We start from the raw sequence: 55,213 nt of genomic DNA on the forward strand, positions 1-55,213 counted from the left end.
TTCGGCTCGGACAACAAGATCGCGGTAACGTCGACCAAGTCCGCGACCGGGCATTTGCTCGGCGCCGCAGGCGGGATCGAGGCGATCTTTACGCTGTTGGCGCTCCGCGATCAGGTGGTGCCAGCCACGCTCAACTTCGATAACCCGGATCCGGCGGCCGAAGGCGTGGACATCGTTCACGGTCAGGCGCGGCCAATGAACATCGACTACGCGATGTCCAACGGCTTCGGATTTGGCGGCGTGAACGCCAGCGTGTTGTTCAAATACTGGGAGGACTAATTCACGACAGGTAATGGCACGAATAGTGATTACTCATTCGCTGACGATTGTTGAACAATCATGAGGCACTGAGTATGAACAGCGGACTGTCCCTGGCCGACCACATCACATTGGAGTTACGCGCTGACATCATCGGCGGTCGTTTGCTGCCCGGCATGGCGTTGGTGGAAAACGATCTGGTGTCGGCTTACAACGCCTCGCGAAACACCATTCGCGAGGCGTTGCACCGTTTGGGGCAAGAAGGGTTGACCCGTTATGTCCGCAACAAGGGTGTAATGGTGCGCAGGTTGGGGGTTGATGATGTGCGTGATCTGTTCAAGGTCCGTCGCACCCTGGAACTGCAAGCCATCAGCGCCAGTCAGCCATTGCGTGAGTATCAATCCGACCGGATGCTCGAAGCTTTGGAGGCCACCGAGCTGGCCCGGGAGCGTGAGGACTGGCGCGCCGTCGGTACCCACAGCCTGGCATTTCATCAACACATCGTCGGATTGCTGCGCAGTCCATTGTTCGATGAGTTCTTCACCAACGTCGTCGCGCAACTGCGCCTGGTGTTTTGCACCGCTCCCGATGAATCACGTTTTCAGGCGCCCTGGCTGGCGCGTGATCGGCAGATACATGACTTGTTGACCGACGGCGATAAGCGCGCGGCCGGCGACGCCATGAGCCTTTATCTCGACGACTCCGAACACCTCCTGTTGCAGATGCTTGCTCCTTCTTCCCATCACTGATCGAGGATTTGTGCCATGTACAAAGACTATCCGGCGGCCTATCAAGTCAGCAAAGGCTCGGCCTTGCAGGTAGACACGGCTTTCTACGAGAGAGTCCGGGATAAAAAGGAGGGGCGCACGCTGATCGAGCAGTTTGAAGTGCCGATCCGCACCGGCCGCGCGTGGAATGTGCCGGCCGGGCATGTGTTCAGGGTCACGACCCCGGTCGGCCCGCAAGTCGGGGACTTCAATGTCTGGAATGCCCACGATCCGCGTGAGCGCTTGTGGGCGGCGCGAACTCGGCAGTTGCAGGGTGCCCATGTCAGCACCCATGACCGGCTTTGGTCGAATCTGCCTTTCTTACGACCGCTGGTGACCATCACCGACGATAGCCTGGCCGGATACGGCATCGACGAACATGGCGGGCGTTTGCACGATTTGCTGGGGACGCGCTGCGATCCGTATGTGAACAAAATGCTTACGGGCGAGGACTTCCATCATCACTGCCACTCGAATTTGACTCGAGCCGTATTACCCCATGGCCTGACCGAGTTTGACGTGCATGACGTGCTGAACATTTTCCAGTGCACTGGCCTGAACCACGACGACCTGTACTTCATGAAAGCCTGCCCGGCGCAGAAGGGCGATTACCTGGAGTTCTTTGCCGAGATTGATTTGCTGTGTGCGCTATCGACCTGCCCGGGTGGCGACCTGTCGCTCGCCATGTGGGGACCGGACGCGCAGGATCCTTTGAGCGTGTGTCGCCCGCTGGGAGTGGAGATTTACCGGTTGGAGGATTCGTTGCTTGAGGGCTGGAGCCAGCCGGAGCGCGCGGCTTACAAAGGGTTGCATGGCTTGCACATCGCCAAGGCCGATTGGGAAAAGTAGAAACGCAAAACCCTGTCATTCAATGAGAATGACAGGGTTTTTGTTTTAGCGGTCCTGCGCATCCTTGGCATCCGCTTCCGCATTACGTTCGGCGACGCGCTTACGTTGCTCTTCAGTCAATTCGACCTTGTTAGCGGTGTCGCGCAGCATCATCAAACCGCCAACGATCGAGCCGATGGCAACGATCAGAATTAACCAGGCATACCAAGGCATAGGAGTTCTCCTTAAGGGCAGGCCGGTGGGCGAGCGTTTCGCCAGCCGATCCTGCATACCACTTTTGAGCGATGGGATTTCGCAGTGGTTCCATTCTATGCCTGATCTGACAGCAGCACTGCGGCTGTTTAGAGCCCGGTCAACATCGCATCCGCCGGCGCATCGGCCCGCAACTGCGCCGTCAGCATGAAGTACACAAAACCCGCTGCCATGAAGCCGAGGAAGATCAACCCGATCAAGGCATTGAACCAGGCCATCGCCACCAGGCAAACCACCGCCAGCAGCAGCGCAATGAATGGCACTAATGGGTAGCAAGGCGCGCGGAAGGTGCGTTCCAGATTTGGCTCGGTTTTGCGCAGTTTGAAAAGGCTGAGCATGCTCATGATGTACATCACGATCGCGCCGAATACCGCCATGGTGATCATCGCCGCCGTCAGCGTCATGCCGCCGAGGTTGATCAAGCCGTCGCTGTAGATCGCCGCGATGCCGATCACGCCACCGGCGATGATCGCCCGGTGCGGAGTCTGGAAACGCGACAGTTTGGCCAGGGATGCCGGCAGGTAACCGGCACGGGCGAGGGCGAAGAACTGCCGCGAGTAGCCGAGGATGATCCCGTGGAAACTCGCCACCAAGCCGAACAGGCCGATCCACACCAGCATGTGCAACCAGCCAGAGCTTTCGCCGACCACGGCTTTCATGGCTTGCGGCAGCGGATCGTTGATGTTCGACAGGGTGCGCCAGTCGCCGACGCCGCCTGCGAAGAACATCACGCCCATGGCCAGCAGTACCAGGGTCAGGATGCCGCTGATGTAGGCCTTGGGAATCGTGCGTTTCGGGTCCTTGGCTTCTTCGGCGGCCATGGCCGCGCCTTCGATGGCCAGGAAGAACCAGATGGCAAATGGAATGGCCGCGAACATGCCGGCAATCGCCGGCGCACCGAACACATCAGAACCGGCCCAGCCGTTGAGGGCGAAGTTGCTGAAGCTGAATGCCGGGGCGACCACGCCCATGAACACCAGCAATTCGGCGACTGCCAATACGCAGACCACCAGCTCGAAGGTCGCGGCGAGTTTCACGCCGAGAATGTTCAGGCCCATAAACACGATGTAGGCACCGACCGCCGCGTGTTTCGGGTCGAGGGCCGGAAATTGCACGTTCAGGTAGGCACCGATCGCCAGGGCAATCGCCGGTGGGGCGAAGACGAATTCGATCAGGGTTGCCAGCCCGGCAATCAATCCACCTTTTTCACCAAAGGCACGGCGGCTGTAGGCAAAGGGACCGCCGGCATGGGGAATTGCGGTGGTCAGTTCGGTGAAACTGAATATGAAGCAGGTGTACATCGTGGCGACCATGAAGGACGTCACCAGAAAGCCAAGTGTTCCGGCAACGCCCCAGCCGTAACTCCAGCCGAAGTATTCACCGGAAATCACCAGCCCGACCGCGATACCCCACAGGTGCAGAGTGCCCAGCGTGGGTTTGAGTTGTGTGTTCATGCGTTGCTCCCTGAACGGTTTGGAAAACTCGGGGAGGGCGTTTGCAGCGGGCGTGCCATTTTGCAGGTGGGCGTCGTAAAGCGCTGAAAGCTGTCGTATCGGGGATGTTCGCGGCTGGATGAGTGCTTTTTGTGCGCCAGTTGGGAGCGTTGTTGTCTGTTCTGCCGCCTTCGCGGGCAAGCCCGCTCCCACAGGTTTTTGCGATTCCCGGGCAAACGCATTCCATTGTGGGAGCGGGCTTGCCCGCGATGAGGCCCGCCCGGGCACCACTGTAACAAAGCCATAACCCCACTCTTTACGCATTCTTTATTCCCCGCCCCACCCCTCGATCTCGCGCCTTTACAGCCTCCCTGCAGACAATCACCCCACACGCGGCAATACGCCGTAACACGGAGAACTTCCATGAGCGTTCTGGACGGGGTGTCACTGCTATTGGCAGTGGGGCTGTTCATTTATCTGTTGGTTGCGCTGTTGCGCGCGGACCGGAACTAGGAGCGGCTATGCACAGTTATGACTATTGGCTGATCCTCGCCTTCTTCGCCGTGGTGCTGATCCCGGCACCGTTTCTGGGGCGCTTCTACTACAAGGTGATGGAAGGGCAGCGCACCTGGCTTTCGCCGATTCTCGGGCCGGTGGAGCGTGGTTGCTATCGGGTGGCCGGCGTCGATCCGCAAGCCGAACAGAGCTGGCAGAAATACACCCTGGCCTTGCTTGCCTTCAACCTCGCGGGTTTTTTGCTGCTGTTTGCGATCCTGCTGTTTCAGGATCACTTGCCGTTGAATCCGCAAAACCTGCCGGGGCAGGAGTGGACGCAAGCGTTCAATACCGCCGTCAGCTTCATGACCAATACCAACTGGCAGTCCTACAGCGGCGAAGCGACCCTCAGCTACTTGAGTCAGATGGTCGGCCTCACCGTGCAGAACTTCGTCAGCGCCGCCACCGGGCTTGCTGTGTTGGTTGCGCTGTGTCGCGGCATCGGTCGCAAATCCACCAAAACCCTGGGCAACTTCTGGGTCGACATGACCCGCGCCACCCTCTACGGCCTGTTGCCGTTGTGCCTGTTGCTGGCGCTGTTTCTGGTCTGGCAGGGCGTGCCACAAACCTTCGCCCACTACGTGAACGCCGTGACCATGCAAGGCGTCGATCAGGTGATCCCGCTCGGCCCGGCCGCCAGCCAGATTGCGATCAAACAACTGGGCACCAACGGCGGTGGCTTCTTCGGCGTCAACTCGGCGCATCCGTTCGAGAACCCGACGGCCTGGAGCAACCTGTTCGAAGTCGCCTCGATCATTCTGATCCCGGTGGCACTGGTGTTCACCTTCGGCCATTACGTGAAAGACCTGCGTCAGAGCCGCGCGATCATCGCCTGCATGCTGGCGCTGTTTTTGATCGGCGGCGCGACGTCGCTGTGGGCTGAATACCAACCCAATCCGACCCTGGCCAACGTCGCCGTCGAACAGACTGCACCGCTGGAAGGCAAGGAAGCGCGTTTCGGCACCACCGCTACAGTGTTGTGGTCGGTGACTACCACTGCGGCGTCAAACGGTTCGGTCAACGGCATGCACGACAGCCTCAACCCGCTGAGCGGCATGGTCGCGATGATCAACATGATGGTCGGCGAAGTGATCTTCGGCGGCGTCGGTGCCGGGCTCTACGGCATGTTGCTCAACGTGCTGATTGCGGTGTTCCTCGCCGGGCTGATGATCGGCCGCACTCCGGAATACCTCGGCAAGAAACTGCAAGCCCGGGAAGTTCAGCTGCTGGTGGTGACCTTGCTGGTGATGCCGGTGGGCGTGCTGGTGCTGGGTGCGATTGCCGCCAGCCTGCCAGGCCCGGTCGCGGCGGTGAGTAACCCCGGTGCTCACGGTTTCAGTCAGTTGCTTTATGCCTATACCTCGGCCAGTGCCAACAACGGTTCGGCGTTCGGCGGCTTCGGTGCGAACACCGCGTTCCACAACCTGATGCTGGGCCTGGGCATGTTGATCGGGCGCTTCGGCTACATCCTCCCGGTACTGGCCCTGGCCGGCAGCCTGGCGATGAAGAAAACCGCGCCGATTGGCCAGAACAGTTTCCCGACCCACGGCCCACTGTTCGTCACCCTGTTGACCGTGACCATTTTGCTGGTGGGTGGTTTGACCTTCTTGCCGACCCTGGCGTTGGGTCCTATCGCTGAACACCTGAGCCTGGGCTTCTAAGGAGTCGATGATGAATATGCCCGCAACGAAAGCCGCCGTCGTCAAGGCGCCGGAACAACCGAAAACCGCGATTTCGGCCCTCTGGCGTCCGGCGCTGGTGCAAGCCTTCGTCAAGCTCGACCCACGGCAATTGCAACGTGCGCCGGTGATGCTGGTGGTGGAACTGACCGCGATTTTGACCACCGTGCTGTGCTTCATTCCCGACAACGCCGTGCCGACTTTCGTCGCCGCGCAAATCGCGTTGTGGCTGTGGTTCACCGTGTTGTTCGCCAACTTCGCCGAAGCGCTGGCCGAAGGTCGCGGCAAGGCCCGCGCCGATAGCCTCAAGGCCGGCAGCGAAGGCTTGAGTGCCCGGCGTAAAAACGCCAATGGCAGCTTTCAGATCGTGCCGGCGACCAGCCTGCGCAAGGACGATGTGGTACGCGTCGAAGCGGGGGAGATGATTCCCGGTGACGGCGAGGTGATCGAAGGTATCGCGGCGGTCAACGAAGCGGCGATTACCGGTGAATCGGCGCCGGTGATTCGCGAATCTGGCGGTGACCGTTCGGCTGTCACCGGCAATACCCGACTGGTGTCCGACTGGCTGCTGGTGCGCATCACCGCCAACCCTGGCGAGTCGACGCTCGACCGCATGATCGCCTTGGTCGAAGGCGCCAAACGCCAGAAAACCCCGAACGAAGTAGCGCTGGATATCCTGCTGATCGGCTTGACCCTGATCTTCCTGCTGGTAGTTGTGACCCTGCAACCGTTCGCTCACTTCGCCAATGGCAGCCTGCCGCTGGTGTTTCTGGTGGCGTTATTGGTCACGCTGATTCCGACCACCATTGGTGGCTTGTTGTCGGCCATCGGTATCGCCGGGATGGACCGTCTGGTGCGCCTGAACGTGATCGCCAAGTCCGGTCGCGCCGTGGAAGCGGCGGGGGACGTGCACGTCCTGTTGCTGGACAAGACCGGCACCATCACCTTCGGCAACCGTCGCTGCTCCGCGATCTATGCCGCACCTGGTGTCACCGCCAAAGAGCTAGCCGAAGGTGCGTTGTTCGCTTCGCTGGCGGATGACACCGCGGAAGGCAAATCCATCGTCGAGTACCTGCGCGGTCTTCACCCACAACCGGAGCCGTCCGCCGAGGTGCTGACCGCCGTGCCGTTCAGCGCTGAAACCCGCCTGTCTGGTGTCGACTATCAGGGCCGGGTCTACCGCAAAGGCGCGGTGGATTCGCTGCTGACCTTCGTTGGCCTGAAGCGCGCCGATCTGGCAGCGCCTCTGTCCCGGGAAATCGACAAGATCGCTCAGAGTGGCGGCACGCCTTTGCTGGTGTGCGCTGACGGCAAATTGCTCGGTGTGATTCATCTGAAGGACGTGGTCAAACCCGGCATCCGCGAACGTTTCGCTGAGCTGCGCAAACTGGGGATTCGCACGGTCATGGTCACGGGCGACAACCCGCTGACCGCTGCTGCGATTGCTGCGGAAGCAGGCGTGGATGACGTGCTGGCCGAAGCCACGCCGGAGAAGAAACTGGCGCGCATTCGTCACGAGCAGAACGACGGTCGGCTGGTCGCCATGTGCGGCGACGGTGCCAACGACGCCCCGGCCCTGGCCCAGGCGGACGTGGGCATGGCGATGAACGACGGCACACAAGCGGCGCGGGAAGCGGCAAATATGGTCGACCTCGACAGCGACCCCACCAAGCTGCTGGACGTGGTGCAAATCGGCAAGGAATTGCTGGTGACCCGCGGTGCGCTGACCACCTTTTCCATCGCCAACGACGTGGCCAAGTACTTCGCGATCTTGCCGGCGCTGTTTGCCTCGATCTACCCGCAATTGGGTGTGCTCAACGTCATGCACCTGAGCAGTCCGCAGAGCGCGATTCTGTCGGCGATCGTGTTCAACGCCTTGATCATTGTGGTCCTGATTCCGTTGGCGCTGCGCGGCGTGCGGGTGCAGGCGGTGAGCGCGGCGGCGTTGCTGCGACGCAATCTGCTGATCTATGGGCTGGGCGGGATACTGGTGCCGTTCGTGGGCATCAAGGCGATCGACATGCTGTTGACGGTGTTGCATTTGGTTTGACTTGCGCGGTGCGCCAGTTGCGCCGCCTTCGCGAGCAGGCTAGCTCCCACAAAGGCACCAGATTCCCCCGTGGGAGCGAGCCTGCTCGCGATGAATGCGCCACGTTGCACCTGACTGAATGCTGTATTTGTTATCCGAATCGAGGATTGTGAAATGTCCACACTGATACGTCCGGCCCTGAGCCTGCTGATGCTGATGACCCTGATCACCGGCGTCGCTTACCCCTTGGTCGTCACCGGCATCGCCCAGGTTGCCTTCCCGGACCAGGCCAACGGCAGCCTGGTGCGCGACGCCGACGGCAAGGTCCGAGGCTCGTCGCTGATCGCCCAGGATTTCGTCGGCGACGCCTGGTTCCACCCACGGCCATCGGCCGGTGCTTTTGCTACCGTGTCGAGCAGTGCCAGTAACTTCTCGCCAAGCAATCCGGCCCTGGCCACTCGGGTTATCGACGAGGCCAATAAATTGCAGGTAGCTGGTCAGGGACCGGTTCCGTTGGCCATGCTGACCACCTCCGGCAGCGGCCTCGATCCGCACTTGCCACCGGCCGCGATTGCCTATCAACTGGCGCGTGTCGCGGCGGCGCGCAATCTGCCGGTGTCTACGCTTGAGCAACTGCTGGACGCGCACATCGAGCAGCCTTTGGTGGGGCCACCGGTGGTGAATGTGTTGGCGCTGAATAGGGCGCTGGAAAAACTGTAGATCGGTGGCGCCGCCAATCGCGGGCAAGCCCGCTCCCACAGGAGGTGATGGTGGATACAAAATTTGTGACCACCATCGATCCCTGTGGGAGCGGGCTTGCCCGCGAAGAGGCCCTGACAGTCACTGCATCAACATCAAAATGAGAGAGAACTTCAAGCATGAGTGACTCCGGCCGCGCCGACGCGCTGTTAGCAGACCTGCCCCGCGATGGCCGTGGCCGGCTCAAGGTATTCCTTGGCGCAGCCCCGGGCGTGGGCAAGACCTACGCCATGCTGCAAGCCGCCCACACTCAACTGCGCCAAGGCGTGAAAGTCATGGCCGGGGTGGTCGAAACCCACGGTCGCGCCGAAACCGAAGCGCTACTGGCTGGCTTGCCGCAACAACCGTTGGTGCGCTCGGAATACCGTGGTGTGATGCTCGAAGAAATGGACCTCGACGGTCTGCTAGCCGCCAAACCGAAACTGGTATTGGTGGACGAACTGGCCCACAGCAATGCCCCCGGCAGTCGTCACGCCAAACGCTGGCAAGACATCCAGGAATTGCTGGCCGCCGGCATCGACGTGTTCACCACGGTCAACGTCCAGCATCTGGAAAGTCTCAACGATCAGGTGCGCGGTATCACCGGTGTACAAGTGCGCGAAACCCTGCCGGACTGGGTGCTGCAAGAAGCCTACGAATTGCTGCTGATTGACCTGCCGCCGCGCGAGCTGCTGGAGCGTCTGCGCGACGGCAAAGTCTACGTGCCGGAGCAGGCGCGGGCGGCCATCGATGCGTTCTTCACTCAGACCAACCTCACGGCCCTGCGCGAACTGGCGATGCAAACCGCCGCCGCTCAGGTCGATAACGATCTGGCCCAGGGGTATCGCCAGTTGGGGCAGGCAGCACCGGCCGTGCGCGGTCGCTTGCTGGTGGGCGTCGATGGCGATGCTCAGGCCGAGCGCTTGGTGCGTCACGCCAGTCGCGTCGCCCAGCGCCGGCATCTGCCGTGGAGCCTGGTGCATGTGGACAACGGTCGTGTGCGCGACGAGCAATCGCGTCTACGCCTGCAAAGCGCTCAACAACTGGCCGAACGCCTCGGTGGCGAAGTGGTGTTGCTGCGCGCGGGCGAGGTAGCGAAAACCTTGATCCAGCACGCCGCTGAACGACGCGCCAGCCTGGTGCTGGTGGGCCAGTCGCGTCAGCGTTTGCGTCGACGGTTGTTTGGTGGCGGTCTGGCGTCTCGTTTACTGCGCGATGCTCGCGGGCTGGAAATCAACGTGCTCGACAGCGATCACGAACAGCATCAACCGCGCCAACGCTCGGCGCAGTCGCTGGTCTGGTTCGACTACGCGTTGGCGCTGGTGGCGACGGTGCTCGCCAGTGCCTTGGCCTGGGCGGTGTCGAGCGTCTTGCCGCTGCCGAACATTTCGCTGGTGTTCCTCGCGGCGGTATTGCTGGTGGCGGTGCGCAGCAGCCTTGGCCCGGCATTGGCCTGCGCGGCACTGTCGTTTCTGACCTATGATTTTCTGTTCATTCCGCCGACTTTCTCCTTCAGCATCCAGCGCGAAGAAGATGTGCTGACCTTGCTGTTCTTCCTGCTGATGGCGGCCCTCACCGGCAACCTGGCGGCGCGGCAACGGCGACAATTGCAGGCCCTGCGCGACACCCAGGAAGAAACCAGCGAACTGCTCGACCTGTCGCGCAAACTCACCGCCGCCACCGACCGTCAGGCTGTGGTCAGCGCTGCGGCGCAACACCTCAATGGCTGGACCGATCTGAAACTGTGCCTGCTCAATCGCGATGGCCAAAGCGGCTGGAAAGTCGAAACCGGTGGGCCGCTGGAGTTCTCTGAAGCCGAGCGCGCCGCCGCCGATTGGGCCTGGCAACATGATCAACCGGCCGGCGCGGGCACCGGCACCTTGCCGTTCGGGCGCTGGTGGTGGTGGCCGTTGTCGGTGGACGATGGGCCGCTGGCATTGCTCGGCGTGTGTGCCAAAGAAGGTCAGACCTTGAGCGGCCAGCGGCGGCGCTTGCTGACCGCACTGAGCCAACCGCTGGCCCAGGCATTGGCTCGCGCGCAACTGGCCGATGACCTTGAGGCGGCGCGCTTGCATGGCGAAACCGAGCAATTGCGCAGCGCGCTGCTGGCCTCGGTGTCACACGATTTACGCACGCCGCTGACTTCCATGCGCGGCAGCATCGACAGCCTGCTGGCGCTTGGCGAGGCGATTCCCTTGGAGGACCGCCGCGAACTGCTCGAAGGCACCCGCGATGAAGCCGAACGGCTGGATCGCTACATTCAAAACCTGCTGGACATGACTCGCCTCGGTCACGGCGCCTTGAAGCTGGCGCGGGACTGGGTGTCGCCGGCAGACATCGTCGGCAGTTCGCTCAATCGCCTGCGTGCGGTGCTGGCGTCGTTGCAAGTCATTACCGAAGTGCCGGCCGAACTGCCGCTGCTCTATGTGCATGCCGCGTTGATCGAACAAGCACTGGTCAACGTGCTGGAAAACGCCGCGCGTTTTTCTCCGCCCCACGGACGTCTTGAGTTGCGCGCCGGGGTCGATGACAGCGAGCTGTTTTTTTCGGTGAGCGATGAGGGACCGGGGATTCCGCAGGAGGATCGGGCGAAGATTTTCGACATGTTCTACACCGCCGCGCGCGGCGATCGCGGCGGGCAGGGCACCGGGTTGGGCCTGGCAATCTGTCAGGGCATGGTCGGTGCCCATGGCGGGCGGATCAGCGTCGCCGACGGCATTGAAGGGCGCGGCACCTGCATCACGCTGCACCTGCCGTTGCAGACTCAGCCGGGATTGGACAGTGAAGCCTGATCTCGCCTGCGCTACTCTCTTGCCACTTCTTTGTGTTGATATGAATTCATGAGCCAGACCGCGACCATTTTGGTCATCGACGACGAACCACAGATCCGCAAATTCCTGCGCATCAGCCTCGCCTCCCAAGGCTACAAAGTGCTGGAGGCCGGCACCGGCACGGAAGGCCTGACCCAGGCCGCATTAAACAAACCCGACTTGCTGGTGCTCGACCTCGGCCTGCCGGACATGGACGGCCAGCAGGTGCTGCGCGATTTTCGGGAGTGGTCGACGGTGCCGGTACTGGTGCTCTCGGTGCGCGCCAGCGAAGGGCAGAAAGTCCAGGCCCTGGATGGCGGCGCCAACGACTACGTGACCAAGCCGTTCGGCATCCAGGAATTTCTCGCCCGAGTGCGCGCGTTGCTGCGTCAGGCGCCGACCGGTGAGGCCCAGGAAGCGGCGCTCAGTTTCGGTCCGCTCACCGTGGACCTGGCGTATCGCCGGGTGCTATTGGACGGCGCCGAAGTGGCGCTGACGCGCAAGGAGTATGCGGTACTGGCGCAACTGGCGCGGCATCCGGGGCGGGTCATCACCCAGCAGCAATTGCTCAAGGACATCTGGGGCCCGACTCACACCGAAGACAGCCACTATCTGCGGATAGTGGTGGGGCACTTGCGGCAGAAACTGGCGGATGATCCGACTCAGCCACGGTTCATCGTTACCGAGGCGGGGGTGGGGTATCGGTTGTTGAGTGAGGGTAGTCTTTAGTTTTTGTGGTGGCTGATCCTGCGCCATCGCGGGCAAGCCCGCTCCCACAAAGTTTTGTGGCGGTCACATAATCTGTGAACACCCGGAACACTGTGGGAGCGGGCTTGCCCGCGATGAGGCCCTTTGATTCACCCAAGAACCTCAAGATTCCCGCTCACTCTCATACCGATCCAGCGTATCCCGCGCAATCTCACGCCCCAGCGCGATCAACTCACGGTGCCTTGTAAAACTCGAAAAACCGGCACACCCGCTTGGGCACGTTGATCAAGATATCCGGCGGATACCCGGCAATCTTGTACTGCGCCAATGACGTCTGCATCACCTCGAAACTCTGGTTGATCAGGTCCAGCAAGGACGCCGGCCCCACATTGTCGATGATGAACGACCCGGTGGCGGATTTGGGTGCGCCATTGCTTTCCGGGGCTGCCGCCGGTTGCTGGCCTTCGGGTTCGGCGGATTCGATCCACGGATTAATCTCGGCCGCTTCTGCCATCAACGCTTCCTTTTCCAGCAGCAGCAATTGTTCCGCCTGTTTGCGGCGGAAGGGCAATTTCGAGCCCAGCGAGTTGATCAGACTGTCGAAGCGGGTCTTGAACGCGGCCGGGCGCTGGATCACCGGCAGTTGATAGTGGCGTTGGTTGGTGGAGTTGAGGTTGACCGCGATGATCAGGTCGCAATGGCTCGACACCACCGGCACGATCGGCAACGGGTTGAGGATACCGCCGTCCACCAGCATTCGATTGCCCTGCATCACCGGCGTGAACAGGCTGGGGATCGCCGCCGAGGCGCGCATGGCCTGGTGCAGGCAGCCTTCCTGAAACCAGATTTCCTGCTGGTTGGTCAGGTCCGTGGCCACGGCGGTGTAGGGAATGCGCAGGTCTTCGATGTTGATTTCGCCGACGATCTTGCGGATCTGCCCGAAGACCTTTTCCCCGCGAATCGCGCCCAGGCGAAAGCTGACGTCCACCAGACGCAAGACGTCGAGGTAATCCAGGCTCTCGATCCAGTCGCGATAATCGTTGAGTTTACCGGCGGCATAGATCCCGCCGACCACCGCGCCCATGGAGCAACCGGCGATGCAGGCGATGTCGTAGCCGCGCCGTTCGATCTCTTCAATGACGCCGATATGGGCGTAGCCCCGGGCGCCACCCGAGCCCAACACCAGTGCGACACGCTTTTTCATGAATCGACCTCTCTGACAAGGTTCAACAATGCACCTATCGAGGGGCAAGCTTCAATCGCTATGGTCGCTCGGCGGGGCGATAGCGTCGTTTTTTGACACTCAATAAAGGCGAATGGGTATCCTCGCGAGCGCTATAGTTTCCACTGCGGGTCCAAGGCACTTTTCACGCGCCAGGCCGTCTTAGCTGCACGACTGTTTATTATCTTTGAGGTGTGAGTGATGAAAGCCTGGATCTGTGTGCCGTTGATTGCCCTGGCACTCGCCGGTTGTGCCGGTAAAACCGCCTACCGTGACAGCTGCGGGAGCCAGCTCGACGCCGCCTGGCGTGAACTGGACCTGGCCAAGGTCGAGGGCTTTGCCGGGACCGTCAGCTACTCCAAGGCGCTGTCCTTGCTGACCGGTGCCAAGACCCAGCAGCAATTCGAAGCCTATGAGGGTTGTACCAAGAAGGCCGAGAAGGCGCGCTTCTACATCCGTGAATCCCGCGCCGGCCGTTGAAGCATGATGTAGCACACTTGGGGTAATTCGATTCAGGGAGCAAGCGATGTCTGCCTTGGTTGATCGGTTGGTGGCTCATGTTTTGAGCCTGGACGTTCGCTTGCTCGCCTGTCAGGCACGCTTGAGTGCGCGTACCGACTCTGAAGCGCTGCATGATCTACGCACCACCGTGCGGCGTTTGCGCAGCTTGCTGCGGCCCTTGCGCGGTTTGCCCGGGGTCGAGCAACTGGAAGCGGCGGCGTCCCGGGTGGGTGATCTGACCACGCCGTTGCGCGATCGCGAAGTGCTGGCGGCGTACTTGCTTGAGCACGATCAACCCGAGGCCGCGCACCGGCGCATGGTGCGGATGGAAGAAGCTTATCCCCTCGTGGCGACGAGCCCGGAGGTGGCGCAGATGCTGATGATCCTCGACGCCTTTCCACGTTTCCTGCGGGCTTCCCAGCGCCAGGGTTTGCTCAAGGGCTTGCGCAAGCGCATCGAAAAACGCCTGGGCAAACAATGGAAGAAACTCGACCAGGCCCTGCATGACCCCGCCCATGACCGCCATCGCCTGCGCCTGCTGATCAAGCGCGTGCGCTATGGCATCGAAGCCTACCCCGAACTGAATCGTTTGCCGGAAGCGGCCTTGCCCAACCTGAAATCGGCCCAGTCCGCTCTGGGCGATTGGCACGACAGCTGGCAGTGGCTGGACCGCGCCAAAGAAGAGCCCGATTTGCAGCCGTGTGTCGCGGTCTGGAAAACCACCTTGGCCAAGGCTGAAGAACGCGCTGACCGCGTCCTCGACAAATTCAGCGCCGCCTGCTTCAAATCCTGAATACCCCGCTCCCACATTAGTTTGTGTGTTCAATGTTGGCGCGGCTCATCTGTCAGTGATTTTGGCCGGAATAAGCGCTGTGTCGGCTTTGCGGGCTGGTTAAGATCGTTCCATCCATTTTTTCCCTCTGAGGTTCCCATGCGCTTTTCCGATCTGCTCGACGCTGTTCGCAGCCAGCCGCAAGAGCTGTCTATTCCGGCCGAATGGGGTCAGGGGCGGGCGAGTTTTGGTGGGTTGATAGCCGCCTTGCAATACGAAGCCATGCGCGCAAAAGTCCCGGAGGATCGTCCGGTGCGTTCGCTGGCAATCACCTTTGTCGGTCCGGTCGAACCCGATGTGCCGGTCAGCTTTGAAGTCGATGTGCTGCGCGAAGGCAAAGCCGTCAGCCAGGTGCTGGGCCGGGCGATGCAGAAGGGCCAAGTGGTGACGTTGGTCCAGGGCAGCTTCGGCGCCTCGCGACCTTCCGAAGTGGCGGTCACGGCCAACGCTGCGCCCGAGATGAAGCACTGGGACGACTGCCAGGAAATGCCCTATATCAAAGGGGTGACCCCGGAATTCATGCGTCATTTGGCAATGCGCTGGAGCATCGGTGGCCTGCCGTTCACCGGCAACACCTCCCGCGAGATGGGTGGTTGGGTGCGCTTGCGCGGGGAGGTGAAGGACGAGGCGGTCAGCGAGGCGCATATTCTGGCGCTGGTCGACGCCTGGCCGCCGTCCTTGTTGTCGCATCTGAAGAAACCGGCGGCAGGCAGCACGCTGACCTGGACCATCGAATTCGTCCAGCCGTTGCTGGCGTTGAGCACGCTGGACTGGTGCAAGTACCTGGTGGAAATCGAGTATGCCGCTGACGGCTACGGGCACGCCGCCGCAAAACTGTGGAGCGAAGACGGTCAGTTGATTGCCATGAGCCGGCAGACCGTGACAATTTTCGCCTGATACTCGTAGGCTACGCCTCCAGATGATGACCGTGACGCTGCAAGCCCAGGGCGGCGAGCAGGCCGATGACGCCGATCGCGAAGCTCGCCAGATCCAGGCTGAACACTCCCGAAACCATCAGCAAAAACGCCACGATGAACAACGGCACGGCAATCAGGTGCAACACCAGATTGGTCGGGTGCTGGTGATTATTCGGGTACGCTCGCCATTGCCAGGCGGGAAGGTGGGGATGACGTTTGCCCATGATGTTTATCCTTTATTCGTGAGGCGCTTGAATAAAGAATAGGCCTGGCAAAAGCTGTCGGCGAATCAAGGCTGGCTATCGAAGTGATAGGGGTCATGGGCAATATTGATGTTGACCGGGCTGACGCCTTCGCGAGCAAGCCCGCTCCCACAGGTAATGCGCAAATTTTGAAATAACGCTAATCCTGTGGGAGCGGGCTTGCCCGCGATGGGGCCGTCACAGTTTAAGTTGCCCAATGGCCTTGCTCAATTCCCCCGCCAACATCGCCAACTCATTGCTGGTAATCGCCGAATTCACGGTCTGCTGCACGGTGTTTTCGGTCACGTCGCGAATGCTCACCACCGCCCGATTCATCTCTTCCGCCACGTGGCTCTGTTGCTCGGCCGCCACCGCGATCTGCGTATTGCTTTCACGCATCTGCGCCACCGCAGTGGTGATTTCGGCCAGAGCCACACTGGCTTCCTGAGCTTGTTGCATGCAGTCGTCCGCCTTGTACGAGCTTTCCTGCATGAAATCCACCGCATCCCGAGTGCCGGCCTGCAGCGCTGAAACCATGGTGGTGATCTCGTCGGTAGACGCCTGGACTCGCTTGGCCAGGTTACGTACCTCATCGGCGACCACCGCAAACCCGCGGCCCATTTCACCGGCCCGGGCCGCTTCGATGGCGGCGTTAAGGGCCAGCAGGTTGGTCTGTTCGGCAATGCTGTGGATCACGCTGACCACGCCGTTGATCTTCTGGCTGTCCTCGGCCAGACGCTGAATCATCTCGGCCGTTTGCTGCACGCCAGTGGACAACCCGCCAATCGATTTCTGCACCCGAGTGACCACTTCCTGACCACTGCCGGCCAGGGTGTCGGCAGTTTGCGAGAGGTCGCGGGTGGCGCCGGCGTGTTGGGCGATGTGATGGACCGTGGCAGTCATTTCATTGATCGCCGTGGCGGCCTGATCGGTTTCGCTTTGTTGACCGAGCATGCCGTGACGCACCTCGTTCATACTCGACGCCAGCCGCGCGGCACCGACATCCAGTTGCCGAGCGGTGTTGGCGACGGTGTTGACCACCCGCTGGTAACCGGCCTGCATGGCATTGAAGGCGTTGGCCATTTGCCCGACTTCATCCTTGCAAGCCAGTGGCACGCGGGCCGACAGGTCACCGGTTTTCTCGACGTGGAGCATCACGTCTTTCAAGGTGTTGAGCTGGCTGAGCAGGAAGCGGATCAACAGTTGCGACGCGCCGAGCATTGCCAGCATCAGGATGAACACCGCTACCGCGTAGTGGGTGAAACGTTCGCCGAATACTTGGCTCAGGCTCGGGCCATAGGCAATCACCGCGGCTTGTTGACCGTCGGGGCGAGTGAATACCTCGGCGCCCATCAACGGGTTTTCACCGAACAGCGGCATAGAGTTGATTTCGGTCCACCCGTTGGTATCGGTCAGCTCCAGCAGCGGTTGCCCGTTCAGTAACGGCGCTTGCCCGCGATTGAAGGTCAGCAGGTTATCGGCCTTGGGCAGCGGCTGTCCGGCAGGCCAGGCGTTGAGCAATCGCGTCTGGACCTGGGCCGACGCCTGGGCGGCGTGGCTGCGGGCCTGCTGCTCGAGCTGCACGGCGTACAGCACCAGCAACAGGGTGGTAACGAAGGCGACGGCGTTGACCGCCCAAAATTTGTATTTCAGCGAGATGTTGCTAAGCCAGGCACCCATGGAGGTCTTCTCTGATAGCGGAAACAGTTTTGGCAAGGTGCCATTATTGTGCCGCTATGCAGGACTTCGACTCTTGATGTGGATCAACATCCTCCGCTCCCACAGGGATTTGTGGTTATTGGGCGATTGAGGGCAGACCGAAGAACGCTCGCGCACAGGCCGTGCTGTGAGCAGCCAAATCTTCCACCGTTTCCCCACGATGCAACGCCACCTCCCGCAACACTTCGATCAGATACGCCGGCTCGTTGCGACCATTTTTCGGCTTGGGTCGCAGACTGCGGGGCAGCAGATACGGCGCATCGCTCTCCAGCATCAAGCGCCCGCGTTTAATCTCCTTGACCAACGGATGTAAGTGCGTGCCTCGGCGTTCATCGCAGATCCAGCCAGTGATGCCGATGTGTAGATCCAGGTCGAGGTAGCTGAACAGTGCCTTTTTCTCACCGGTGAAACAGTGCACCACGGCGGCTGGCAACTGGTCGCGGTAATCACGCAGGATCTCCAGCAATCGTTGGCTGGCATCGCGCTCATGCAGGAACACCGGCAATTGCAGCTCGACCGCCATCGCCAGATGTTCTTCCAGGACTTTTTCCTGTTGCGGGCGGGGCGAGAAATCACGATTGAAATCGAGACCACATTCACCCACGGCCATTACGTTCGCCTCCTTGAGCAAACTGCGCAGACGCTGAGCACTGTCGGCGTTCCAGTCACTGGCCGAGTGCGGGTGAATACCGGCCGTAGCGAATAGCCGTTGAGCGCTTTCGTCCAGTTGCTGGCACAGTTCCAGAGCCTGTTCGCTGCCCTCGATGCTGGTCCCGGTGAGCACCAGTTGGCAGACCCCGGCAGCATAAGCACGGTCGAGTACAGCCTGGTGTTTGTCGGCGAAACTGGGGTTGGTCAGGTTGACGCCGATATCGATGAGTTGCATGGTGCTACCTCGGACCAAAGGCCGGAAAGCATATCAGAGCTGTAGATTTATAAGAAAAGCCAAGAACTACAATGAGTTAAAGCTGTCTGTTGAGGCCGTGAGACAGGTCGGGGTTGGTAGGCTTGCCATCACTGTGCCACTCTCACGCACTTTGCCGGCGCTTCAGGCGCTCTGTTTCTGTCGTTCGACGTCATGAAATCACCCATGAGGTCGGCCAGTATTCTTTCCGGAGAGTGGATGACTCGTCCCTCGCTTTTGTTACTGCTGTGTTGTTCGTTGCTGCTGCCAATGCCGGCGGTTGCGCGTCTGGCCGGGCCGTTGCAAGCCGTGCCGGCGGCCAAGGTCCGCGACCTGGCGGAGATTCGTAGCAGTCGCGTGCTGCGGGTGTTGGTCAACCAAAGCCGCAACAGCTCCGGTGAAGTCCAGGGTCAGGCCATCGGCGTCGAGTACCACCGTCTGCGCGCTTTCGAACAATACCTCAATGGCCATGCTCGTGACGGCCAGGAAATCACCCTCAAGATCATTCCCAAAGCCAAGGATCAACTGCTCGGCGCGTTACAGCGCGGGGAGGGTGATCTGGTCGCGCCGGGGGAGTTGCTCGATCCGCAATCGGGCCTTGCGGTCAGCACCAGTCAACCGATTGCCAGCAATGTGCCGTTGCTGCTGGTGGGGATCAAAGGCGAACGACGTTACACCCGTCTCGAACAACTCTCGGGCAAAACCCTTGCGCTACCCACCGGCAGCGCCGCCGGGGATGCGGTCAGTCAGATCAATCAGAAGCTCGCGCTGCACAAATTGCCTCCAGTGAAGATCGAGTGGGTCGATCCCAGCCTGGCGGTCGAGGACGTGCTGGAAATGGTCCAGGGCGGGATCTTTCATCTGACGATTGTCGAGCAACCGATTGCCGAACGTTGGGGCAAGATCCTGCCCAAATTGCGCTTCGATCGTCAGGTCATTATCAGCGAGCCGGGCGAGGAATTCTGGTTCGTGCGCCGCGATGCCTCAATGCTGCGTTCGAGCATCGATCGCTTCCTGACTACCTACAAGAAGCCGTCGGACCAGGATGTGGCGTTCCTGCGGATTTATCGACGCTTGTATCAAGTGCACTATCCCTTGGCCAAGGCCGATCGGCAGCGCCTGGAAAAACTTCGACCGGTGCTACAGAAACACGCTGAAGCCCAAGGCATGGACTGGCTGAACCTGGCGGCGCTGGCCTTCAAGGAGTCGGCGCTGCAACCCAACGCCAGAAGCGGTAGCGGCCCCACCGGCCTGATGCAAATCACCCCGTCCGCCGCCCAACGGGTTGGCGTGAGTAATATTCAAAACCTCGACGCCAATGTGCAGGCCGGCGCCAAGTACCTGGCAATGATCCGCCGCAAGTTTTTTGCCAGCCCCAAACTCAATGAACGCGAGCGCATGGCGTTCGTGCTGGCGGCCTACAACATGGGACCGGAGCGGGTTCAAGGCATGCGCGCCGAGGCTCGGCGACGCGGCCTGAATCCTAATCAGTGGTTTTTCCAGGTCGAGCGCATCGCCATGGAGCAGGTGGGAATGGGGGCTGTCAGCTATGTTAATAGCGTGAACAAGTATTACTTGGCGTTCGATCGGGAGCGGGAGTCGTTGGAGCCTCAGGGGCAAAAAGTGGTCTCGCGGAAATGATCGACTAATATGATTGTTATGGTGCGTTTTTTGCGCTTTTAACATGAGTTTTATTGATTAATATAGCGGCCAACCAACACACACTCACAATGGATGACACAGCATGAGCACACTGATCAACAAGGTATTGTTCACTCGCGCGGGCTACGGTCTGACGATTCTGCGCATTTTCGTCGGCATCATCTTCGCGGCCCATGGCGCACAGAAACTCTTCGGGGCATTCGGTGGCTACGGCATTGCCGGCACCGCGCAGTACATGGAAAGCATCGGGCTGGCACCGGGTCACCTGATGGCGATGCTGGCCGGTGGTACCGAGTTCTTCGGCGGTCTGGCGCTGATCATCGGTCTGCTGGTACGCCCGGCAGCGCTGGGGTTGACCTTCCTTTCGCTGGTGGCGATTTTCTCGGTGCACATCAGCAACGGTCTGTTCATGGCTAACAACGGTTATGAATTCGCGCTGGCTTTGCTCGGTGGCAGCCTCGCGGTACTGATCGAAGGTGCAGGCAAGCTGTCGGTAGACCGCGCCATCACCGACTGACCGCCCTGGCTCAACGAAAAGGCCTGCATTGTGCGACGCACTGTGCAGGCTTTTTTGTTGCTGGTGATTCTTGACACTGTCCGGTCAGCTTCTCTAGGATGCTGCCCATGCGCCGATTTAAACAGCTACTTGCGGGGCGCCAGGTGACTCATTCAGTTGCCGATAGAAGCTTGAGACAGGCTTCGAAATACCGCTAAAGCGCTGGTTCGGTGTTGCCTCTCACCTGCCATGCAGACTTTTGAGGCAGAGACACGACACAATGAATGCATTAAGCCCCGTTATACGCCCCGCGCCGATCACGGCACACCTCACCCAGCGCAATCCAAAAATCCTGCTTGGCGGTAAACATCAGCCGACGCTTCTGCGTTACCTCGATGGCTGGCCACGTCGTACCGGTGGGCCTGCTGCTTTCCTGATTCAGTTTGTCGACGACGGCGAGTCACTGGCACGGTTTGCCGACGACAGTTTCGATCTGGCGGTGATTCAATCGCCCAGTGCAGAGGATGCACCTGAAATGATCAAACAGCTGACCCGCGTCGCGCGCCAAGGACTGATTGCCCGCCGCTGAGGCTCAGAGCGCTGGGGCTTATAAATAGTCGATCGCCACGATATACACGCATTGTTCGCCAGTCGGCGTCTGCACCCGCACTTCGGCGTCCAGTGCCTTGCCGATCAAGGCGCGCGCCAACGGTGAATCGATGCTGATCAGGCCTAGTTTCAGATCCAGCTCATCTGGCCCGACAATGCGATAGCGCGACTCTTTGCCGTCTTCATCTTCAATCGTGACCCACGCGCCAAAATAAACCTTGTTCGGATCGCTGGGTTTTTCGCTGACGACCTTGAGCGCTTCCAGGCGTTTGGTGAGAAAACGCACGCGACTGTCGATCTCGCGCAGCATTTTTTTGCCGTAGGTGTACTCGGCGTTTTCCGAGCGATCGCCCTGGGCCGCCGCTTCGCTGACCGATTGCGTCACTTGTGGTCGGCGCACATGCCAGAGTTCATGAAACTCGGCCCGCATCCGCGCTTCACCTTCGGGGGTGATCAGCGCGGTGCCAGCGGTGCGGGGAGGGCGATAACGGCTCATGGCGACTTCTTGTGGTTGAATACGTGATCAGAGCGCTTGAGTTTATCAACCCTCGCGCAAGACTGTCAGGGGGCTGGCGTTCAAGGCGCGGCGTGTGCCGAACACACCGGCACCGCCGATCAGTACTGCACCGATCAGTGGCAACACCAACAGCCATGGATGCGGGTGCCAGGGCAGGTCGAAGGCATAACGGTAGAGCACCAGGCTCACCAGTTCCGAACCCAGTGCCGCCAACAACCCGCTGACCGCTCCGAGCAAACCGAACTCGATCCGCCGGGCCCTGACCAGCGCAACTGTCGCTCGGCGCCTAGCGCTCGCAGCAATGCACCTTGGCGAATGCGTTCATCCAGCGTTGCCTGCAAGCCGGAGAACAACACCGTCATCCCCGCCGCCAGCACAAACAACAGCACGTATTCCACTGCCAGGGTGACCTGGCCGAGAATGCTGCGCAGCTGCGCCAGCAAGGCTTCGACCTGCAGAATGGTCACTGCCGGAAAGCTGCGGGACAGGTCGACGATCTGCTGATCGTGACCAGCCGCCAGATAGAAGCTGGTCAGGTAGGTCGCCGGCAAGTCCTTCAAGGTGCCGGGCTGGAAGATCATGAAAAAATTCGGCTGGAAGTTGTCCCAGTTGATCTCCCGCAGACTGGTGACTTTCGCCTCCCGATTGACCCCGCCGACGGTGAACACCATGTGATCGCCGAGCTTGAGTTTGAGGCTTTCGGCGACTTTACCTTCCACCGAAACACCGGGTATTTCATCCGCTGGTTGCTGGTCCCACCAGTTGCCGGCGGTGAGTTTGTTGCCCGCCGGCAGGTCTGCCGCCCAGGTCAGGCTCAAGTCGCGTTGAATGGCTCGATCGCCGGCCGAATCCTTGCTGACGATCTCCTGCACCGGTTCGCCATTGATGCTGATCAGCCGTCCCGGTACCACCGGGTACAGCGGCGCCGATTGTGCCGACAACTCCATCAGTCGATCGGTAAAGGCCTGTTTGTCCGCCGGCAGAATGTTCAGGGCGAAATAGTTAGGGGCGTTTTTCGGCAACTGGTTTTGCCAGGTGTCGAGCAGCTCACCCCGCAGCAAAGCGATCAGCGCCATGGACAGCAGAATCAAACCGAAGGCCAGGGCTTGACCCGCCGCTGCCAATGGATGGCGCAGCAGTTGGCCCAACCCGAGGCGCCATGGCAATGCGGCGCGCGCCAGCATCCGGCGCAGGCTCTTCAGTAGCAGTAACAACAAACCGCCCAGCACCAGCGCCGCGATCACACCGCCGCCGAGCAGGGCGAAGGTCAGCAACAGGTCCAGGCTCAAACGCCACATGATCAGGCCGAGGGCACCCAATGCCGCGCCATAGACTATCCAGGTGCTGGACGGAATCGGCAGCATGTCGCGACGCAACACGCGCAGCGGTGGCACGCGACCCAAGGCGGCCAGTGGCGGCAGGGCGAAACCGGCCAGCGCGACCAGCCCGGTGCCAATCCCGGCGATGGCCGGGAACAGGCCTCCCGGTGGCACATCGGTCGGCAGTAAATCACGCAGTAGCGCAAACAGCCCAAGCTGTGCCAGCCAGCCGAGCAGGGCGCCGCTGATGCTGGCGAGCAGTCCGAGTACGGTCAGTTGCAGACTGAACAGCACCATGGTTTCCCGACGGGACAGACCCAGACAGCGCAGCAATGCGCTGGCGTCGAATCGGCGAGTGGCGAAGCGTGTCGCCGACAACGCCACCGCCACGCCGGACAGCAACACTGCCACCAGACTGGCCATGTTCAAATAACGTTCAGCCTTGCCCAGGGCGCCGCCGATCTGTCGATTGCCGTCCCGGGCATCCTGGATGCGTTGGTTAGCCGCCAAGCCTGGCTTGATCAATTGACGATAGGTTTCCAGCGCCTCGGCTTTACCGCGCCAGAGTTCGCGGTAACTGACCCGGCTGCCGGGTTGCACGACGCCGGTCGCTTCAAGGTCGTCAAGGTTGATCAGCACCCGTGGCGTCAGGCTGTAGAAATTGCCGGCGCGATCCGGTTCGTAGGTCAACACCCGTGCCAGTGTCAGGGTTTTCAGGCCGACATCGATGCTGTCGCCGATCTTCAAGTCCAGAGCGGTCAGCAGTCGCGCTTCCACCCAGGCTTCGCCGGGTTTCGGACTGCCGCCGGGTTCTTCCGGCGCGAAGGGCGCGGGGGCGCTTTTCAGTTCGCCGCGCAACGGGTAGACGTCATCGGCGGCTTTGATACTGGATAGTTGAATGCCGTTGTCGGTGGCGATGACGCTGGAAAACTCCACCACCTGAGCGTGCTCAAGGCCCAACTCCGTGCCGCTTCTGATCTGTTCGGGCCGTGCCGGCGAACTGCCTTCAAGCACCAGGTCGGCACCGAGAAATTCGGTGGCGCGCAGCATCATGGCGCCATTCAGGCGGGCACCGAAGTAACCGATGGCGGTACTCGCCGCCACGGCAACCAGCAAGGCGAAGAACAACACGCGCAACTCGCCGGCGCGGGCATCACGCAGCAATTGGCGAAAAGCGAGACTGAACAGGCGCAACAGCGGCAAGCGTGCCATCAAGGCTCCAGAGGGGCGACCAGCAGGCCGGCTTCAAGGCGGATCAGGCGCCGGCAGCGATGTGCCAGGCGTTCGTCGTGGGTTACCAGCACCAGGGTCGTGCCGCTTTCCTGGTTGAGTTCGAACAGCAGATCGCTGATGCGCTCGCCGGTGTGGCTGTCGAGGTTGCCGGTGGGTTCATCGGCGAACAACACATCGGGCTCGGCGGCAAAGGCACGGGCAATCGCCACGCGCTGCTGTTCGCCACCGGAGAGCTGGCGCGGCGAGTGGGTCAGGCGTTGACCCAGGCCGACTCGTTGCAGCAGTTCGGTGGCGCGCTCGCGGGCGTCTTTGCGGCCATCGAGTTCCAGCGGCAGCATGACATTTTCCAGGGCATTGAGACTGTCGAGCAGCTGGAATGATTGAAAGACAAACCCCACGTGCTCGGCGCGGATCCGCGCGCGCTGATCTTCATCGAGATTGCTCAGGCCTTGCCCGGCGAGGGTGACTTCGCCGCTGCTCGGCAGGTCGAGGCCGGCCAGCAGGCCGAGGAGGGTGGATTTGCCGGAACCGGAGGCGCCGATGATGGCCAGGCTATCGCCCTTGTTCAGTTCCAGGCTGAGTTCGTGCAGGATAGTCAGTTCACCTTCCGCGCTGGGAACCACTTTGCTGAGGTTCTTCGCGGTGAGAATGCTTGCGCCCATGGAGAATCCGATGCGTGTGTGGTTTTTGAGTGCTGGCCTGGCCTTGATGTGCATGGCCCAGAACGCAGCGGCGGGTACAGTCCTGATCGTTGGCGATAGTATCAGCGCCGGTTTCGGCCTGGATACCCGCTTGGGGTGGGTGTCATTGCTCGAGCAACGGCTCAAGCACGAAGGTTTCGACGATAAGGTGGTCAATGCATCCATCAGCGGCGACACCAGTGCCGGAGGCCGGGCACGCCTGCCGGCGCTGCTTGCAGAGCATAAACCTGAGCTCGTCATCCTCGAGTTGGGAGGCAATGACGGCTTGCGCGGAATGCCGCCAACACAATTGCAACAAAATCTTGCGTCGATGATCGACAGCTCTCGCGTCAGTGGCGCCAAGGTGCTGTTGCTGGGCATGCAATTGCCACCCAATTATGGGGTGCGTTACACCCAGGCCTTTGCCGAGGTTTTTATCAAGGTGGCCGACGAGAAAAAAATCCCGCTGGTGCCGTTTTTTCTCGATGGCGTGGGCGGTCATCCGGACCTGATGCAATCCGACGGCCTGCACCCGGCGGCCGGGGCTCAGGGCAAGTTGCTGGAAAATGTCTGGCCGACACTGAAACCGCTGCTTTGACGCTTTTCTAGCGGCGGTGTTTCGGCTAAGGTGGCGCCCCCGATTTGGAGCCCCCGATGCCGCGTCCTGCCTGGTCCCTTTTTGCCTACCAACTGATCGAGCCTGACGAACAGCTGGATCTGTTCGCCTGCCAGGAAGTGCGGGTGCATCTGGTGACTCGTCAGCTGGAACTGGGCGGCTCGGCGGACCGAACCTTGTGCGGCAGTCTGTTGCCGGCGCAACCGCGCTGGTCGAGCGTCGACCGTACAGTGTTCCAGGACCAGCGCCTGTGCTCGCTGTGCCGGGCCATCCTGGAATCGCAAAAACGCGGCACCTCGCCGATCTGGCCTGAGTTGCGGTTCGAGCTTTAGATCCCTGTGGCGAGGGGGGCTTGCCTGCTGTGGGGGGCTTGCCACAGACAAGCCCCCCACAGACAAACCCCTCACCGCCGATCCCCCCAACCGCAGGTCTTTACGTCTCCCCGAAATTACGGAAGGCGGTGTACAATTCCATTTTTATACCCTTGTCGATCATGCGAAGGATTTTCCGGATGTTGCCGCGCTTTCCCGCCGTCACCCGCTGCCTGTCTCTTGCCGCCCTCTGTGTCGCGGGCCCGGTAGCAGCATTGGAGCTACCCCTGCCACCTCCTGGTGAAGACATCATCGGCCAGGTGCAAGTGATCAAGGCCAAGTACGAAGATACCTTCGCCGACCTTGGCACCACCTACGATTTGGGCTACTCGGAAATGGTCGCGGCCAACCCGGGCGTTGATCCATGGTTGCCGGGCGCGGGTACCGAAGTGGTGCTGCCAACGCGCTTCATCCTGCCGCCGGGCCCCCGTGAAGGCATCGTCATCAACCTGGCCGAATACCGTCTCTACTATTTCCCGAAAGGCCGGGACGTGGTGTACACATTCCCGCTGGGTATCGGCCGTGAAGGCTGGGGCTCGCCGATTGCCCACACCAGCATCATCGCCAAGACGCCGAACCCGACCTGGACGCCTCCAGCGTCGATCAAGGCCGAGCACGCCGCTGATGGCGATCCGCTGCCGAATGTGGTGCCGGCCGGCCCGGACAACCCTCTGGGGCCGTTCAAGTTCACGCTGGGCACTCCGGGCTACCTGATTCACGGTTCCAACAAGAAATTCGGTATCGGCATGCGCACCAGCCATGGTTGCTTCCGCATGTTCAACAACAACGTGCTGGAAATGGCCAGCATGGTGCCGGTCGGGACGTCGGTGCGGATCATCAATGACCCGTACAAGTTCGGCCTCAGTGGCGGCAAGGTTTATCTGGAAGCGCACACGCCGCTGGACGACAAGGGCAACCCTTCGGTGGTCGACAAGCACACCGCAGTGATCAATGCGATGCTCAAGCGTGAGGACATCACCAACAACTTGCGCATGAACTGGGATGTAGTGCGTGACGTGGTTGCCGCTGAAGATGGCCTGCCGGTGGAAATCGCCGTGCCGAATGCTTCGGCGCCGATGGTATCGAGTGCACCGATCGACCTGCAGCAGTAACGCGTTAAAGCAACCCGCCGACGCAGGCCGCGTCGGCGGGTTTTTTATGGCCTGCAGAAACGGCGGGCAATAAAAAAGCCGACCCAAAAAATGGGTCGGCTTGATAACAATCCCGAAGGACTATTACTTGCGGCTAGCTTTTTCCAGCATGCGCAGAGCACGCTCGTTAGCTTCGTCAGCAGTCTGTTGTGCTTTTTGAGCAGCAGCCAGAGCTTCATCAGCTTTACGGTAAGCTTCGTCTGCACGAGCCTGGGAGCGAGCTGCTGCGTCTTCAGTAGCAGTCAGACGTGCTTCGGTTTCTTTCGATACGCTGCTGCAACCGGTAGCCAGAACTGCGGCCAGAGCCAGAGCAGAGAATTTCAGAACGTTGTTCATCGTGTTCCCCTTCAAGGACTTTCTATTAAGTAGCTGTCTCCTCAGAGTGAGGAAATAGCCGGCGTACATACTACCCATTACTTGTAGTAAGTAAACTGACGTAGAGCAAGAAGCAAAAAAAATTGTAGGCGTTGATTCTTTTTCGAGCAACTTTTAACTGCATTGTATAAAAAATATCCAGCTGCGAAGCCCGAACTGAGCGAGCCGCCAAAAAAAGTTCCCCACCTCAGCAGCTGTTTTTCAGTCTCGACTAAAGTCTGTCTAGATGGAATCGTCCACACTTTTGTTCGGGTTTTGCGCAGCGGCTCTCATATCTTTATCCATGTTGAGGTGACTTAAACAAAGGGCGCTCGTCTCAAGTCTCAATACCCGGCAATGTTCAGGCCTGACTCGGGAATATCCCGGTCGAGCCGACCCTGCGTTACCCCAGGCCATACCCGCCAGCCAGCATGACGAGCGTCCCTTGAGCATTTCTGCCAATGGTGCCTACTATTTGATACGTGCTCGGTTGCGCGAGATTGGTGTTGCTCTCTCGGTGTCCATTCAGGCACGGGGTGGCGTAGATGTTCCTTCGCCGGAAAAACATCGGTAAGGTAGGGGTCAGAATTAAAGACCCGCGAGGAGTAGTGATGAGCGAGGCGTTGTCCATCCACCATGACCAGGCTGGTCATCAGTTCGAGACCACTGTGGACGGTTATCGTGCCTACCTGACCTATATGGATCTGGGGAAACAGACCCTGGATATTTATCGTACCTTTGTGCCCAACGCGCTGCGTGGTCGCGGCATCGCGGCGGCGTTGACCGAGCAGGCACTGCAATACGCTGAGGAAATGGGCTACACGGTCATTCCATCGTGTTCCTATGTGGAGCGCTACATGGAGCGTCACCAGCGGCATGCTGCCAAGCTGTGAACAAAGCGAACGCATAAAAAAACGCCAGGTTTAAACCTGGCGTTTTTTTATGCGTGAAATGAAACGGCGATCAGCTGCGCTCGCGTTTCGGCAACACATCCTTGAGCTTGGCGTGCATGCTGCGCAAGGTGTTTTCGGTGGCGGTCCAGTCGATGCAGGCATCGGTGATCGACACGCCGTATTGCAGGTCGGCGAGGTCTTTCGGGATCGCCTGGCAACCCCAGTTCAGATGACTTTCGACCATCAGGCCGATGATCGACTGGTTGCCTTCGAGGATCTGATTGGCGACGTTCTCCATCACCAGCGGTTGCAGGGCCGGGTCCTTGTTGGAGTTGGCGTGGCTGCAATCGACCATGATGTTCGGCTTGATCTTCGCCTTGTTCAGCGCTTGCTCGCAGAGCGCGACGCTGACCGAATCGTAGTTCGGTTTGCCGTTACCGCCGCGCAACACCACATGACCGTAGGCGTTGCCCTTGGTGGTGACGATCGACACGCCACCTTCCTGGTTGATACCCAGGAAACGGTGTGGGCTGGAAACCGATTGCAAGGCGTTGATGGCTACCGTCAGGCCGCCATCGGTGCCGTTCTTGAAGCCGACAGCCGAGGACAGGCCGGAAGCCATTTCACGGTGAGTCTGGGATTCGGTGGTGCGTGCGCCGATCGCCGACCAGCTGATCAGGTCCTGCAAGTATTGCGGGGAGATCGGGTCGAGGGCTTCGGTCGCGGTCGGCAGGCCCATTTCGGCCAGGTCCAGCAGCAACTGACGACCGATGTGCAAGCCATCCTGGATCTTGAACGAGTCGTCCAGGTACGGGTCGTTGATCAAACCTTTCCAGCCGACGGTGGTGCGTGGCTTCTCGAAATACACGCGCATGACCAGATACAGGGTATCGGACACTTCGGCCGCGAGCACCTTCAGGCGCTCGGCGTATTCGTGGGCAGCCTTGATGTCATGGATCGAGCACGGCCCGATCACGACGAACAGGCGGTGGTCGGTGCCATCAAGAATGTTGCGAATGACTTCGCGACCCTTGGTGACGGTGCGCAGGGCAGCGTCGCTCAGAGGGATATCACGCTTGAGCTGATCGGGAGTGATCAGGGTTTCGTTGGAGGCGACGTTAAGGTCGTTGATCGGTAAATCAGCCATCGTTTACTCGTCAGGTCACGGGTGCCGGCCGCCAGCGAACCCGCGCGGCGGAGCACAGCAAATTTAAGCGCGTCGGGGGAGTCGAACCTTAGCGCGTTACACCGTGGCTCGACAATGGGCAGACACGGGTTTAGGGGGCATTCTTGCCCCCTGAACCCGCAGGCGGCTATGCAAATGCCTTGCGAACGGTATCGTGGGAGAACTCGTCGGCGTGTTGCTGGACCCATTCGAGCGCCAGGGCCTGAATATCCTGCAGGTCGTCGTGCGCGTCATGCTGGCGGCGGTAATGTTCGATCTGGCACACCTGTTCGCCCATCCTGGCACTGAACAGCATCTGTTCGTCAACAAAGGCGATGCCCACCAGATAGCCGCGTTTTCGTCGCAAACACCACGCCACATAACCCAGAAAACACAAGTCCGGGTTCAGGGTCGGCATGCGTATTTCCAGCGCCGTACCGTGGCGCCACGCGCGGTGGTAATTGCAAGCCATGCCGCCGAGGCTGATAGTGTGCAGCTGTTGCCGCGAAATACACTCGTGTTTGAACAACGTTAATTCAACGGGCACATCGTCAGGATGAGGAAGATAACGTCTCATGAACACGGACTCCCTGTGTCGGTCATCTGACATTGTTTCTCCCAGTATAGTGGTCGAATCGGAACTGACCGATTTAGACGCCGACCAACGGTTGTTGGCGATGAGCGGCATTTCCCTGGTGATTTTTACCAGCGTCGGTTGCGCCAGTTGCCGTTTTGCCCGTGAGCAATTGCCCAGGTTCGATCTGGCGGTCGATCGACTGTGCTGGATCGATGCTGGAAACAACGGCGGGGTGGTCGAGCGTTATGGGGTCTTTCATTTGCCGGCGCTGTTTGTGGTGCGCGACGGCGAGTTCTTTGGGGCGCTACAGTCGCGTCTGACCCGCACGGCGCTCAACGAGGCCGTGGGTCAGGCGTTGAGTCGACAAGCAGAGGAGTTGCCATGACAGACACAATGGCCAGGCCGACGATCGGCATTATCGGGACCGGCGCGATCGGTGGTTTCTACGGGCTGATGCTCGCGCGTGCCGGCTTCGATGTGCATTTCCTGTTGCGCAGTGAGTTTTCAGCGGTGGCCGAACGCGGCTTGCATCTTGATCATGCGTCGTTGGGCTCGCTGGTCCTGAACCCGGTCCAGGCCTATTCGTCAGCTGCCGACATGCCGCCGTGTGACTGGCTGCTGGTGGGCGCCAAGACCACCAGTAACGCGGACCTGGCACCAGCCATTATTCAAGCCGCGGCACCTGATGCCAAAGTGCTGTTGCTGCAAAATGGCCTGGACGTCGAAGACAGTCTGCGCGCGTTGCTCCCCGATTCGCTGCACCTGCTCGGCGGGCTCTGTCTGATCTGCGTTCATCGCGTCGGCCCTGGCGTCATCACTCATCAGGCGCTCGGTGCCGTGAACGTCGGCTACCACAGTGGCCCCGCCGCCGACGAACAGGCGCGCATGAATATCGTCGAAGAGGGTGCCGGGCTGTTTCGCACAGCCGGCATCGACGCCCAGGCCATGCCGAACCTGCATCAGGCGCGCTGGCAGAAACTGGTCTGGAATATTCCCTACAACGGTCTGTCGGTTCTGCTTGGGGCCAGCACCACGCCGTTGATGACGGACGCCGACAGCCGCGCGCTGATTCAGGCCTTGATGGCCGAAGTGGTTCAGGGGGCGAAGGCCTGTGGTCACGATATGCCGCCGGGTTACGCCGACTATCTGTTCATGATGACCGAGAAAATGCCCGACTATTGGCCGAGCATGTATCACGACTTCCTGCACAAGCGGCCGCTGGAACTGGACGCGATCTACACTCGACCACTGGCAGCGGCGAAGGCAGCGGGATGTGAGTTGCCGCGAATCGAGGCCTTGTATCGCAGCTTGAGTTTTATCGATCGACGTAATCACTGAGTCGGTCAACAGGAGAGGGAAGGGCATGGCCAATGGCATAGACGACAAACTGGTGCTGGCGATTTCTTCGCGAGCACTGTTCGACTTGAGCGAGAGTCACAAGGTTTATCTGTCGAGCGGCGTCGAGGCCTATCGGCAATACCAGATCGAACACGAAGACGAAATTCTCGAGCCCGGCGATGCATTCCCGTTGGTCGAAAAACTCCTGAACCTGAATGCCAGTCTCGGCCGTGCCCGGGTCGAGGTAATCCTGGTGTCGCGCAACAGCGCCGACACCGGACTGCGGGTTTTCAACTCGATTCATCACTATGGCCTGGCGATCTCGCGTGCGGCATTTGTCGGCGGGCGCAGTCCTTATCCGTACCTCAAGGCCTTTGGTTGCGACCTGTTTCTTTCGACCCATTCCGACGATGTGCGCAGTGCGCTGGATGCGGGTTTCGCCGCAGCGACTATTCTCTCGGGCGGTGCCAGTCGCGCCGCCAGTGATGAATTGCGCATTGCGTTCGACGGTGACGCGGTGCTGTTTTCCGATGAGTCGGAGCGGGTCTATCAGTCGGGAGGCCTGGCGGCGTTTCAGGCCAGCGAGCGTGAGGCGGCCCGCGAGCCTTTGCGTGGCGGGCCGTTCAAAGGCTTCCTCGCGGCGCTCAATCTGTTGCAGCGTGAGTTCCCCGATGATGCCTGTCCGATCCGCACCGCGCTGGTGACCGCGCGATCGGCGCCGGCCCATGAACGGGTGATCCGCACCTTGCGCGAATGGGACATTCGTCTGGACGAATCGCTGTTTCTTGGCGGCCTGACCAAATCGGCTTTTCTCGAAGCCTTTGCCGCCGACGTATTTTTCGACGATCAGGCCGGCCATTGCGAGCTGGCCCGCGAAGTGGTCGCCACCGGTCATGTGCCCCATGGCATCAGTAACGAGCCGTCGATTTAAAGCGCTGCGGTTCAATGCGTTGCGCCGAACGCCGCTCTCGCCACGGCGCTGCTAAGCTGAATCAATCTCCGCCATGTTGGCATTAAAGGAGGTCACTATGATTCATTCGATGCTGTATGCCACCGACCTCGGTCTGTATGCACCTTTTGTGATGCAGCATGCGTTGGCACTGGCTCGAACATTCAATGCCGACTTGTATGTGGTGCACGCGGTTGAGCCGATGGGGTTGTTCGCCGAATCGGTGCTTCAGAGTTACCTCGATGAGCAGGCCCTGAACGAGTTTCACAGTCAGGGTCTGAATACGGTGATTGCCAATATCGAGCAGCGGGTGCTCGACAGCTTTCGCGAAGAACTGGGGGATGAGGGGGAGCAGGACCTGGAACGGATTCGGGCAGTGCGGGTGCTGCAGGGCGATCCGGCGCAGGTGATTCTCGACCAGGCGCAGAAACTCTCCGTCGATTTGCTGATCGTAGGGAGTCACAGTCATGGCGCTGGCGCGGATACGCCATTGGGCCGAACCGCTGCGCGCGTGTTGCAACTGGCCAGAGTACCGGTCTATCTGGTGCCGCTGATGGAACGTCGCCGCAAAGGGGATCGCTAGGACACGAATAATGGCGTTTTGATAAAAAAGTTCTAGATTTATTACTCAAACCATTAATATAGTTATATACCGTCGCTGATGCCCGTGGCGTCTACCTGCTTTGAGGGATTCATATGAAGCTTCAACAATTGCGCTACATCTGGGAAGTGGCGCACCACGACCTCAACGTCTCTGCTACAGCCCAAAGCCTCTACACCTCGCAACCGGGCATCAGCAAACAGATCCGTCTGCTGGAAGACGAATTGGGGGTCGAGGTTTTCGCCCGCAGCGGTAAGCACCTGACCCGGGTGACCCCGGCCGGCGAGCGCATCATCACCACCGCTGGTGAGATCCTGCGCAAAGTTGAAAGCATCAAGCAGATCGCCCAGGAATTCTCCAACGAGAAAAAAGGCACCCTGTCGATCGCCACCACGCACACCCAGGCGCGTTATGCATTGCCACCGGTGATCAGCAATTTCATCAAGCAATACCCGGACGTTGCCCTGCACATGCACCAGGGTTCGCCGATGCAGATCGCCGAGATGGCCGCTGACGGCACCGTCGACTTCGCCATCGCCACTGAAGCGCTGGAGCTGTTCGGTGACCTGGTGATGATGCCGTGCTATCGCTGGAACCGCTGCGTGGTCGTGCCTCAGGGCCACCCGCTGACCAAGCTGTCGAAGCTGACCCTCGAAGCTTTGGCCGAATACCCGATCGTGACGTACGTGTTCGGTTTCACCGGCCGCTCGAAACTCGACGAAGCCTTCAGCCATCGCGGCCTGACACCCAAAGTGGTGTTCACCGCCGCCGACGCCGACGTGATCAAGACTTACGTTCGTCTGGGCCTGGGCGTGGGCATCGTGGCGAAAATGGCGGTCGACACCAAGCTCGATAGCGACCTGGTGGTGCTTGATGCCAGCGAGTTGTTCGAGTCCAGCATTACCAAAATCGGTTTCCGTCGCGGCACCTTCCTGCGTGGCTTCATGTGCGACTTCATCGAGAAATTCGCGCCGCACCTGACCCGCGAAGTGATGGCCAAGGCCATTCAGTGCCACAACAAACAGGAATTGGAAGAGCTGTTCGACGGCGTCGAACTGCCGGTCCATTAAGCGTCAACAGACTCTAGACCACCTCGGTGACAGCAAACTGTTGCCGAGCGCCGGCCACCAGAATCTCCACTTCATCCCCTTCGAACTTGCCCAGCAGGCTTTTGCCCAGTGGTGAGCGAGGGGTGATGACAGTAATCAATTGCCCCACCAGATCAACCTTCAACCCGGCCGCGTCGGGGGCCAGGAACAGCCATTGTTCGCGACCTTTTTCGTCTTCAAGGCCGAGCAGGGCGCCGACTTCGATGCCGCGCCGCTCGTCATAAGGCCGCAGGGTCAGGTTCTGGCAAAGGCTCAATGACAGCTTGATTTCCTCCACCCGCCTGGCCTGTCCGGCCGCCAGATAAGACGCCTCCAGCCCCAGGGTGTCGTACTTGTTTTCGGCTATGTTTTCTTCGTGGGTCGCGGTTTCGTAAGCGGTTTGCGCGGCACGCTCGGCGATGTCGAGATCGATCCGCAGCTTGTCGATAATCAGTTGGTGGACGGTCGGCTTGTGCATGGAGAGCTTCATGATCAATCGCAGAATTGCAGGACATTGGCGCGGCTTTTTTCGCTCGGTGCCGTTTGATTCTGCTGCAGCCAGAACTGGCATTTTGGATTGGACAGATTGTGTTTGCTGCTTCTGGCCTGTTCCACCATTTGCTGCTGTTCATTCCTGCGCAGGTGGTCCTCGTACTGTTCGAACATCGGGTTCTGTGGGGCAGGTTGCTCAATCACCGGTGGCCTGGTCAGTTGTTCCACCGCCTGGGCCAAGGGCGCCAATTGCTCGTTGAACAACAGGCGCCAGGCGAGCCAGCAAGTCAGTGCGATCGCGATGAATCCCAGCCACAAACCGAGGGCAATGCTGCCGGTCAGTTGCAGCGCATTGAACTGGATCGGCAAGGGACGGCGCGGGTTGGGACGGTAGGGCATTACTGCCTCCTGGCGGATGGTCGCGGGCAAGTGGCGATTGTCGCATGAAGATTAATCGCCGTCGGCTCTTCTGCACGGGGTAATTTATGCGGACAATCGGCGCCTTTGCCAACGGGAGCCTGGAATGCCTGAAATGAAAACCCGCTGGGATATTTTTTGCACCGTGGTCGACAACTTCGGCGACATCGGTGTGACCTGGCGTCTGGCTCGACAACTGGTGGCTGAACATTCAGTGGCGGTGCGATTGTGGGTCGACGACCTGCGAGCCTTTGAGCGTTTGTGTCCGCAGATCGATATCAACGCTGCGCAGCAATGGCGGCAGGGCGTCGAGGTGCGACAGTGGTCGGCCGACTGGCAGCCCACCGAAGCCGCTGATGTCGTCATCGCCGCATTCGCCTGCCAGTTGCCGAGTGCCTATATGGAGGCCATGGCCGAACGGGAAAAACCGCCGCTGTGGATGAACCTCGATTATCTGAGTGCCGAAGACTGGGTCGTCGGCTGCCACGGCTTGCCGTCGGTGAAGTACAAGAACGTGCAAAAGTTCTTTTTCTTCCCGGGGTTCCGCAAGGGCACCGGTGGCTTGCTGCGTGAAAGCGGATTGCTGGAGCGGCGTCGGCAGTTTCAGCAAAGTCCGCAAGCTCAGCAAGAATTCCTGCAAGGCCTGGGGGTTGATCGCGCACCGAATGCACAACTGATCTCGCTGTTTGCCTACGAAAATACCGGGCTGGCCAGTTGGCTGGACACGATGGCGCTCGACTCGACGCCCACGCATCTGCTGGTACCCGAAGGCCGGATTCTCGGCGACGTCGAACGCTGGCTCGGGGTGGATGGGCTGAAGGCCGGGACGGTGCATGTGCGCGATGCCTTGACCGTGCAAGTGCTGCCATTCGTCCGACAGGATCAATATGACCCGCTGCTGTGGAGTTGCGATTTCAATGCCGTGCGCGGCGAAGACTCTTTTGTCCGCGCCCAATGGGCAGGTCGTCCGTTGCTCTGGCACATCTATCGGCAGGACGAAGACATCCATCTGGACAAGCTCGACGCCTTCCTGACCCTGTACACCCAAGGCCTGTCCAAGCCGGCTGGCGAGGCGATCAGTGGTCTATGGCGGGCATGGAATGCAGGTGAGACAATGACTGATCACTGGAAATCAACCCGCAAACATTGGCCTGAACTGGAAAAACATGCCGAGACATGGTGTCTGGAACAAGCCTTGCAGGCAGATCTTACCGCAGCGCTGGTACAGTTTTACCTAAATTGGATATGATACGCGGCCTAGATTTTTGTAAATCCCATCCAAATTCGGATATTCGCAATGAAAACTGGTAAAGAACTGAAACCCGGGATGGTGATCCGTCTCGAAAACGATCCTTGGCTGGTTCAGAAAGCTGAATTCACCAAGTCGGGTCGTAACAGCGCGATCATGAAGACCAAGCTGAAGAACCTGCTGACCGGTTACAAGACCGAGATCGTTTACAGCGCCGACGACAAGCTGGACGACGTGATCCTCGACCGTAAAGAAGCGACCCTGTCCTTCATCAGCGGCGACTCCTACACGTTCATGGACACCACTGACTACACCATGTACGAGCTGAACGCTGAAGACATCGAAGCCGTTCTGCCTTTCGTTGAAGAAGGCATGACCGATGTTTGCGAAGCGATCTTCTTCGAAGAACGTCTGGTTTCCGTAGAACTGCCGACCACTATCGTGCGTCAGGTTGACTACACCGAAGGTTCCGCTCGCGGTGACACTTCCGGCAAGGTGATGAAGCCTGCCAAACTGAAGAACGGTACCGAGCTGTCGGTTGCTGACTTCATCGAAATCGGCGACATGATCGAGATCGATACCCGCGAAGGCGGTTCCTACAAAGGCCGTGCTAAATAAGCACTGCTTGAGGAATGAAAAAGCCCGACCATTGAGTCGGGCTTTTTTGTGGCCTCATTCCTGTAGGAGCGAGGCTTGCCCGCGAAAGCGATTTATCATTCAACATTGATGTCGACTGACACTACGTCTTCGCGGGCAAGCCTCGCTCCTTGTATGTTGGCCGAACACCCGGCGAGAGCAGCTAAGCTCCTCGGTGTTGTCTCAAAGATGTGTTTCTGGGGGAGGCCGATCGCTCCTGAAGGCAGGATTTGCTCCTGACCTTGTCTGTAGAGAGGCCCCCCCGCCTCATTGCCCACCACGAAGAGTATCGAGAAGCCGACAAGTCGGACTTCGCATTACAAGGTTGCAGTGGCATGAAGTTCGAGGTCGGGGGAACCAGGAGCCATCTTCACCCAGTTTCCTTGGAGTGGAAAGCATGAGTGTACACGTCGGATTGGATGTTGGTTCTCGCACCACAGCAATGGGATGGCGTGACAAAGGCCGTGCAGCTGGCTCGTGGGATATCGCTCAAACGCCCAAGGGGCGCAAGGCTGCCGTGAAAAAGCTGATAGCACTCAAACCGCTTTCTGTGGTCATGGAAGCCACCGGGATTTATTACCTGGATCTGGCCCTGGAGTTAAGCACTGCAGGCTTGCCGGTTTCTGTGATCAACCCGAAAAGCTCCCGCAATTTTGCAAGACTGATGCTTCAACACAGTAAAACGGACGCCATCGACGCCCAGTTGCTAGCGGAGTACGGCGAACGCATGACGCCTCGCTTGTGGACTCCTCCAAGCCCCGCCCAGCTTGAGTTGCGTGCCATTGGCCGGCATATCAACCGTCTGACCTGCCACTGCACCCGAGCGAAGAATGAGCTGCATGCCCTTCAAGCGACCGAAACAACTTCAGCGATGCTGATTGAGGATGAGGAAGAAGCTATTGCGATGTTCGGCAGGCGCATCGAACGGTTTAGGCGAGCCGGGCGAGACATCATCGCTAGCTGTCCAATTTTGCAGGAGCAGTTTGATCACATGGTGGCTGCACCCGGAATGGGTGAGGTCTCGACATTTGCAGTGCTGGCTGAACTGACGACCCTGCCAGTGACACTCAAATCCCCGCAGATCAGTCGTTATGCAGGGCTGGACGTGCGACTGACCCAGTCTGGAACGAGCATCGACAAACCCGGGCGCCTGAGCAAGGGTGGCAACGCCTACCTGCGCTCGGCGATGTTCATGCCTGCCATGTCAGCGATCCGTTGCGATCCTTATGTGAAGGCTTTTTACGACGTGCTAGTCGGTCGTGGAAAACGAAAAATGCAGGCCATCTGCGCGGTTATGCGCAAATACCTGACAGGCTTGTGGGCCTGCATACGTGCTGGAGAGGATTTCGATACGGCCAAGCTTTTCAGCGAAAAACATCTGCTAAAAGCTTGACCGTGAACAGAGTATCTACAAGGGGTGTGTTATTTCTTCAGGTGTTGCTTGAGCTCTTCGGACGCCTGCAACATCGCCGAGCGCACCGCGGGCACCTGGCTCACTACGTTAAGCAAACCATAGTCGTGGATCATGCCGTTGTAGCGCACCGCCGTGACCGGCACACCGGCCTCGTCGAGTTTGCGCGCGTACGCTTCACCTTCATCGCGCAGTACATCGGCGCTCGCCGTCTGCACCAGGGCAGGTGGCAAGCCCTTGAGTTGCGCAGTGGTTGCCCGCAGCGGTGAGGCGTAGATCTCGTTACGCTGTTTGGCGTCGGTGGTGTAGTTGTCCCAGAACCACTTCATCATGTTTTTGGTGAGGAAGTGCCCCTCGGCGAACTGGTTATAGGACGCCGTCTCGAAGCTGGCGTCAGTCACCGGCCACAACAGCACCTGGAATCTGATCGCCGGCGTGCCTTTGTCTTTGGCCATCAGTGCAACCACGGCCGCCATATTGCCACCGACGCTGTTGCCGGCCACGGCCAGTCGTTTGCCGTCGACGTTGATCTCTTTACCGTGCTCGGCCACCCACTTTGTCGCGGCGTAGGCCTGGTTGATCGCCACCGGGTAATGCGCTTCCGGCGACGGGGTGTAATTGACGAACACCGCCGCCGCGCCCGAACCCGTTACCAGGTCCCGAACCAATCTTTCGTGGGTCGGGAAGTCCCCCAGTACCCAGCCACCGCCGTGGAAGAACATGAACACCGGCAGCTCGCCTTTGACCCCGGCCGGCCGAACGATGGTCAGGCTGATCGGTTGGCCGTCGACCTGGATGGTCTTCTCGCTGACATCGGCTTTTGGCAACGTCAGTTTCACCCCGGCCTGTGCACCCACCAACACCGCGCGGGCATCGGCAGGGGTGAGCTGCTCGATCGGTTTACCGGTGCCGGCATTCAGCACGTCAAGGAACGCCTGGGTGTTGTGTTCAACCCCATTGCCTGCGAATGCACTGTTGATGGACAGAGCGAGAAGAGTACCGGTCAAGACTTTGCTGAAAGTGTTCATATCCATTTCCTGTTCGACCTTGGAGTCAGCGGTTAGACGGTGACGTGCAGGCGCACATCGACGTTGCCACGGGTGGCGTTGGAGTACGGGCAGACTTGGTGGGCGGCTTCTACCAGGCTTTGTGCATCGGCTTGTTCAAGACCCGGCAAGCTGATGTGCAGGTCGATGTCCAGACCGAAACCGCCAGGGATCTGGCCGATGCCGACGTGGGCGGTGATCGACGCGTTGTCCGGGATTTTGCGTTTGGTCTGGCTGGCGACGAATTTCAGTGCGCCGATGAAGCAGGCGGAGTAGCCAGCTGCAAACAGTTGTTCTGGGTTGGTTGCTGCGCCGCCGGCACCACCGAGTTCTTTCGGGGTAGCGAGTTTGACGTCCAGGACGTTGTCGCTGGAGATCGCACGACCGTCACGGCCGCCGGTGGAGGTTGCGATTGCGGTGTAGAGAGTTTGCATGGTGTGAGCCTCGTTCGGGTTTCGATGTTTTGCGCTAAATGTTTGCGCGCTAAGTAAGTGCGAGGTAAATGTAGCTCGCAAATATTTAGTGCGCAATATAAATTTTCGAAAAAATTTATTTAAAGTCGTAGTCCAGCAATTCGATTGGGGAGGAGAGGCTTGAGATAGAGGCTTTCGTGCGGGATTTTTGCGAGGTGAAATTTTTTGCGACGGGAGAGGACGCCTTCGCGGGCAAGCCTCGCTCCTACGGTTTTTGTGTCGTTTACAAATTTATCGACCGAGAACCTGTGGAGCGAGGCTTGCCCGCGAAGAACGATAATGCGGTCTAAAGGCTATCTTGCAGATGACTACGCAGCGCTTGAAGATCTGCTTGCAGCTTCTTCAACTGTTCCAGCGTTTGTCCGCTGGCACCGAGGATGCACTGGGGAATACCCCGCGCCTTGTCTCGCAATGCACGGCCTTGCTCGGTCAGTTCGACAATCACTACTCGCTCGTCTTCACGGCTGCGGGTGCGGCTCAACAGGCCTTCGGCCTCCAGACGCTTGAGCAGCGGGGTGAGGGAGCCGGGATCGGTCAGCAGTTTTGTGCTGATTTCGCCGACCGTCAGCCCATCCTTTTCCCACAACACCATCATCGCCAAGTACTGCGGATAGGTCAGGCCCAGCGCTTGTAGCAGCGGCTTGTAGACCTTGGTCATCAGCAGCGAGGTGGAATGCAGGGCGAAGCAGACCTGATTATCCAGCAGCAGGTCGTCGCAGTTGTCCGGGTTGTTGCGCTCGGTGTTCATTTCAAAGCCTTGATCAGTGATCGTCATAAATCTAGCGGGCGAATCTTTAATGCGCCAGATAATTCTGGACTAGTGGCGGTCCAGGTTGGTTTGCAGCGCCAGATCCCACGGCGGGATGGGACTGAAACGGGTCTTCAGGTATTCCAGCAACAAGCGGCTGCGCGAACTGGGTTGCTGCTCCAGGCGCAACGCATAAATGCCGGTGCTTTCCGGTTTTGGCAGACCGTTTTCGCAGAACAGCGGCTGCAGTTCGCCGCGTAATAAATATTCGCTGGCCAGCCAGGTCGGTAAATGCGCGATGCCCAACCCGGCCAGTGCACCACAGACCAGTGCCTCGGCATTATTGGCGCTCATGCGGATTCGCGCTGGCCGGTGCAGGTGCATCTGCCCATCTCGTTCAAAGCGCCAGGCGAACGGCGGCGCCAGGCCTTCCCAATCAAGACCATCGTGTTCAGTCAGCTGCGCAGGGTCAGTCGGCACGCCACGGCGTTGCAGGTAATCCGGGCTGGCGCAGGCGATGCGCACCATGCTCGCCAGCGGCGTGGCCACCAACCGGGTGTCGGCCATTTGCCCTGCACGCAACACCAGATCGACTTTGCCCAGGTTCGAGCCCTGCATGTCGACAAAGCTGTCGATCAGGTGTAATTGCACGTCGAGACCGGGGTAAAGCGTCAGGAAATCGGCAATCACCGGCGCCAGGTGTCGGCGTCCGAACGCTGCCGGCGCATCCACCCGAATCAAACCTTCCGGCGCACTGCTCAGGGACACCGCTTCCGCACGGGCCAGACGCAGTTCAGCGACGATCCGCCGCGCACGCTCGGCAAAAGCCAGACCAGCCGGGGTCGCGCGCACGGCATGGGTGCTGCGAATGAACAACTGGCTGCCGACGGCGCTTTCGAGGCTGTCGATGCGCCGCGCCACGGCCGAAGGCGTCAATGGATGGCGTCGGGACGCGGCGGAAAAACTGCCGCTTTCCAGCACATCGAGAAACAGGCCAAGTTGTTCGGTCAATTGATTGGGGTTCATGGTTCGTCGGCGCTTGTGCGAAGTTGGCACAGCCATTGTGCGTTGCTGTGCGTTTCCCCGCCAGAGCCGACTGCGTAGGATGAACACCCTCACAAAAGGAAATTGCCTGTGATTGAGTTCATGTTGTATCTGGTTTTTGGCGCGGCCTTGGGAACCCTCGGCGGCCTGTTCGGCATTGGTGGCGGGTTGGTCGCGATCCCGCTGCTGGGCGTGTGGTTCGGTCTTGATCAGCAGATTGCCCAAGGCACGGCGCTGGTGATGGTGGTGCCGAACGTGATGCTGGCACTGTGGCGCTATCACCAGCGCAATCGCATCGAATTGCATCATGCGCTGCCACTGGCCTCGATGGGGTTCTGCTTTGCCTGGATCGGTTCGATCTGGGCGGTGGGTATCGATGCACAAACCATGCGCTTGGGCTTCGTCGCTTTCCTGATCGCGCTGTCGGCCTACAACCTGATGCGAATGTTCACCACCAACGCACCGGCCTCTTCGCAGATGCGCTATTCCTGGCCGTGGCTGGGTGTGCTCGGAGCGGCTTCCGGGACCATGGGCGGACTATTTGGAGTGGGCGGGGCGGTGGTGGCAACGCCGGTGTTGACCAGCCTGTTCGGCACCACTCAAGTGGTTGCCCAGGGGTTGGCGCTGGCGCTGGCGTTGCCGAGTACGGGCGTCACCCTGGCGACTTATGCAGTGCACGATCAGGTGCATTGGGCGATCGGTGTGCCGTTGGCGGTCGGAGGATTGATGAGCATCAGTTGGGGCGTGAGAATTGCCCACGCATTGCCGGAGCGACTCCTGCGTGGGCTGTTCTGTGGTTTTCTGGTGGTCTGTGCGGTGATGCTCGCGTTTAAAGTTTGAAACCTTCGACGATGTGCTCGGCCAGGCATTCGGTGATCGGCGAAGGGTTGTTCAGGTTGCGGATCAGCATGATGCTGGCTTCCGGCAGCAGCGGCAGGTCTTCGTTGGCGCCAAGGATGCGCATGTCCGGTGTGATCAGGCTTTCCAGCTGCGCGGTGATCGCAAGCCCCGCGCTGACCACGGCCATCAACGCCGACAGGCTGGAGCTGTTGTAGGCAATGCGGTAGTCGCGGCCCATGGCATCCAGGGCATTGCATGCCCAGAGGCGGCAGAAACAATCACTGTTGAACATCGCCAGCGGCAGCGGCGTTTGCTCATGGGCGCTGAAGCATTGGGCTTCGGCCCAGACAAAACGCTCCTTGCGCAGCAGTTGACCAATCTCGTTACCCGGCTCTCGGGTGACGATGGACAGGTCCAGGTCCTGGCGCTGCAACAGTTGCCGGGTCGATTCGCAGTGAACCTCGATCTGGATCAGCGGGTAGAACTGCGCAAAGCGCGACAGGATGCCCGGCAGAAAGCGCATGACGTAATCATCGGGCGTGCCAATGCGCACGGTACCGACCATATGTGGCTCACGCAGGGTATTGAAGACTTCGCTGTGGAGTTTGAGGATGCGCCGCGCATAGCCCAGCAATACCTGGCCTTCGGCGGTCAGTTTGACCTGGCGCCCGTCGCGTTCGAACAGCTGGCGCTGCAGCACGTCTTCTTCCAGGCGTTTCATCTGCATGCTCACCGCCGACTGGGTGCGGTTGACCATTTCACCGGCGCGGGTGAAACCGCCCTGATCGGCGATCGCGACGAAGGTGCGCAATACATCGGTGTCGATACTGGGGTAGGCGGACATTCATCAATCTCCGAGATGTATGCCATCAGAAACATTCGTTGGATTGATCTTAGCGCTGACGCGAGACTTGGGCCATCCCTAAAGGAGGGCTACACGATGAAAGGTCACAACGAGCATGTAACGGAACAAAAATTTTCAATCCATGCGGTATCCGATTTGCTGCACAAGTTTAGTCGCTGGTACGAACTTCACCGTGAACGTGAAATGTTGGCGAGCTTGAGCGACGAAGCATTGAAGGATATCGGCGTGAGCCGTGCGGATGTGGAGCATGAGACGGTAAGACCGTTCTGGGATGATCCGATGCATAAATGATGATGCCATCGCTACACAAACCCCTTCCGGGTGAGGTAGGTTGCGAGCAGACAAGGAGATGCTCATGCCCGCCACACTGTCCTTTTCCCTCAAACAGGCTCGGCGTCTGGCGCTGGCTGCCCAAGGGTTCAACGGGCGCCAGCCGCCAGCGGCGATCAAAGCGGTTCAGCTAAACCGGCTGATCGAGCGCCTGGGCATTCTGCAGATCGATTCGGTCAATGCGTTGGTGCGTTCGCACTATCTTCCCTTGTTTTCCCGTCTTGGCAATTACTCATCCGACTTGCTTGATCAGGCTGCCTGGAGTCAGGGCCGTCGACGCACGTTGTTCGAGTACTGGGGTCATGAAGCGTCTTTGTTGCCCTTGTCGATGTACCCCTTGATGCGTTGGCGAATGCAGCGCGCGACCCGCGGCGAAGACATCTATCAGCAACTGGCGCGCTTCGGTCGTGAGCAGCAAGACACGATTCGCCGCGTGTTGGCGTCGGTTCAGGAGCTCGGTGCGCTGGGTGCGGGCAGCTTGTCGACCCGCCAGGAGCGGGCGGGGCCATGGTGGGACTGGAGCGAGGAAAAGCACGCGCTGGAATGGTTGTTCGCTGCTGGTGAAGTGACCGTGGCCGGGCGGCGCGGGTTCGAACGGCTTTATGATTTGCCGGAGCGGGTGATTCCTTCGGCCATTCTTCAGCAGCCTTTGCTTAGCGAGGCTGAGGCTCAGCGCGGGCTATTACTGCATGCCGCCAATGCGTTGGGCGTGGCGACGGAAAAGGACCTGCGGGATTATTTTCGCTTGAGCCCGGCAGACAGCCGGCCGCGGCTAGCGGAGCTGGTCGAGGAGGGCGATCTGCTGGTATGTGAGGTTGAAGGCTGGCGGCAACCAGCCTATTGCCTGGCAGAGCCGAAAGTACCGCGCAAGGTCAAGGCCAGTGCGCTGCTTTCACCGTTTGATTCGCTGATTTGGGAACGCAGCCGTACCGAGCGATTGTTCGATTTCCGTTATCGGCTGGAGATTTATACGCCACAGCATAAGCGCGTCTACGGCTATTACGTATTGCCGTTTTTGCACAATGAGCGGGTTGCCGCGCGGGTCGACTTGCGGGCCGAGCGGGCATTGGGCCGGTTGGCGGTGCATGCCGTGCATGAGGAAGAGCCGGGGCTGGATGAGGTGGGGATGCTGGCGTTGGCGGTCAATCTGCGGCAGATGGCGGATTGGTTGGGGCTGGCGCAGATTCAATTGAATTGCCCGCGGGCGAGTGCGGCGCGGTTGCGGGTGGCATTGGCACAGCTTGATGGTGATTGAGCTGACGCCATCGCGGGCAAGCCCGCTCCCACAGGGTTAGCGCTGAACCTGTGGGAGCGGGCTTGCCCGCGATGGCGGCCTGTCAGGTAATAAAAAACCTACTGATTCACCGCCGAACCTGCTTCAGGGTTTCAGCAATCAAAAACGCCAATTCCAGCGACTGATCGGCATTCATCCGTGGGTCGCAGTGGGTGTGGTAACGATCCGACAACCCATCCTCGGTAATCGGCCGTGCGCCGCCGATGCATTCGGTGACGTTCTGCCCGGTCATTTCGATGTGGATGCCGCCGGCATAACTGCCTTCCGCCTCGTGAACCTGGAAGAACTGTTTCACCTCGCCAAGGATTTGCGCGAAGTCGCGGGTCTTGTAGCCGCTGCTGGCCTTGATGGTGTTGCCGTGCATCGGGTCGGAGCTCCAAAGCACCTGCTTGCCCTCGCGCTGCACCGCGCGGATCAGCTGCGGCAGGTGATCGCCGACCTTGTTCGCGCCCATCCGCGCAATCAGGTTCAGGCGACCCGGATCGTTGTCCGGGTTAAGCACATCGATCAGGCGAATCAGGTCTTCAGGGGTCATGCTCGGGCCGACCTTCACGCCGATCGGGTTGTGCACCCCGCGCAGGAATTCGACATGCGCACCGTCCAGTTGACGGGTACGGTCGCCGATCCACAGCATGTGGGCCGAGCAGTCGTAGTAGTCGTTGGTCAGGCTGTCGCGACGCACGAAGGCTTCTTCGTAGTTCAACAGCAGCGCTTCGTGGGCGGTGAAGAAACTTGTTTCGCGCAGTTGCGGCGAGCTGTCCATGCCGCAGGCGCGCATGAAGGCCAGGGTTTCATCGATGCGATCAGCCAGGTGGCTGTACTTCTCGGCCAGCGCCGAGTTGGCGATGAAATCCAGGTTCCACTTGTGCACCTGATGCAGGTCGGCAAAGCCGCCCTGGGCAAAGGCGCGCAGCAGGTTCAGGGTTGCAGTGGACTGGTGGTAAGACTGCAGCAAGCGATCCGGATCCGGTACACGGCTTTTTTCGTCGAAACCGATGCCGTTGACGATATCGCCACGGTAGGCCGGCAGTGTCACGCCGTTGATGGTTTCATCGTTGGCCGAACGGGGTTTGGCGAACTGGCCGGCCATGCGTCCGACTTTGACCACCGGGCAGCCGGCGGCGAAGGTCATGACGATCGCCATTTGCAGCAACACTTTAAACGTGTCGCGAATTTTCGCGGCGGAGAATTCGGCGAAGCTTTCGGCGCAGTCACCGCCCTGCAACAGAAACGCCCGGCCCTGGGTGACTTCGGCAAACTGACGGCGCAACTCCCGGGCTTCACCGGCAAACACCAGCGGCGGATAGCTCGCCAGGGTTTGCTCGACGTGCAGCAAATGCGCCGCGTCGGGGTATTGAGGTTGTTGCTGGATCGGCAGGGCGCGCCAGCTGTCAGGGCTCCAGGGTTGGCTCATTGCAGTCTCTAGTGTTTTACGCTCGGACGGTTATGTTATCAGCAATTAGTGCGTGACCTGTTCCCGTCGCTTCGCGGACAATCGCGCCTTTGCCGCTTTCTGTTGCGGTTTATCGCGTTGCCGGGGCCGGTGACGATCGGGAGACGAAATGACTGAGGAGCGCGTCGAGCATCTGCTCGCCGAGGTACAGGACGAGTTCGGCGTGATTCGCGTGCTGGAAGTGGCCGATTACCGTTTTCTGGAGTTCGGTGATGCCATCGAACAGAGTTGCGTGTTCACCGCTGACCCGAGCTGGCTCGAGTACGATTACACCCGGGCGATGCTGATTGGCGCGCTGTGCCACGAACAGCCAGAGAGTGCGCTGTTTCTCGGGCTCGGAGCCGGCACTCTGACCCAGGCTTGCCTCAAGTTCCTGCCGCTGGAAGACGTCGAAGCCATCGAGCTGCGCCCGGATGTACCGCGCCTGGCCATCGAATACCTCGGGCTGGATGATGATCCGCGGTTGTACATCCGCGTTGGCGATGCCCTGGAATTGCTCGATACGGCTGAACCGGCCGATCTGATTTTCGTCGACCTCTATACCGATGTCGGGCCGGGTGTCGGGCATCTGGCCTGGGGTTTTCTGGAAAACTGTCAGAAGCGGTTGAATCCGGGTGGCTGGCTGGTGATCAACCAGTGGGCCACCGACGATGGTCGACCGTTGGGGGCGGCGTTGTTGCGCGGTCTCTATCACCGGCATTACTGGGAGCTGCCGGTGAAGGAGGGCAACGTGATTCTGATCGTGCCATCTGAGCTGGATCAGGAACTGGATATGGATGGGCTGATCGCGCGCGCTGAAGGCCTGGCGCCGCGATTGGGGTATTCGTTGCAGTCGTTGATCAAGGCGATTCGGCCGGCGACATAGATTGTTGTTGTCCTTTAGGGCCTCTTCGCGGGCAAGCCCGCTCCCACAGGTCCGTGAGCGACGCAAATCACTGTGGGAGCGGGCTTGCCCGCGATGAGGTCCTCACAGTCAACACATGCCTCAAACCCCTTTGAAAACACCCGGCCGCTTCTCGATCATCGACCGCACACCCTCCTTGGCATCCTCGCTATTCAGCAATTTTTTCACCTGCGCCGGCAAAGCCTGAGCTGCTGCCATTTCACCCTCATAGCGCGCCTGTCGGGCAGACATCAACGTCGCCTGAACACCCAGCGGTGCCTGCCGGGCAATCCGCTCCGCCAGTTCAATTGCCCGTGGCAACAAGTCCTCGCTGGCCATGACCTCCTGCACCAACCCCAGATGCAAGGCGTCATGAGCGTCGAATTCATCGCCGGTGAGCAGCCAGCGCATGGCATTGCCCCAGCCGGCGACCTGATGCAGGCGCAAAGTGGCGCCGCCGAACGGGAAGATCCCGCGCTGCACTTCCTTCTGGGCAAAACGGGTATTGCTGGCGCACAGGTTAATGTCGGCGGCCAGCATCAACTCGATGCCAACGGTCAGGCAGTAGCCTTGAGCCGCGACTATCACCGGTTTGCTGACCCGGGGGCCTGCGAGCACGCCCCATGGGTCGCAGCCGCCGGGCGGTGCCTGCCAGCCTTCGGCCAGAGCCGCGCCGGCGCTGACCAGATCGAGCCCAGCGGTGAAATGCTCGCCATGGCCGAACACCACCGCGACCCGCGCCTCGCTGTCGGCCTCGAACTCGCCATAGGCCAGACTGAGTTCGTTGAGCAGGTCGAGGTCGAAGGCATTGCGTTTGGCCACCCTATCCAGGCCGATCATCAGGATATGACCGTGTCGTTCACGGGTTACACGACTGGTGCCGGGCTGATTCATAGGACATTTCCTCGGGTGGGGAAGGGGGCGTCAGACCGAAGGTCTGCGTCACAAGAGTGAACCGTTTTAGCGCCATCGTCAGCAGGGCCGGGCCTTTGCAAAATAGACCGTCGCACAATTATCCGCAAAGCCCGTGACACAACGGTATACGCCGGTTTTTTCCGATAAAAAAAGCTCCCTTTTCGGGCGAATTCCGGTATAGTGCGCGCCGGCCTTTAACCGGGCCGCGTTTAGGTAGCGCAATTCCCCGAAGCCAGCTTCGGCTGCACGTCCGCACAGCGGACTCTTCCTTGACGAATCTTTTTCATTCATTCGTTTTCGCAAATCCCCGCCGACAAAGCAGCCAGGGCGACTCTTGAGTCTTACACGGCATGCGCAGCTTTGGAGCATGGGTCTTTGCGGATGCACTTAGAGGCAGACCCATGACCCAGGAAACCGGCGGCTTCGCCGCTTTTAATCTTAATCCGAATATTCTTGCAGCCGTCATTGCGACCGGCTACGAAGAACCTTCGGCTATTCAGCAGCAATCGATCCCGATCATCATGGCCGGTCACGACATGATTGGTCAGGCGCAAACCGGTACGGGTAAAACCGCCGCGTTCGCCCTGCCGATCCTGCACCGCATCGATCCTGCCAAGCGCGAGCCGCAAGCCCTGATCCTGGCGCCAACCCGTGAGTTGGCGCTGCAAGTAGCAACCGCTTTCGAAACCTACGCCAAGCAAATGCCGGGCGTTACCGTTGTGGCCGTTTACGGCGGCGCGCCTATGGGCCCACAACTGAAAGCAATCCGTAATGGCGCACAGATCGTTGTCGCAACGCCGGGCCGTCTGTGCGACCACCTGCGTCGTGACGAAAAAGTCCTGGCTACCGTGAACCACCTGGTTCTCGACGAAGCGGACGAAATGCTCAAACTGGGTTTCATGGACGACCTCGAAGTTATCTTCAAGGCCCTGCCAGCAACCCGTCAGACCGTATTGTTCTCGGCCACCCTGCCGCAGTCGATCCGTGCCATTGCCGAACGCCATCTGCGCGATCCGCAACACGTGAAGATCCAGACCAAGACTCAGACCGTTACCGCGATCGAACAGGCTCACCTGTTGGTTCACGCTGACCAGAAGACCTCGGCTGTATTGAGCCTGCTGGAAGTGGAAGATTTCGACGCCCTGATCATGTTCGTGCGCACCAAGCAAGCGACCCTGGACCTGGCCAGTGCCCTGGAAGCCAAAGGCTACAAAGCCGCTGCGCTGAACGGTGACATTGCTCAGAACCAGCGTGAGCGCGTGATCGAATCCCTCAAGGATGGCCGTCTGGACATCGTTGTGGCGACCGACGTTGCTGCTCGTGGTCTGGACGTTCCGCGCATCACTCACGTGTTCAACGTTGACATGCCGTACGATCCTGAGTCCTACGTTCACCGTATCGGCCGTACCGGCCGTGCCGGTCGCGAAGGTCGTGCACTGCTGCTGGTGACTCCTCGTGAGCGCCGCATGCTGCAAGTGATTGAGCGTGTAACCGGTCAGAAGGTTGCCGAAGTTCGTCTGCCGGACGCCCAGGCCGTTCTTGATGCTCGCATCAAGAAACTGACCAACAGCCTGTCGCCGCTGGTCGCTGATGCAGAATCGACTCACGGTGATCTGCTGGATCGCCTGACCGCCGACATCGGTTGCACTCCGCGTGCACTGGCCGCTGCTCTGCTGCGCAAGGCAACCAACGCTCAGGCGCTGACCCTGGCCGCAATCGAGAAAGAACGTCCATTGGTGCCGAACAACGCACCGCGTGGCGATCGTCCAGAGCGTTCCGGTGATCGTCCGGACCGTGGTGATCGCGAGCGTCGTGCTCCAGTTCCATTGGCCGAAGGTCGTGCTCGTTGCCGTACCGCGCTGGGTGCGCGTGATGGTATCGCTGCCAAGAACCTGCTGGGCGCCATCCTCAACGAAGGTGGTCTGGCGCGTGAAGCCATCGGTCGCATCCAGGTGCGTGACAGCTTCAGCCTCGTCGAGTTGCCGGAAGATGGTCTGGAGCGTTTGCTGACCAAACTGAAGGACACTCGCGTTGCCGGTAAGCAGTTGAAGCTGCGTCGCTACCGCGAAGATTGATCCGCTCTCGAGCTGATTGATCGAACATAAAAAATCCCCGACTGGTTCGGGGATTTTTTTTGCCTGCTGTTTGTGCCCGGCTTTTGAGCGGAGTCGCCTCCTTCGCGAGCAAGCCCGCTCCCACACTTGATCTTCAGTGAATTCAGAATTCATGTACGACGCAGATCCAAGCGGGCTTGCTCGCGAAGGGGGCAACTCGGTCTACCGGTTACCCGAAGCGATAAATGTCCATCCCTAGCGCACCCATGGTGAACCCCTGATGGGCCACGCTGAACTCGCCCCCAGCGGCGCGGGCAAAATACAGCGGCAGCAGATGCTCGTCACTCGGATGGTTGCGCACAGCATTCGGAGCTTGCTGACGATAGTCGTGCAATGCGGCCTCGTCGTTCGCTTCGAGTTTCTCGATCATCCAGTCGCGGAACGCCTTGGCCCAAGGTTCGACGCTTTCCGGGCCGGCGTGCCAGTCCAGTTCGCGCAGGTTGTGGGTGATGCTGCCGGAGCCGATCAATAGCACGCCGTGTTCGCGCAGGCTGGCCAAGACATGGCCGACGCGGGTTTGCAGGGCAGGGCCGCCACGGGTGGGCAGCGAAACCTGCACCACCGGGATATCAGCTTGCGGATACATCAACGACAAGGGCACCCAAACGCCATGGTCGAACGGTCGCTGGGTGTCGATGCGCGCCGGCAGGCCATCGGCCTTCAACAGCTCGACCACCTCTGCCGCCAGTTGCGGATTGCCGGGGGCCGGGTATTGCACCTCGAACAAGGCTTGGGGAAATCCGCCGAAGTCGTGCCAGGTTTCAGGCTGAGGGTTGCCGCTGACCAGCAGCTCGCTGCTTTCCCAATGCGCGGAAACCATCACGATGGCCTTGGGTTTCGGCAATGCTGCGGCCAGACGCGCGAGGGCCGGCCCGCTGGCGCCGGGTTCCAGGGCCAACATGGGGGAGCCATGAGAGATGTACAGGCTGGGGAACATAAATGAGCTCCTGAGAGTAAGATGGCACCATCTTCAGTCAGATCATTGATCTAAATCTAATATAAGTTTTAGGGTCTATTGATCGAATTTTTCGGGGTTAATTATGCAGCCGGAGTTTTGGCACAAACGATGGGCGTCGAATCAGATCGGCTTTCATCTGCCGGAAGTGAATCCTCATCTGCAACGGTTCTGGCCGCAGCTGGGCCTTGATGAAGGTTCTCGTGTGCTGGTGCCGTTGTGTGGCAAAAGCCTGGACCTGTTGTGGCTCGCGCACTGCGGTCACGAGGTTCTGGGTGTCGAGCTGTCGGAAAAGGCCATCGAGGACTTTTTCAATGAGCATCAACTGGACCCGGCTATCAGCGAGCAAGGGCCTTTCCAGGTCTATCGGGCGGGCTCGATCGAGTTGTGGTGCGGTGATTTCTTCGAGTTGACGGCAGGCGATGTTGCCGATTGCAGCGCACTGTACGACCGCGCGGCGCTGATCGCCTTGCCGCCGACGATGCGTGAGCAATACGCGGCTCATCTGATTCGGATTTTGCCGAAGGACTCTTTAGGGCTTTTGATTACGCTGGATTACGACCAGGCGCAGATGGATGGGCCGCCGTTTGCGGTGCTTGATGATGAAGTGCGGCGGTTGTTCGGCGATGTGTGGGCGCTGAAGATTCTGGAAGACCAGGACGTCCTGGGTGAGAGCTGGAAGTTTCTTGAGGCCGGTGTGACGCGGCTTGAAGAGCGGGTTTACCGGGTTTCCAGCCATTAAGGTGTGTTGAAGTTGCTGACCTCTTCGCGAGCAAGCCCGCTCCCACAGTGGACCGCGTCCATTCAGATCAGGCGGTCCACTGTGGGAGCGGGCTTGCTCGCGAAGAGGCCCTGAAGAGCTCCGCACTAATCAAACAGACAAAAAAAGGCCCGCATTCACTGCGGGCCTTCTCTTTTAGTGCAGAGCCTGTCAGCCCCGACGACGCAATGCGTCAATACGCTCCTCCAGCGGCGGGTGGCTCATGAACATACGGGCGAACCCTTGTTTGAGACCACCGTTGATGCCGAAGGCATTCAGGGTGTCCGGCATGTGCACCGGCAGCCCTTGTTCTGCACGCAGACGCTGCAGGGCACCGATCATTGCGCTGGTACCCGCCAGGCGTGCACCGGCATCGTCGGCACGGAATTCGCGTTTGCGCGAGAACCACATGACGATGGCGCTGGCCAGGATGCCCAGGACCAGTTCAGCGAAGATGGTCGCTACGTAGTAGGCAATGCCTTGGCCTTCTTCGTTCTTGAAGATCACCTTGTCGACAAAGTTGCCGATGATCCGGGCGAAGAACATCACGAAGGTGTTCACCACGCCCTGGATCAACGCCAGGGTGACCATGTCGCCATTGGCCACGTGGCCGATTTCGTGGGCCAGAACGGCTTTCACTTCATCTGGCGAGAAACGCTCGAGCAAGCCCTGGCTGACCGCGACCAGTGCATCGTTCTTGTTCCAGCCGGTGGCGAAGGCGTTGGCTTCATAGGCCGGGAAAATCCCGACTTCGGGCATCTTGATCCCGGCTTCGCGGGACAATTGCTCGACAGTTTGCAGCAGCCATTGCTCGTGCCGGGTGCGCGGCTGGCTGATGATCTGGGTGCTGGTGCTCATTTTCGCCATCCACTTGGAGATGAACAGCGAGAACAGGGAACCGGCGAAACCAAAGACCGCACAGAAAATCAGCAGCTGATTGAGGTTGAGATCAACCCCATTGGCCGCCATGAACCCGTTGAAGCCGAAAAGGCTCAGGGTGATGCTGGCAATCAGCACGACCGCCAGGTTAGTGGCCAAAAACAGCAAAATGCGCATCATGGTTGTAGAAATCTCCTCGTGCTAAATATGTAGCGTACTGCGGGGTATATAAGGTGCTGCACCGGGCTATTCAACCGAGTGACTATTTCAAACTGTGTCCTACAGCAACAGTCTAGCGGCTTGAAGGGCATTTCCGACGTCGGCAGGGGAAACAGTTGTCAGCCAATTAGCCTCGCAGGCCCCCGCCGTTGTTAGGCGCGGGCATGAAACGTATCGGCAGTTAGCGCTTGAAACAACAATGCAGGGTAGGGTGCAAAGATATGTTGCTGAATTAATCACCGTGCGACTTTAACCAGCGTCGCACGGTGACAGGCCACTTACTGGCGATAGGATTTGAGGAAGTTACCGATCCGGCCAATCGCCTGGTCCAGGTCGTCGAGCCGTGGCAGGGTGACCACACGGAAGTGGTCCGGCCATGGCCAGTTGAAGGCCGTGCCTTGTACCACCAGCAGCTTCTCCGAGAGCAGCAGGTCGAGCACGAATTTCTCGTCGTTGTGGATCGGGCAGACTTTCGGGTCGATCCGCGGGAACGCATACAGCGCGCCCATCGGCTTGACGCAGCTCACGCCCGGAATGTCGTTCAGCAGTTCCCAGGTACGATTGCGCTGTTCCAGCAGACGCCCTTGTGGCAGCACCAGATCGTTGATGCTCTGATAGCCGCCCAGCGCGGTCTGGATGGCGTGCTGGCTCGGCACGTTGGCACACAGGCGCATGTTGGCCAGCATGTCGATGCCTTCGATGTAGCTCTGGGCGTGGTGTTTCGGTCCGGAAATGGCGATCCAGCCGGAACGGAAGCCAGCCACGCGATAGGACTTGGACAGGCCGTTGAAGGTCAGGCACAACAAGTCTGGCGCCAGTGAGGCGGTGCAGATGTGCACGGCGTCGTCGTACAGGATCTTGTCGTAGATCTCGTCGGAGAACACCACCAGATTGTGCTGACGGGCCAGTTCCAGCATGCCCAGCAGTACTTCTTTCGAATACACCGCGCCGGTCGGGTTGTTCGGGTTGATGATCACCAGCGCTTTGGTGTTCGGCGTGATCTTGGCCTTGATGTCGGCCAGGTCCGGCCACCAGTTGGCCTGCTCGTCGCACAGGTAATGCACCGGATTGCCGCCCGCCAGGCTTACTGCGGCCGTCCACAGCGGATAGTCGGGGGCCGGCACCAGCACTTCGTCGCCGTTGTTGAGCAGGGCCTGCATAGACATCACGATCAACTCGGAAACGCCGTTGCCCAGATAGATGTCTTCAATGCCGACGCCTTCCACCTGCTTTTGCTGGTAGTACTGCATCACGGCCTTGCGGGCGCTGAACAGGCCCTTGGAGTCGCTGTAGCCCTGGGCGGTCGGCAGGTTGCGGATCACGTCCTGAAGGATTTCATCCGGCGCTTCGAAACCAAAGGGCGCCGGGTTGCCGATGTTCAGCTTGAGGATGCGATGGCCTTCCTCTTCCAGGCGTTTGGCGTGCTTGAGCACTGGGCCGCGAATGTCGTAGCAGACGTTGGCGAGCTTGTTCGATTTGCTGACCTGCATGGCGATGTGTTCCCGAAAATGAACGATCCAGGCGGCGTATGAACGACCGTACTGGGAATCCTGCGTATTCACACAGGCCTGACGCCTTGAGCGGCGGCACTCATAAATCCGTTTGAATGCGCGTGGTCTGGCTGCCAGACTGGCGTTTGACGAGGCGCAATCATACGTGCCGCCTGATCCGTGGAAAAGGTACAGATCGGGCTTTTTCAGCTGCTGAGGTGTAACGATGGAAAAGTTGCAAAAAACCCTGGAAGAATGGCGTGAAATGCTCGATCCGGAGCAGTACAACGTGTGCCGCCTCAAAGGCACCGAGCGGCCATTCTCCGGCAAATACAACGGCACCAAAACCGACGGTGTCTACCATTGCATCTGCTGCAACGCACCGCTGTTCGACTCCAAAACCAAATTCGATTCCGGCTGTGGCTGGCCAAGCTTCTACGCGCCGATCGACGGCAGCGCGATGGTCGAGATCCGTGATGTCAGCCACGGCATGATCCGCACCGAAGTGGTCTGCGCCAAGTGCGATGCGCACCTGGGGCATGTGTTCCCGGACGGTCCGCCGCCGACTGGCTTGCGTTACTGCATCAATTCGGTGTGCCTGGACCTCGTTCCCCGCGAATAATTTCCTGATGCCGCGCATGTAATTTCTGGGGGAGCTGCCGAAGG

At 59.8% G+C, this 55,213-nt stretch carries 55 protein-coding genes and 3 pseudogenes (1 of these 58 running past the window's edge); 34 read left to right on the plus strand and 24 right to left on the minus strand.

Features of this window, described 5'->3' with window-relative positions:
* The 3 genes from fabF to PSH65_RS08660 all read left to right on the plus strand — a co-directional run.
* Positions 1-279, plus strand: partial view of a beta-ketoacyl-ACP synthase II gene (gene fabF / locus PSH65_RS08650; protein WP_305425828.1) — the 3' end only. 996 nt of this gene lie to the left of the window's left edge; 279 of the gene's 1,275 nt are visible here — the last part of the coding sequence; its start codon lies beyond the left edge, outside the window; the stop codon is at positions 277-279.
* Between the two features lie 74 nt (positions 280-353).
* Positions 354-1,007, plus strand: coding sequence for a GntR family transcriptional regulator (locus PSH65_RS08655; protein ID WP_305425829.1), 654 nt, complete (start codon positions 354-356; stop codon positions 1,005-1,007).
* Positions 1,008-1,022: 15 nt separating this feature from the next.
* Complete coding sequence (locus tag PSH65_RS08660; RefSeq protein ID WP_305425830.1) at positions 1,023-1,874, plus strand: DUF1989 domain-containing protein; 852 nt, start codon at positions 1,023-1,025, stop codon at positions 1,872-1,874.
* Between the two features lie 45 nt (positions 1,875-1,919).
* Here PSH65_RS08660 and PSH65_RS08665 read toward each other — a convergent pair whose 3' ends face one another.
* Both PSH65_RS08665 and eat read right to left on the minus strand, forming a co-directional pair.
* A complete protein-coding gene (locus PSH65_RS08665; RefSeq protein ID WP_008006000.1) occupies positions 1,920-2,087 on the minus strand; it encodes a DUF2897 family protein in 168 nt (55 codons plus the stop codon).
* Positions 2,088-2,215: 128 nt separating this feature from the next.
* On the minus strand, positions 2,216-3,580 hold the full coding sequence (eat, locus tag PSH65_RS08670; protein WP_305425831.1) for an ethanolamine permease: 1,365 nt from the start codon (positions 3,578-3,580) through the stop codon (positions 2,216-2,218).
* A 402-nt stretch (positions 3,581-3,982) separates the two neighbouring features.
* Between eat and kdpF the strand changes: the two genes are divergently transcribed.
* The 6 genes from kdpF (at position 3,983) to PSH65_RS08700 (ending at position 12,099) form a co-directional block, all read left to right on the plus strand.
* Complete coding sequence (gene kdpF, locus PSH65_RS08675; RefSeq protein WP_007899818.1) at positions 3,983-4,072, plus strand: K(+)-transporting ATPase subunit F; 90 nt, start codon at positions 3,983-3,985, stop codon at positions 4,070-4,072.
* 8 nt (positions 4,073-4,080) lie between these two features.
* Entirely contained in the window at positions 4,081-5,775 is a 1,695-nt protein-coding gene (gene kdpA / locus PSH65_RS08680; RefSeq protein ID WP_305425832.1) for a potassium-transporting ATPase subunit KdpA, read from the plus strand.
* A 10-nt stretch (positions 5,776-5,785) separates the two neighbouring features.
* Positions 5,786-7,843 carry a potassium-transporting ATPase subunit KdpB gene (kdpB, locus tag PSH65_RS08685; RefSeq protein ID WP_305425833.1) on the plus strand — a complete coding sequence of 686 codons (2,058 nt, stop codon included), beginning with the start codon at positions 5,786-5,788 and terminating at the stop codon, positions 7,841-7,843.
* Between the two features lie 153 nt (positions 7,844-7,996).
* Positions 7,997-8,542, plus strand: coding sequence for a potassium-transporting ATPase subunit KdpC (kdpC, locus tag PSH65_RS08690; protein WP_305425834.1), 546 nt, complete (start codon positions 7,997-7,999; stop codon positions 8,540-8,542).
* A gap of 158 nt (positions 8,543-8,700) precedes the next feature.
* Positions 8,701-11,352 carry a sensor histidine kinase KdpD gene (locus tag PSH65_RS08695; protein WP_305425835.1) on the plus strand — a complete coding sequence of 884 codons (2,652 nt, stop codon included), beginning with the start codon at positions 8,701-8,703 and terminating at the stop codon, positions 11,350-11,352.
* Positions 11,353-11,400: 48 nt separating this feature from the next.
* Positions 11,401-12,099 carry a response regulator gene (locus PSH65_RS08700; RefSeq protein WP_305425836.1) on the plus strand — a complete coding sequence of 233 codons (699 nt, stop codon included), beginning with the start codon at positions 11,401-11,403 and terminating at the stop codon, positions 12,097-12,099.
* Between the two features lie 141 nt (positions 12,100-12,240).
* Here PSH65_RS08700 and PSH65_RS08705 read toward each other — a convergent pair.
* Positions 12,241-13,282: pseudogene (locus PSH65_RS08705) on the minus strand (patatin-like phospholipase family protein).
* Between the two features lie 219 nt (positions 13,283-13,501).
* Between PSH65_RS08705 and PSH65_RS08710 the strand changes: the two are divergent.
* From PSH65_RS08710 to PSH65_RS08720, 3 genes are all read left to right on the plus strand, one after another.
* On the plus strand, positions 13,502-13,780 hold the full coding sequence (locus PSH65_RS08710) for a hypothetical protein (RefSeq protein ID WP_095055823.1): 279 nt from the start codon (positions 13,502-13,504) through the stop codon (positions 13,778-13,780).
* A 46-nt stretch (positions 13,781-13,826) separates the two neighbouring features.
* Entirely contained in the window at positions 13,827-14,594 is a 768-nt protein-coding gene (locus PSH65_RS08715; RefSeq protein ID WP_305425837.1) for a CHAD domain-containing protein, read from the plus strand.
* Positions 14,595-14,732: 138 nt separating this feature from the next.
* A complete protein-coding gene (locus tag PSH65_RS08720) occupies positions 14,733-15,530 on the plus strand; it encodes an acyl-CoA thioesterase II (RefSeq protein WP_305425838.1) in 798 nt (265 codons plus the stop codon).
* Between the two features lie 13 nt (positions 15,531-15,543).
* On the opposite strand, the pseudogene PSH65_RS08725 reads toward PSH65_RS08720, so the two are convergent.
* The 3 genes and pseudogenes from PSH65_RS08725 to PSH65_RS08735 all read right to left on the minus strand — a co-directional run.
* Positions 15,544-15,774 (minus strand): annotated as a pseudogene (locus PSH65_RS08725) (Mpo1-like protein); the annotation flags it as partial.
* Between the two features lie 216 nt (positions 15,775-15,990).
* Complete coding sequence (locus PSH65_RS08730) at positions 15,991-17,472, minus strand: methyl-accepting chemotaxis protein (protein WP_305425839.1); 1,482 nt, start codon at positions 17,470-17,472, stop codon at positions 15,991-15,993.
* A gap of 115 nt (positions 17,473-17,587) precedes the next feature.
* Positions 17,588-18,397: a TatD family hydrolase gene (locus PSH65_RS08735; protein WP_305425841.1), complete on the minus strand. Its 810-nt coding sequence runs from the start codon at positions 18,395-18,397 to the stop codon at positions 17,588-17,590.
* A 237-nt stretch (positions 18,398-18,634) separates the two neighbouring features.
* On the opposite strand from PSH65_RS08735, the gene PSH65_RS08740 reads away from it, so the two are divergent.
* From PSH65_RS08740 to PSH65_RS08750, 3 genes are all read left to right on the plus strand, one after another.
* Positions 18,635-20,056 carry a transglycosylase SLT domain-containing protein gene (locus tag PSH65_RS08740; RefSeq protein ID WP_305425842.1) on the plus strand — a complete coding sequence of 474 codons (1,422 nt, stop codon included), beginning with the start codon at positions 18,635-18,637 and terminating at the stop codon, positions 20,054-20,056.
* A gap of 103 nt (positions 20,057-20,159) precedes the next feature.
* Complete coding sequence (locus tag PSH65_RS08745) at positions 20,160-20,594, plus strand: DoxX family protein (RefSeq protein ID WP_305425843.1); 435 nt, start codon at positions 20,160-20,162, stop codon at positions 20,592-20,594.
* A 259-nt stretch (positions 20,595-20,853) separates the two neighbouring features.
* Positions 20,854-21,162 carry a class I SAM-dependent methyltransferase gene (locus PSH65_RS08750; protein WP_305425844.1) on the plus strand — a complete coding sequence of 103 codons (309 nt, stop codon included), beginning with the start codon at positions 20,854-20,856 and terminating at the stop codon, positions 21,160-21,162.
* Between the two features lie 18 nt (positions 21,163-21,180).
* Here the strand turns inward: PSH65_RS08750 and greB are convergent, their stop codons facing one another.
* The 3 genes and pseudogenes from greB to PSH65_RS08765 form a co-directional block, all read right to left on the minus strand.
* The gene (gene greB, locus PSH65_RS08755) at positions 21,181-21,678 is read right to left on the minus strand and encodes a transcription elongation factor GreB (RefSeq protein WP_129436988.1); all 498 of its coding nucleotides are present in this window, start codon (positions 21,676-21,678) and stop codon (positions 21,181-21,183) included.
* Between the two features lie 45 nt (positions 21,679-21,723).
* Positions 21,724-24,230: pseudogene (locus tag PSH65_RS08760) on the minus strand (ABC transporter permease).
* Complete coding sequence (locus PSH65_RS08765) at positions 24,230-24,913, minus strand: ABC transporter ATP-binding protein (RefSeq protein ID WP_305425845.1); 684 nt, start codon at positions 24,911-24,913, stop codon at positions 24,230-24,232. The pseudogene PSH65_RS08760 and the gene PSH65_RS08765 overlap by 1 nt, the downstream one beginning before the upstream one ends.
* Positions 24,914-24,923: 10 nt before the next feature.
* Here PSH65_RS08765 and PSH65_RS08770 point away from each other — a divergent pair, with 10 nt between their 5' ends.
* The 3 genes from PSH65_RS08770 (at position 24,924) to PSH65_RS08780 (ending at position 27,030) form a co-directional block, all read left to right on the plus strand.
* Positions 24,924-25,529, plus strand: a complete 606-nt coding sequence (locus PSH65_RS08770; RefSeq protein WP_305425846.1) for an arylesterase — start codon at positions 24,924-24,926, stop codon at positions 25,527-25,529.
* A 56-nt stretch (positions 25,530-25,585) separates the two neighbouring features.
* The gene (locus PSH65_RS08775; RefSeq protein WP_007899882.1) at positions 25,586-25,879 is read left to right on the plus strand and encodes a hypothetical protein; all 294 of its coding nucleotides are present in this window, start codon (positions 25,586-25,588) and stop codon (positions 25,877-25,879) included.
* Between the two features lie 179 nt (positions 25,880-26,058).
* Positions 26,059-27,030, plus strand: a complete 972-nt coding sequence (locus PSH65_RS08780) for a L,D-transpeptidase family protein (RefSeq protein ID WP_305425847.1) — start codon at positions 26,059-26,061, stop codon at positions 27,028-27,030.
* A gap of 123 nt (positions 27,031-27,153) precedes the next feature.
* Here PSH65_RS08780 and oprI read toward each other — a convergent pair whose 3' ends face one another.
* Positions 27,154-27,405, minus strand: a complete 252-nt coding sequence (gene oprI, locus PSH65_RS08785) for an outer membrane lipoprotei OprI (protein ID WP_003172710.1) — start codon at positions 27,403-27,405, stop codon at positions 27,154-27,156.
* A 629-nt stretch (positions 27,406-28,034) separates the two neighbouring features.
* Here oprI and PSH65_RS08790 point away from each other — a divergent pair.
* Complete coding sequence (locus tag PSH65_RS08790; RefSeq protein ID WP_030132333.1) at positions 28,035-28,316, plus strand: GNAT family N-acetyltransferase; 282 nt, start codon at positions 28,035-28,037, stop codon at positions 28,314-28,316.
* A gap of 70 nt (positions 28,317-28,386) precedes the next feature.
* Here the strand turns inward: PSH65_RS08790 and PSH65_RS08795 are convergent, their stop codons facing one another.
* Positions 28,387-29,463 carry a 3-deoxy-7-phosphoheptulonate synthase gene (locus PSH65_RS08795; RefSeq protein WP_305425848.1) on the minus strand — a complete coding sequence of 359 codons (1,077 nt, stop codon included), beginning with the start codon at positions 29,461-29,463 and terminating at the stop codon, positions 28,387-28,389.
* Between the two features lie 166 nt (positions 29,464-29,629).
* Positions 29,630-30,058 (minus strand): PilZ domain-containing protein, encoded by a 429-nt coding sequence (locus tag PSH65_RS08800; protein WP_305425849.1) that lies wholly within the window; start codon positions 30,056-30,058, stop codon positions 29,630-29,632.
* On the opposite strand from PSH65_RS08800, the gene PSH65_RS08805 reads away from it, so the two are divergent.
* The 5 genes from PSH65_RS08805 (at position 30,057) to cysB (ending at position 34,016) form a co-directional block, all read left to right on the plus strand.
* Positions 30,057-30,443 (plus strand): co-chaperone YbbN, encoded by a 387-nt coding sequence (locus tag PSH65_RS08805; RefSeq protein ID WP_305425851.1) that lies wholly within the window; start codon positions 30,057-30,059, stop codon positions 30,441-30,443. The two genes, PSH65_RS08800 and PSH65_RS08805, sit on opposite strands and share 2 nt — an antisense overlap.
* Positions 30,440-31,396, plus strand: coding sequence for a putative 2-dehydropantoate 2-reductase (locus PSH65_RS08810; protein ID WP_305425852.1), 957 nt, complete (start codon positions 30,440-30,442; stop codon positions 31,394-31,396). Before PSH65_RS08805 ends, PSH65_RS08810 begins: the two co-directional genes overlap by 4 nt.
* Positions 31,397-31,421: 25 nt before the next feature.
* Positions 31,422-32,327 carry a 5'-nucleotidase gene (locus PSH65_RS08815; protein WP_008075703.1) on the plus strand — a complete coding sequence of 302 codons (906 nt, stop codon included), beginning with the start codon at positions 31,422-31,424 and terminating at the stop codon, positions 32,325-32,327.
* A 97-nt stretch (positions 32,328-32,424) separates the two neighbouring features.
* A complete protein-coding gene (locus PSH65_RS08820; protein ID WP_305425853.1) occupies positions 32,425-32,928 on the plus strand; it encodes a universal stress protein in 504 nt (167 codons plus the stop codon).
* A gap of 113 nt (positions 32,929-33,041) precedes the next feature.
* A complete protein-coding gene (cysB, locus tag PSH65_RS08825; RefSeq protein WP_007899921.1) occupies positions 33,042-34,016 on the plus strand; it encodes an HTH-type transcriptional regulator CysB in 975 nt (324 codons plus the stop codon).
* A gap of 13 nt (positions 34,017-34,029) precedes the next feature.
* Here the strand turns inward: cysB and PSH65_RS08830 are convergent, their stop codons facing one another.
* Positions 34,030-34,512 (minus strand): transcription elongation factor GreAB, encoded by a 483-nt coding sequence (locus PSH65_RS08830; protein ID WP_305425855.1) that lies wholly within the window; start codon positions 34,510-34,512, stop codon positions 34,030-34,032.
* Between the two features lie 14 nt (positions 34,513-34,526).
* Positions 34,527-34,925: a hypothetical protein gene (locus PSH65_RS08835; protein ID WP_305425856.1), complete on the minus strand. Its 399-nt coding sequence runs from the start codon at positions 34,923-34,925 to the stop codon at positions 34,527-34,529.
* Positions 34,926-35,049: 124 nt separating this feature from the next.
* Here PSH65_RS08835 and earP point away from each other — a divergent pair, with 124 nt between their 5' ends.
* The 3 genes from earP (at position 35,050) to PSH65_RS08850 (ending at position 38,221) form a co-directional block, all read left to right on the plus strand.
* Positions 35,050-36,192 (plus strand): elongation factor P maturation arginine rhamnosyltransferase EarP, encoded by a 1,143-nt coding sequence (earP, locus tag PSH65_RS08840; RefSeq protein ID WP_305425858.1) that lies wholly within the window; start codon positions 35,050-35,052, stop codon positions 36,190-36,192.
* Between the two features lie 48 nt (positions 36,193-36,240).
* Positions 36,241-36,810, plus strand: a complete 570-nt coding sequence (locus PSH65_RS08845; protein ID WP_007899917.1) for an elongation factor P — start codon at positions 36,241-36,243, stop codon at positions 36,808-36,810.
* A 415-nt stretch (positions 36,811-37,225) separates the two neighbouring features.
* Positions 37,226-38,221 carry an IS110 family transposase gene (locus tag PSH65_RS08850; protein ID WP_305424530.1) on the plus strand — a complete coding sequence of 332 codons (996 nt, stop codon included), beginning with the start codon at positions 37,226-37,228 and terminating at the stop codon, positions 38,219-38,221.
* A gap of 29 nt (positions 38,222-38,250) precedes the next feature.
* On the opposite strand, the gene PSH65_RS08855 is transcribed toward PSH65_RS08850, so the two are convergent.
* The 4 genes from PSH65_RS08855 to PSH65_RS08870 form a co-directional block, all read right to left on the minus strand.
* Positions 38,251-39,267, minus strand: coding sequence for an alpha/beta hydrolase (locus tag PSH65_RS08855; RefSeq protein WP_305425859.1), 1,017 nt, complete (start codon positions 39,265-39,267; stop codon positions 38,251-38,253).
* A 32-nt stretch (positions 39,268-39,299) separates the two neighbouring features.
* Positions 39,300-39,719 carry an organic hydroperoxide resistance protein gene (locus PSH65_RS08860; RefSeq protein WP_305425861.1) on the minus strand — a complete coding sequence of 140 codons (420 nt, stop codon included), beginning with the start codon at positions 39,717-39,719 and terminating at the stop codon, positions 39,300-39,302.
* A gap of 325 nt (positions 39,720-40,044) precedes the next feature.
* Positions 40,045-40,506 (minus strand): MarR family winged helix-turn-helix transcriptional regulator, encoded by a 462-nt coding sequence (locus tag PSH65_RS08865; protein ID WP_305426959.1) that lies wholly within the window; start codon positions 40,504-40,506, stop codon positions 40,045-40,047.
* Positions 40,507-40,575: 69 nt separating this feature from the next.
* Positions 40,576-41,532 carry a LysR family transcriptional regulator gene (locus tag PSH65_RS08870; protein ID WP_305425862.1) on the minus strand — a complete coding sequence of 319 codons (957 nt, stop codon included), beginning with the start codon at positions 41,530-41,532 and terminating at the stop codon, positions 40,576-40,578.
* 108 nt (positions 41,533-41,640) lie between these two features.
* On the opposite strand from PSH65_RS08870, the gene PSH65_RS08875 reads away from it, so the two are divergent.
* A complete protein-coding gene (locus tag PSH65_RS08875; protein ID WP_305425863.1) occupies positions 41,641-42,390 on the plus strand; it encodes a sulfite exporter TauE/SafE family protein in 750 nt (249 codons plus the stop codon).
* Here PSH65_RS08875 and PSH65_RS08880 read toward each other — a convergent pair.
* Positions 42,380-43,234, minus strand: coding sequence for a LysR substrate-binding domain-containing protein (locus tag PSH65_RS08880; RefSeq protein ID WP_007899911.1), 855 nt, complete (start codon positions 43,232-43,234; stop codon positions 42,380-42,382). The two genes, PSH65_RS08875 and PSH65_RS08880, sit on opposite strands and share 11 nt — an antisense overlap.
* A gap of 96 nt (positions 43,235-43,330) precedes the next feature.
* Between PSH65_RS08880 and PSH65_RS08885 the strand changes: the two genes are divergently transcribed.
* Together PSH65_RS08885 and PSH65_RS08890 are read left to right on the plus strand one after the other, a co-directional pair.
* Positions 43,331-43,546 (plus strand): DUF1127 domain-containing protein, encoded by a 216-nt coding sequence (locus PSH65_RS08885; protein WP_032835366.1) that lies wholly within the window; start codon positions 43,331-43,333, stop codon positions 43,544-43,546.
* A 64-nt stretch (positions 43,547-43,610) separates the two neighbouring features.
* Entirely contained in the window at positions 43,611-44,840 is a 1,230-nt protein-coding gene (locus tag PSH65_RS08890; protein ID WP_305425865.1) for a winged helix-turn-helix domain-containing protein, read from the plus strand.
* Between the two features lie 106 nt (positions 44,841-44,946).
* On the opposite strand, the gene PSH65_RS08895 is transcribed toward PSH65_RS08890, so the two are convergent.
* A complete protein-coding gene (locus PSH65_RS08895) occupies positions 44,947-46,293 on the minus strand; it encodes a class II 3-deoxy-7-phosphoheptulonate synthase (RefSeq protein ID WP_305425866.1) in 1,347 nt (448 codons plus the stop codon).
* A gap of 148 nt (positions 46,294-46,441) precedes the next feature.
* Here PSH65_RS08895 and PSH65_RS08900 point away from each other — a divergent pair, with 148 nt between their 5' ends.
* Positions 46,442-47,197: a spermidine synthase gene (locus tag PSH65_RS08900; RefSeq protein ID WP_305425867.1), complete on the plus strand. Its 756-nt coding sequence runs from the start codon at positions 46,442-46,444 to the stop codon at positions 47,195-47,197.
* 120 nt (positions 47,198-47,317) lie between these two features.
* On the opposite strand, the gene PSH65_RS08905 is transcribed toward PSH65_RS08900, so the two are convergent.
* Positions 47,318-48,109, minus strand: coding sequence for a crotonase/enoyl-CoA hydratase family protein (locus tag PSH65_RS08905; RefSeq protein WP_305425868.1), 792 nt, complete (start codon positions 48,107-48,109; stop codon positions 47,318-47,320).
* Positions 48,110-48,531: 422 nt separating this feature from the next.
* On the opposite strand from PSH65_RS08905, the gene PSH65_RS08910 reads away from it, so the two are divergent.
* Complete coding sequence (locus tag PSH65_RS08910; protein ID WP_095078676.1) at positions 48,532-50,205, plus strand: DEAD/DEAH box helicase; 1,674 nt, start codon at positions 48,532-48,534, stop codon at positions 50,203-50,205.
* 208 nt (positions 50,206-50,413) lie between these two features.
* Here the strand turns inward: PSH65_RS08910 and PSH65_RS08915 are convergent, their stop codons facing one another.
* The gene (locus tag PSH65_RS08915; protein WP_305425869.1) at positions 50,414-51,181 is read right to left on the minus strand and encodes a class III extradiol ring-cleavage dioxygenase; all 768 of its coding nucleotides are present in this window, start codon (positions 51,179-51,181) and stop codon (positions 50,414-50,416) included.
* A gap of 103 nt (positions 51,182-51,284) precedes the next feature.
* On the opposite strand from PSH65_RS08915, the gene PSH65_RS08920 reads away from it, so the two are divergent.
* Entirely contained in the window at positions 51,285-51,941 is a 657-nt protein-coding gene (locus PSH65_RS08920; protein ID WP_305425870.1) for a thiopurine S-methyltransferase, read from the plus strand.
* 189 nt (positions 51,942-52,130) lie between these two features.
* Here the strand turns inward: PSH65_RS08920 and htpX are convergent, their stop codons facing one another.
* Positions 52,131-53,018: a protease HtpX gene (gene htpX / locus PSH65_RS08925; RefSeq protein WP_008075669.1), complete on the minus strand. Its 888-nt coding sequence runs from the start codon at positions 53,016-53,018 to the stop codon at positions 52,131-52,133.
* 317 nt (positions 53,019-53,335) lie between these two features.
* Positions 53,336-54,547 (minus strand): pyridoxal phosphate-dependent aminotransferase, encoded by a 1,212-nt coding sequence (locus PSH65_RS08930; protein ID WP_008009397.1) that lies wholly within the window; start codon positions 54,545-54,547, stop codon positions 53,336-53,338.
* Between the two features lie 226 nt (positions 54,548-54,773).
* Between PSH65_RS08930 and msrB the strand changes: the two genes are divergently transcribed.
* Positions 54,774-55,169 (plus strand): peptide-methionine (R)-S-oxide reductase MsrB, encoded by a 396-nt coding sequence (gene msrB, locus PSH65_RS08935; RefSeq protein WP_305425871.1) that lies wholly within the window; start codon positions 54,774-54,776, stop codon positions 55,167-55,169.
* The last annotated feature ends 44 nt before the right edge of the window (positions 55,170-55,213 follow it).

The sequence above is a fragment of the Pseudomonas sp. FP603 genome, assembly GCF_030687415.1.
GTDB lineage: Bacteria > Pseudomonadota > Gammaproteobacteria > Pseudomonadales > Pseudomonadaceae > Aquipseudomonas > Aquipseudomonas wuhanensis.

Coding starts and splice junctions, on each gene's coding strand:
- PSH65_RS08765 (WP_305425845.1), bottom strand. CDS start 24,913: ATGGGCGCAAGCATTCTCACCGCGAAGAACCTCAGCAAAGTGGTTCCC.
- kdpA (WP_305425832.1), top strand. CDS start 4,081: ATGCACAGTTATGACTATTGGCTGATCCTCGCCTTCTTCGCCGTGGTG.
- PSH65_RS08855 (WP_305425859.1), bottom strand. CDS start 39,267: ATGAACACTTTCAGCAAAGTCTTGACCGGTACTCTTCTCGCTCTGTCC.
- PSH65_RS08710 (WP_095055823.1), top strand. CDS start 13,502: ATGAAAGCCTGGATCTGTGTGCCGTTGATTGCCCTGGCACTCGCCGGT.
- PSH65_RS08900 (WP_305425867.1), top strand. CDS start 46,442: ATGACTGAGGAGCGCGTCGAGCATCTGCTCGCCGAGGTACAGGACGAG.
- PSH65_RS08820 (WP_305425853.1), top strand. CDS start 32,425: ATGATTCATTCGATGCTGTATGCCACCGACCTCGGTCTGTATGCACCT.
- htpX (WP_008075669.1), bottom strand. CDS start 53,018: ATGATGCGCATTTTGCTGTTTTTGGCCACTAACCTGGCGGTCGTGCTG.
- PSH65_RS08920 (WP_305425870.1), top strand. CDS start 51,285: ATGCAGCCGGAGTTTTGGCACAAACGATGGGCGTCGAATCAGATCGGC.
- PSH65_RS08845 (WP_007899917.1), top strand. CDS start 36,241: ATGAAAACTGGTAAAGAACTGAAACCCGGGATGGTGATCCGTCTCGAA.
- PSH65_RS08655 (WP_305425829.1), top strand. CDS start 354: ATGAACAGCGGACTGTCCCTGGCCGACCACATCACATTGGAGTTACGC.
- PSH65_RS08815 (WP_008075703.1), top strand. CDS start 31,422: ATGGCCAATGGCATAGACGACAAACTGGTGCTGGCGATTTCTTCGCGA.
- PSH65_RS08850 (WP_305424530.1), top strand. CDS start 37,226: ATGAGTGTACACGTCGGATTGGATGTTGGTTCTCGCACCACAGCAATG.
- kdpF (WP_007899818.1), top strand. CDS start 3,983: ATGAGCGTTCTGGACGGGGTGTCACTGCTATTGGCAGTGGGGCTGTTC.
- PSH65_RS08775 (WP_007899882.1), top strand. CDS start 25,586: ATGCCGCGTCCTGCCTGGTCCCTTTTTGCCTACCAACTGATCGAGCCT.
- PSH65_RS08780 (WP_305425847.1), top strand. CDS start 26,059: ATGTTGCCGCGCTTTCCCGCCGTCACCCGCTGCCTGTCTCTTGCCGCC.
- kdpC (WP_305425834.1), top strand. CDS start 7,997: ATGTCCACACTGATACGTCCGGCCCTGAGCCTGCTGATGCTGATGACC.
- PSH65_RS08795 (WP_305425848.1), bottom strand. CDS start 29,463: ATGGCTGATTTACCGATCAACGACCTTAACGTCGCCTCCAACGAAACC.
- cysB (WP_007899921.1), top strand. CDS start 33,042: ATGAAGCTTCAACAATTGCGCTACATCTGGGAAGTGGCGCACCACGAC.
- PSH65_RS08665 (WP_008006000.1), bottom strand. CDS start 2,087: ATGCCTTGGTATGCCTGGTTAATTCTGATCGTTGCCATCGGCTCGATC.
- PSH65_RS08870 (WP_305425862.1), bottom strand. CDS start 41,532: ATGAACCCCAATCAATTGACCGAACAACTTGGCCTGTTTCTCGATGTG.
- PSH65_RS08740 (WP_305425842.1), top strand. CDS start 18,635: ATGACTCGTCCCTCGCTTTTGTTACTGCTGTGTTGTTCGTTGCTGCTG.
- PSH65_RS08800 (WP_305425849.1), bottom strand. CDS start 30,058: ATGAGACGTTATCTTCCTCATCCTGACGATGTGCCCGTTGAATTAACG.
- earP (WP_305425858.1), top strand. CDS start 35,050: ATGCCTGAAATGAAAACCCGCTGGGATATTTTTTGCACCGTGGTCGAC.
- PSH65_RS08895 (WP_305425866.1), bottom strand. CDS start 46,293: ATGAGCCAACCCTGGAGCCCTGACAGCTGGCGCGCCCTGCCGATCCAG.
- greB (WP_129436988.1), bottom strand. CDS start 21,678: ATGAGCCGTTATCGCCCTCCCCGCACCGCTGGCACCGCGCTGATCACC.
- PSH65_RS08770 (WP_305425846.1), top strand. CDS start 24,924: ATGCGTGTGTGGTTTTTGAGTGCTGGCCTGGCCTTGATGTGCATGGCC.
- PSH65_RS08830 (WP_305425855.1), bottom strand. CDS start 34,512: ATGCACAAGCCGACCGTCCACCAACTGATTATCGACAAGCTGCGGATC.
- PSH65_RS08720 (WP_305425838.1), top strand. CDS start 14,733: ATGCGCTTTTCCGATCTGCTCGACGCTGTTCGCAGCCAGCCGCAAGAG.
- msrB (WP_305425871.1), top strand. CDS start 54,774: ATGGAAAAGTTGCAAAAAACCCTGGAAGAATGGCGTGAAATGCTCGAT.
- oprI (WP_003172710.1), bottom strand. CDS start 27,405: ATGAACAACGTTCTGAAATTCTCTGCTCTGGCTCTGGCCGCAGTTCTG.
- PSH65_RS08660 (WP_305425830.1), top strand. CDS start 1,023: ATGTACAAAGACTATCCGGCGGCCTATCAAGTCAGCAAAGGCTCGGCC.
- PSH65_RS08700 (WP_305425836.1), top strand. CDS start 11,401: ATGAGCCAGACCGCGACCATTTTGGTCATCGACGACGAACCACAGATC.
- PSH65_RS08885 (WP_032835366.1), top strand. CDS start 43,331: ATGAAAGGTCACAACGAGCATGTAACGGAACAAAAATTTTCAATCCAT.
- PSH65_RS08910 (WP_095078676.1), top strand. CDS start 48,532: ATGACCCAGGAAACCGGCGGCTTCGCCGCTTTTAATCTTAATCCGAAT.
- PSH65_RS08790 (WP_030132333.1), top strand. CDS start 28,035: ATGAGCGAGGCGTTGTCCATCCACCATGACCAGGCTGGTCATCAGTTC.
- kdpB (WP_305425833.1), top strand. CDS start 5,786: ATGAATATGCCCGCAACGAAAGCCGCCGTCGTCAAGGCGCCGGAACAA.
- PSH65_RS08735 (WP_305425841.1), bottom strand. CDS start 18,397: ATGCAACTCATCGATATCGGCGTCAACCTGACCAACCCCAGTTTCGCC.
- PSH65_RS08745 (WP_305425843.1), top strand. CDS start 20,160: ATGAGCACACTGATCAACAAGGTATTGTTCACTCGCGCGGGCTACGGT.
- PSH65_RS08915 (WP_305425869.1), bottom strand. CDS start 51,181: ATGTTCCCCAGCCTGTACATCTCTCATGGCTCCCCCATGTTGGCCCTG.
- PSH65_RS08930 (WP_008009397.1), bottom strand. CDS start 54,547: ATGCAGGTCAGCAAATCGAACAAGCTCGCCAACGTCTGCTACGACATT.
- PSH65_RS08835 (WP_305425856.1), bottom strand. CDS start 34,925: ATGCCCTACCGTCCCAACCCGCGCCGTCCCTTGCCGATCCAGTTCAAT.
- PSH65_RS08730 (WP_305425839.1), bottom strand. CDS start 17,472: ATGGGTGCCTGGCTTAGCAACATCTCGCTGAAATACAAATTTTGGGCG.
- PSH65_RS08715 (WP_305425837.1), top strand. CDS start 13,827: ATGTCTGCCTTGGTTGATCGGTTGGTGGCTCATGTTTTGAGCCTGGAC.
- PSH65_RS08695 (WP_305425835.1), top strand. CDS start 8,701: ATGAGTGACTCCGGCCGCGCCGACGCGCTGTTAGCAGACCTGCCCCGC.
- PSH65_RS08880 (WP_007899911.1), bottom strand. CDS start 43,234: ATGTCCGCCTACCCCAGTATCGACACCGATGTATTGCGCACCTTCGTC.
- PSH65_RS08865 (WP_305426959.1), bottom strand. CDS start 40,506: ATGAACACCGAGCGCAACAACCCGGACAACTGCGACGACCTGCTGCTG.
- PSH65_RS08860 (WP_305425861.1), bottom strand. CDS start 39,719: ATGCAAACTCTCTACACCGCAATCGCAACCTCCACCGGCGGCCGTGAC.
- PSH65_RS08750 (WP_305425844.1), top strand. CDS start 20,854: ATGAATGCATTAAGCCCCGTTATACGCCCCGCGCCGATCACGGCACAC.
- PSH65_RS08810 (WP_305425852.1), top strand. CDS start 30,440: ATGACAGACACAATGGCCAGGCCGACGATCGGCATTATCGGGACCGGC.
- PSH65_RS08805 (WP_305425851.1), top strand. CDS start 30,057: ATGAACACGGACTCCCTGTGTCGGTCATCTGACATTGTTTCTCCCAGT.
- PSH65_RS08890 (WP_305425865.1), top strand. CDS start 43,611: ATGCCCGCCACACTGTCCTTTTCCCTCAAACAGGCTCGGCGTCTGGCG.
- PSH65_RS08905 (WP_305425868.1), bottom strand. CDS start 48,109: ATGAATCAGCCCGGCACCAGTCGTGTAACCCGTGAACGACACGGTCAT.
- eat (WP_305425831.1), bottom strand. CDS start 3,580: ATGAACACACAACTCAAACCCACGCTGGGCACTCTGCACCTGTGGGGT.